This is a genomic window from Streptosporangium sp. NPDC087985, from assembly GCF_044741965.1.
GTDB lineage: Bacteria > Actinomycetota > Actinomycetes > Streptosporangiales > Streptosporangiaceae > Streptosporangium.
On the sequence record NZ_JBIUTQ010000002.1, the window covers coordinates 1 to 57,671 of the forward strand.

Consider the following 57,671-nt stretch of genomic DNA (forward strand, 5'->3'; position numbering starts at 1 on the left):
CGCCATTCGAAGTTCTCGACGAGTACGCGGCACTTCAATCGGCTGCGTAGTCAACAACCGCAGATTCCGCTGTCCGGAATGATCTCAGCCCCTCAGTTGTAGGCGTTCGGTCAGCTCCTCGGCCAGGCCGAGGGGGCTTTGACCGGCGTTGCGTGTTCTGGAGGCGCCTGGTGTACGGGCAACGATGGCACTGCTCACTGTGCCTGGAGTTGGCCGGTCCGGGTGATGGCCATGCTCCAGATAGAAGCGGCCAGCCTCAGTGATCTCGGCCTGCCAGAATCCGTCCTTTCGCGGCGTGGTGACCAAGCCGCGGTCACGAAGCGCGTACACCGTTCTAGCCAGCTCCGGCGTCTTTGCGCTGACCGGTTCCTGGCTCTTCCCGATCCGCTGCAACACCGTCAACTGACGATCATTTAACCTGTCCCATCGCTGCACGTCACCAGATCACACCGCAATGTCACCGCAGGCAAGTGGTTTCAGGATTTGCGTCGTGTCGGCGAGCTTGTCGCCCTTCTTGGCGTGGAGCATGCAGGGGGACTTGAACTGTTCGCCTAGCCCCTGAGCAGGGTCGATGCCCCATGGATGGACGTCTCATGCCCGGAATGAGCGCGCAAGGTGGCGACTCCCGGACTCAACTCGATAGAATTGAGTTTCCCCCCGTAGCTCGGACAGCGGCCACGAAGTCCAGACGCGCGCCATCGGCGTAAGCCTCGCGCAGCAGGTTGATGGCCAGTTCGCCTTTGGTGGCGAAGGTCAGCTCCAGGGACAGCGCGGTGGTGATCGCCTTGACCGGGTCGCTGATCTGCTCGGCGGGGATCCATGGCGCGCACCGATCAGCGCGTGGCTGGCTTCAGCGCGGACATAGGCCAGGTGCACGGTGTTGATGCCGTTGCCGATGCCGCCCGCGCAGCCCATGTGCTGGCGCTTGACCCCTGCTGTGGCGCTGCCCTTCTCTCCTGACCGGACCCATCCAGCACCCCCACGGTCAGGCTGCCCGGCCGGGCGGCGGCGTCCAGGCCGGCGATGGCGAACCGGCGCACGGCGCTCATCGCGCCCAAGGTGTCCCAGCCGGCGCGGTTCAACAGCCGCTGAGTGGCATCGGGGCTGCGGTCACCGATCCACTCGGCGATCATCCAGCTGTTACGTTTGGGCAGGTCGGACATCACGGCACGGATGTACTTGACAGTCTGCGTCCGCGGTTCGACCCGGGCGAACATCGGTGCCAGCGCGCTCATGCGCTGCTCGGTGTTCCGCTGTACCCGCGCGGACTCTACGATGAGGGCAGCAGCCTTTTTCGATCTTGTACTCGTCACACGGACATGACATGAGCGGCTGCTCTCGTTGTGCAGGATCGCCATCACAAGATCGCATCGGTCAGTGGCGGATCATCCCAGCTCATCCAGCAAATGACGGCTGCCGTACTAGGCCGCAGGTCAGGGCAGAGTTCCAGCCGCTAGACCTCGAGGTTGCACCCGCTAGAGTCGCGCGTTGGAAAACCCGGTGGTAGCCAGTCAGGCCGAGGTCGACGGCGGTGACTCCCGTCCAGATCCAAGGCGTTGCCGTCCGGAAGGGCTCTTATAACAGGTGCCCAGAAGGGGACGCAAAGCGGGATCATTAGCAGCATGACGGACCCGACCACCGCGGCGTTGTCACCGCTCTTGGCGGCGACTGGCCCTGGCCAGAGCGATCTCTTGATTCATTTCTGTGGTCGCCGGCCGACCTCGACTTTCACTCCCACTGTCCCGACGGACATCAAGGCGATGACCCCTCAGCAACGCCTGGACGCCATCCTCAGGACGCAGACTCTCCGCGCTTTCGTTCCTTTCCGCGCCAGCGTTCCGGCCGTTTGCCTGTCGGAGAGCCCCGGACCTCACCTGTTTCACATGCTCACCGAGCGTGGCATGTCACCGTGGGGTATCTTCCTCCGTCGCAGTGGTGTCATCGCCGCTGGGGGTGGCGCCATCGCCTACATACCGGAAGCCGTCCACCAGCAGTGGCCCGCTGAGATCCAGGTCTGGGGCAATCCCATCCGCACCGATGGGCGAAGCGTCATGGACTTCAGTTGGGAACGAGAGTGGCGTATCCCCTCGCCTGGTGGATCGGTCTTTTTACCACCCGGTACCGTTGCCGCGGTCCTGGTCGGCGATCCCAACTGGGCGCCTACGCCGGTGGCCACCACTTGGGTAAACGGCCAAACGGGCGAGCGCTTGCCTGGTCCTGCCATTCCCGAGGCCGTCCCACTGCCTCATTACCCGGTGGCGTGGACCCAGGCCCCACACTTCTATTGGAACGGTTCCACCCTGCAGCACATCCCCTAACGCGCTGGGAATTCAGCGCCGGGCCGCCATTGAGGTCTTACCCGCCCGCCGTCCTCGGTTGGTTGCGCGTTAGGCCGCCAGGCTTCACCATGCCGGGTCGTGACCATCAGCTCCGGCGCGTGCGCTCCCGCCAGGCCGTGGGGTGGACTCTCCAGTAGCATCGTCCCACGGCCGCGCCGCCCGGTTCGGGCCTGCGCCGGGCGGTTGCCGTGATTGGAGTGCGGGGTTCGCAACCACGGCCGGAGTAGCGATCATAGGTCGGCTCAGGCCGCTCCGTGTAGCTCGGCAAGCAGGGCACGCAGGCTGTCCTCGCCGTGACGGACTGCGGCAGTGAGGGCATCCCGGTGGGCTGCTGGGAGGTACCCGGCGCCGAACCCCGAGGCGGTGAGTACGCTGGCGACTTCCTGTTCCTGCTGCGGGGTCATGCGGGAGCGCATTCCGTGGTGTCCCATGACCTCTCGGGCAGCATAGGCGTCCGTGCAGGCCACGCCGACGACAGTGGACCGCAGGTCGGAGTCATATGCCGTGGGTCGGTCGGCGGTCAGGTCGAGCATGGTCAGGGCGAGCCGAGTCCGGAACGCTGCGGTCATCGGGTCGGGATCGGTGATCAGCGCGAGAGTTTCCCGCCCCGCATGGTCCAGTTCGTCCTGTGGTGTCGGCGTGGTCGGAGGACGGCAGTAGACGCGCAGGATGGCGGCGACGGCGTTCTCCCAGGGCTCTGTAGGAACGCTGGAGTCGATCATGGTTGCGGCCTGCTGCGGGAGGCCCTGTTCCATCAGCGACATGATCGTGAGCTGGCGGCCGTCGAGAAGCCGCTGACCGACGCCGCGGTGCGCGGCCATGGATTCGGCTGCCTTGGTCCAACGGCCGACGCTCGCGAGGGCTCTGGCGCCGTCGATCAGCAGGGCGACCCACAGCTCCGTACAGATCGTGCGATGGTCTGTGACGGTCCGGATCAACGGCGACAGGTCGACGGCGTGATCGCGGATGACGGTGGCGCCGCGCTGCTCGGCGGCCCGGTACAACTGCTGCAGCACCGCGAAGGCAGCGCTACCTTCACCTTCGCGGATCAGGAGTCGGGCGATGTTCACCAGCGGCATCAGCGACATCACGGCGATGTCCTGGTCCAGGCTCTCGGCTTCGGCGAAGACCTTGTGCTGCCGCCAGCACAGTTCGGCTGCCAGGTCGGGCATGCCGCTGTCGGAGGCGATGAGCGCGGAGAAGTTGAAAACACCGCAGGCGCGGGCCACCCGCTTGGAGTGGTCCGCGCCGGGTGTTTCGGCGGTCAGCGCGGTGAGCTCTGCAATGCGCTTGTCCAGTGGAAGCCCGGGGGGTTTGGGGCGGCAGACCAGCGGGATACGGGCGGCGATCGCAGGGTTCATCACGCTGCTCCCCTTCCTACGGCCAGTCGATGACAAGTCGGCTGTTGGTCTTGTCGATGACGAAGCGTGAGTCAGCGGCCTTCAGCAGGTCGCGGTTGGCGGCCGTGGCCATGCGGAAGCCGGGGGCCGGGGCGTCGTTGCCGTAGTCGCGGTCCCATTCCTGGATCGCGGCGGCGACCTGCTCGGCGAGGTCGGCGGCGCGCGGGCCGTGACCGATGACGCCGATCTCCCAGAACCGGCCCACGGTGTCTTCACCCTCGCGGACGGTCAGATAGGCCAGGCTGTCGCCGTCGAGCGCCGCCATCGAACCCCACCCGAAATGCGGGGTGAACCCGGGCCGCCGGCCAGGTACCCGAGACAAGCCGTTGGGCAGGACGCACGCCAACCACAGATAGACCCACTCCCAGGGTGAACCCTGCCGGAGCTTCACGCCCGTGTAGACCTGGTGGGAGGGCTCGTCCAGGACGGTCCGCATCGCATCCCGGTCCACGAGCTGCTCACCGTAGGTTTCCAGCCGGACATTGCCCTCCCCGGCCATGGGGACCACCGTACGGACGTCGTCACACACGCCTTTGCGCAGCGGGACGAACGTGGCCATCTCGCAGGAGACGGTCTTCCAGGTCTCGCCATCGCGCTCGAAGGCGAAGGAGCGGGAGATACTGCCACGGATCCGCATCGGGATGACGAGACGGCCGTCCGGGGCCAGTTGATTCAGGACGGGGAGGGGGATGTCACCGGCGCCCACGGTGAACTGGATCCGATCGAACGGGGCATGCTCGGGCAGACCGGCCGCGCCATCGGCCAGCAGCGCGGTCACGTTCGACGCGCCAGCAGCGGCCAGATGCTTCGCGGCGGTGTTGACGAGGTCAGTGTCGACGTCCACCGTCCACACGCGGCCGCCGGGGGCGACGAGCCGCCCGAGGAGAGCGGCGTTGTAGCCGGTGGCCGCCCCGGCCTCCAGGACCTTGTGGCCGGGCTCTGCGCCCAGTTGCTCCAGTTGGGTGGCGACGATCGACGGCGCGGAGATGCAGGAGATCATCTCGCCGTCTCGGTCGTTCTTCACCGACACGGCGTCATCGACGTAGGCGGCGACGACCTCGACTTCGGGGATGAACCGGTGGCGCTCGACGTCCCGGAAGGCGTCGATGATCTCAGGGGTGCGCAGGTGGCCGGAGCCGGTGAGCTTGTCCACCATGGTGTTGCGCAGCTCGGCGGGGTCAGTCGTAGTGATGGTGCTCTCCATCCTCTTGAAAATAAGGGTTACGGGTGCGGACTGACTGCTAGACACGGTGGCCGGGTTGCCGTCTCCGAAGGCGACGTTCCAGCCCAGCCAGGCCGCGGCAGCCTGCTCGGCCACGGGTGTGGCCGCGCGGTTGAAAGCGAAGATCGCATGGTGGGCGAGGACCGCGCGCAGCCCCCGCCGGAGTTGCCCACTGGTCGCGAGCCGGGCCAGGCGGCGGCCGGCGTCCTCGAACGCGGCGACGCGGTCAGGCCAGCCGGGTTCGGTGGTGTCCCGCTTGGCGGCGTCGGTGTGCACGAGGCGCCGCATGGCAGTGATCGCAGACGCCTGGTAGGCCGCCTGCGGTGGGTCGATTGCCGGGCGGAGGTTGCCGAATGTCGCCCACACGTCGCTGATCTCGAACGGGTCGAGGCCCGCCGCGCGGTTCATGGTGGAGAGCAGCAGGATGCACCGCTCGCGGGCGTACGGGTTGCCGGTCTCGGCCAAGGCCGCGGGGCTGTCGGCGCACCACACCTCGTGGGCGATGGCCATACCCTGCTCGCCGCCGAAGGTTTCGATCTCCGGTTCGTAGATGCCGCCAACCCAACCGGCCGCGACCTCGTCGGCGACGAGCTGATCGAGCAGGTCGGCAGCGGGCCTCTCGGTGCGCAGCCGGAGACTGCCTTCCTTGCGCAGGAAGTGGAAACGCCAGCCGGACAGCGCGGCCGCGAGTGCGGTCGCAGCCTTCGGGGTCGCTCCGGCATCGCCGGGAAAGCGGATGGTGGCGTGCCACCACTTCGGTTCGTCGGGCAGCGGTAGGTTCTCGTCGTTCCAGTCCATGTCCTCGGTTCGCTCCTGCGCGGTTGTGGCGGCGGGTCAGTTGATCAATAGGGCGCGGGTCCAGCCGGTCACGTTGGAGCCCTTCAGCGCCATGACCGCTCCGGCTCGGCCTTCCATGAACCCGGGCTTGGACAGTGCGGGGATCCCCGCTTCTAACCTCTGGCGGGTCTGCCGGATGGGCTCGGCGAACCGGTCGGGGGTACGGCTGTCGGCGGCGAGGGCGGTCGTGACGGTCAGCAGCCCGGCCCAGCCGTGGCAGAGGGACGCATCGGTGACCCGGCTCAGGCGGGCCGGGTCGGTGAGGGCGGAGATGGCGAGTTCTTCGGCCTTCTGCTTGCGGGCGTCGTCGCCGAGCGCGCAGGCTGCCAGTTGCAGCGTGCGGGCGATACCAAGGTCCCCGTAGCACCAGGAGGGGCGCAGGGGCGGCGCCTGCAACGCCTCAGCGGCGAGCGGGTCCAGGGTGATCCAGTAGAAGGAGCCGAACTTCTCCAGCCAGGCCGTGAACGTCTTGATGGCGCCTATCTGGCCTTCCACCAGGACGCCGCGGCGGGCGGCGAGAGATAGCAGCGCCAACGGGCCAGCGATGCCGTGGGCTACCCCGTTGTTCGCGTGGCCACCGGTGATCTCCTCATGCGTGGGGCTGTCTGGCGACCACCACCCGGGCAGGACCTGGGCATCGGCTTCGGCCGGGACTGCCAGCGTCACCAGGTAGGCCAGCACCTCCTGCAGCAGCGGCGGCGGCGAGCCTGCTCGGGCAAGCAGCACCACCCCCAGCCCGGTGAGCCCCCGGATGAGATCGAACTCTGCCAGTGTCGGGAGCCGGGTCGCCTTTCGTCGGCAGCGGGCCGCGGCGAGCCGGGCAGCCACGACCCGGTCGACGGCCGTCTGAACGGTCTGGTCGGCGCGCCCGGCACGGCCAAGCACGAACTCCAGGGCCGGGGCGCCGTGGAACAGAGAAGCGTTGGAGCCTGTGCTGACGCCGCCGGCGACCGCCTCGACCAGCAGAGGCCGGGCTGCGGCAAGGTTGCCGCGCTCGATGTGCAGCAACGCTATCCCCAGCGCGCCCTCGGCCAGGGCCTGCGTCGTGGGCGGGCTCACCGGCCCGCCCTGACCGCGACGACGATGCTGTGGGCCCGCCCGCCGATCCATCCATCCACGTCCGGCGGCGGCGCCTCGTAGAGCACCGCGATAGGGGAGCCGCACAGGTGCGTACGGAGCACGTCCAGGTCCATCTCCCCGGTGAGGTCCAGCAGCAGGCGCTGATCGTCCATGGCCAGGAGCACACGGTCAGGCACACCCGCCCGGCCGCGCCAGGCGTGCAGCTGCGCGGCCCACTCCTCCAGGGGTGCCGCACGGCCGGGCAGGGCGCGGGCCCGAAGCTGCCAGCGGGCGGCAACGACGATGCTGCGCCGATAGTGCAGCCCCGGCGTGAACGGCAGCGTCCACGCCGCACCCCAGTCGAACCAGGTCACCTGCGGAGTCGCGGCACGGCTGATCTCGGCCAGGAACCGGGCCAGCGGCGGGGTGAAGTTGTTCCACATGAAGTTGAGCGCGGTCGGCGCGAGCAGCTCCAGGCGCTCCCCGGTGGCGGCCACCGCGAGGTAGAGGTGGCTACCGCGCAGACCTACGACCAGATCAGAGGGGACGAACACCGTGGCGTCGCTGCCCCGGTGCTCTCCGACGCTGACCAGCTTCGGCAGGACTTGCGGGGTGCGCGTGAGTAGGTCGGCCTCGACGCGGGAGGGATGGAACGACAACTGAGCCAGTTCCGCCACAGGGTCAACCGTGGGAAGGGCTACTTGCTCGGCGGCCTGCGGGAACAGGTGCCGGAATCGTCCCGTCATCGTTCCTGCCGCCCTGGAGACGGTGTGAACGCGGACGCGGAAGTCGCCTCGGTCGAGCGCTGGGAGGGAACGGGCTTGGACCTGTGCGCACACCTCGAAGTGCGGGGCAAGGGCCGCGGGCGAACCGCTCGCGGCCTCCAGCTCCTCGATGAGCGGCTCGGACAGGGTCACCGTCCGGTGGCGTTCGATGGCGGCGGTCCCTGCGAGATCCAACAGCAGCCGGTCGCGCCGCGACATCGGTCGTGGCGGCTCGGACACCGAGCCGAACCCGTCAGGCAGGCCCAACCCGTTGTCTGGGTCAACGAGCTGCTCCAGGCCGACCTCGGCGTCTTCGCCCCATCGGGCGGCGAACTGCTCGGTGTAGCGCCGCCACGCCCGGGTGCCGGTTGGATTGGCCGCGAGCCTGGCCAGCACGGTTGCTATGGTTTCCATCTCGACCGCGACTGTCTCCGGTAGTCGAACCTTGGCGTCCAGCCGTAGGTCCACGCACGCCTCCCGATCGCGGGCGTCCAAGGCGACGGCAGGCAGGACGGCTGCCGGGTCAACGATCGTGGCGGGGGCACGCAGCGCCGACAGCAGCAGCCGAAGCCGCAGCAGCTCCGCGAGGAACGCCGCCTGGCGGTGTCCTTCCACCTGCGGGAACTCTGCGGCGAGTTTGCCCGCGAGCGCCGCATACCGGATGGGTGACTTGGCCGCCTGGAGAACGAGCGTCAGCGCAGGCGTCAGCGCGAGGGAGAACTCCGACGCGCCCTCGGACGGCACGAAGACGCGGCCGCCGCGCACGTACACCAGGTTGTTGACGCACACCTCGACGGCCGCCATCGACACGCCGCTGGCTTCCTGGGTGCTGATCACCTTGTCCAGCGCCCGGGGGGCGGCTCGGGTAACGATCTCGTGCTCATCCCCGACAAGCACGGCGGATGTCTCGCCGAAGTCGACCAGGCAGACGCCGGCGAACAGGCCGAATGGCGTGGACCGGTGCTCATACCTGATGGCGTACCGGGCGACCGCGAGTGCGGCGCGACGCGCCCGGCGAGCGTTCAACAACCGCCCGTCCAGAACTGCCTCCACCTGGCGGGCCAGGTCCAGGCTGGCACTGGAGACCGCGCGCCGGAACGTGTCATCGGCCCAGATCGGGCCGAGCCAGGAACGCCACTGCTCGGGGGACGCGGCGGGCCCCGGCCACTGCGGCAGGGCGGGGGCGGAAAGGTTCACCGCCGCGCGCAGCATCCCGGCGCCCGTGCACCGGTACAGGGTCCGCCGCGACCGCGTCATCACTCACGCTCCGTTCTGGGGAAAGGGGGGTGCGGGCCCGTACGGACCCGCGCCCCGCGGACTACGAGGTCGTGCAGGCGCTCGGGCAGGAGGTCCCGCAGTTGTCGCCGGTGCTGCACATCAGCACCGTGTCGGCCGCCGGGGTGTTCTCGATGAATTCGATGTTGAGGGCGAACGGGTCGAACGTCTCTCCCGTGTCGACCGTGGCGGTCTCCTCCGGGGTCAGAGTGCTCATGTCTCTACTCCTTGTCCTGTTTCGGGTTCCTGACGTGGGGTGTCCACGCCAGCCGGCAGGGGCATAGTCAGCCCGCTTCCGCCTGGTTCACATATGGGTCGGCCTCGTACCACTCGCCACGGCTGGTGTGGTCAAGGTGGTGCTTGCGCACCAGGGCGGCATACATCTGGATGACGTCGCGGTAGGCCTGGCCTCGGCTGGTTTGCTCGTGCCCACGCCTGTCGGCGGGACGGAGCACGAAGAACTCGCCGCCCTCCGACGCCAGTTCGTACCGGCCGCAGCACGAGGTGTGTCTGACCCGGAGGATGGCGCCGTGTGACGTGTACGGCTCCCACTCGGGGGTGGGGCCCTCCTGCTTGACCGCCTGCGGCTGGCGGGTTCTCGTCATCCTCGTCTGCTCTCTCCACGGGGCGTGCGGCCCGCTGGGGGAGGAAGGCGGACAACCTGCACTCCTCGACAGGGTGCCCGCCTTCCCCCGCCTGGCCGACCCGCTGGCGAGCCTGCGCACTCGCCACGTGGGAAGGGCCCAGCCAGGGTCTGGAGCCCGCCGCCCACGACGGCCTCCCGGGGCACATCGTGGGCGGCGGGTCGTAGGCGGCGCAGGGCAGCATGGGCGCTAGGTAGGGGCATGGGCCCGCGCCGGAGTACGTGGACGGCCGCACGTTGTGAGCCTGCTCGGCTGTCCACGCCAAGACGAGGAGAAGCAACACGGCCACCCGGCGGCGACCGCCGGGAACGCGTCACTGTACGTGAACACGATGCGCTCCCTTCTGGTGTGGTCTGGGGCCCCGAGGTCTTCCGGGCCGGCGGGATGCTGCCGGGTCCGGTGATCGTCTCGGGGCCGCCTCTGGCAGATCCTCACGGCCACCCGGGACGGGTGTGGTGGGTGGCCGGTTCGCGGTCATGACGCGCGGGGAGGCCCGCCAGAGATCAAGTTCAGCTTCCTGCATGCGCTGCCACAGCTCGGTGGCGCTGCGCCCAATGACGGTGCGACATAGCCGCGGGTCGGAGCACTCCCACGCCTGCAGGACCCGCCAGTACGGGCGCCACAGGACAACCCAGCGGGGCGCCCGCGCCTGTATCAGTTTGGCGACCTCGACGGCGCCGGGGTCATACCGGGGCTGCATCGAGCACTTCACGAAGGTGTACGGGGAGGCGACAGCCCGCGCGATAGCCGCTGCGTTCTTTTGGACGACCTCGGTTACCCCAGGAATCGCCCCCTTCAGCTTGCTGGCGGCTGCACGGTCGGCCTCGAAGCCGTCCTTGTCGGAGCCTGCGAGCGCGGCGTACGTGCGCTCTACCGCTGGCACGTTCGGGTTGAATTCGCAGCCGGGCGGTGGTGCGACGAAGGTGTCAATCATCATGGGGTCCTTGGCGAGTTGGTTCGAGTTGGCCATGCGGAACGGCGCGGGCCAGAGTCACGACCGGTCGGCCGGCGGAAGAGCCAGTGGTACGGAGGGCTCCCCGCACGACCAGCAGCCGCGCCCCAATCGCGTTCAGCTGTTCCCGCCGCCGAGTCGCGACGGGCTTCTCGCCCAGGTGGTGCGTAGTGGGCAGAACCACCCCGTAGGCGCCGGACATGAGAAGGACGTCCAGCAGGCCGGCGAAGGCCGGGTCGTCCGACGATGCGGCCCCTCGATCGGTGAAGATGCCACAGAGCTGCAGTTCGTGCTGCTCGCAGTATTGGGCGAGGGCTACCGTCAGGGCGGCGTGCCGCTCGGGCGTCGAACGATGCAGCCGCAGGTACCCGTAGACGACCGGGCCGTCCACATTGTGTTGTTCGGTGAGTGTCCACAAGGTAGCCGTCCTTACCGTGGTCGGGGCTGATGGCCCGCTCTTTGAGCATGGCCAGCCCCGCCCCCGCTGGATACGACCCGCTGTCGCACTTGCGTTGCACTTCCGTAGGCCCTCGGTACCTCTACGTGCTTCCATGGCCGTGGAAGGGAGCAGCGACGTGACGACCGTGCATGAGTGGACCGGCCTCGAAGCGCGTGCACTTCGCCGAGCCTTGCGGATGAGCGTGCGGGTGTTCGCGCAGCACCTCGGCGTGGCTCCCCGCACCGTGGCGAAGTGGGACCAGCTCGGTACCACTACTCGGCCACGTCCGGATACCCAAGCCATCCTGGACACCGCGCTCGCCCGCGCGAATTCGGCAACTCACCTGCGGTTCGAGACGCTGCTCTTGGAACTCGGCCAGGACGTGGACCAAGGGCTGAGAGTCACCCGGGTGGGACCACGGGCCTGGGACTACGAGACCTGGACGGACGACCTTGACCGGGCTGTGGTCGCCCTCAGCCGCCAGAGCTTCAGCTACGCCACCGACCTGCTGAACCGATGGCTCACCCGCTACGACCCGCACGCCTTGGACGACAAGGGTCTTTACCTGTTCGCACGATCGACGACGCTGTTCGGTGACCTCCAGCGCGACCAAGGAGCAGTCGCCGGCCCATTGTCCGCTCGCCGCTCCTACCTCAACGCCCGATCGATCTACGGACAGCTCGACATCCCCCGTCGTATCGCGCAGCTCGACCTTTCGTTGGCGGTGGTCGCCGAGATGGGGGGCCGGTTGGACGAGGCCGCCAAGGAATATGAGGCGCTGGCGGTGGACGACCGGCTCTCACCGCGCGATAGGGCGCGAGCCCGGCTGTGGGTGGGGACCGCCCTGAGCAAGAACGACAAGAATGACTACGCCGCCCGCCTGATGACGACCGCCATCCGCGAGTTCGAGAACCTCGGTGAACCCGAGGACTGGTCCGTCGCGCACCAGAAACTCGCTCTGGCCCACCGTGGCGCAGGGAACCTCTCGGAGGCGCTACGCCTGATCGACCTCGCCCGCGCTACCGCAGTCACCGATGCGCCCATGCAGCGGGTCCGGCTGGAGACGGCTTACGGGCACGTCCTGCTTTCGGATCGGGCCACCGTGGATGATGGGGTGGTGATCCTCGACCGTGCCGCACGTGAGGCCGCGCAGCACGGGCTCGCGCACCAACTGCGCAGCATCGAGGGCATCCAGCGGACCATCCAGGGGGAGATCCGCCTCCCTCTGCCACGGCGACCAGGGAGCAATCGAGTGAGCGTCAAGCAGCAGGTCATCACCGACGAGCAGTGGCAGCACGCCTACACCATCTGGGACTACCACCAGATGCACCACGACCTGAGCCGGTGTGACGTGGCCATCGGTCTGGGCAGCCACGATCTGGGGGTGGCACGCGCGGCGGTCGACTTGCACCGCGCCGGTTGGTTCCCGCTGCTCGTCTTTTCCGGCGCCACCAGCACCACTACGGCGGCGCGCTTCCCCCGAGGCGAGGCCGTCCACTACCGCGAGCACGCGCTCGACCTCGGCATGTCCGACGAGGCGATTCTGCTGGAGCCGAACGCCACCAATACCGGCCAGAACATCGCACTGTCCCGCCAGGTGCTGGCCGATGCGGGTATTCGGCCCGGTTCGGTGCTCCTGATCTCCAAGCCGTACATGGAGCGCCGGGCCTACGCCACGGCACGAAAGGTATGGCCCGAGGTCGAGGTGGTGTGCGCCTCCGAGCCGCTTGAGCTGGATGACTACGTCAGCTCGATCGGTGATCCGAAGTTGGTCATCGACATGCTCGTCGGCGACCTCCAGCGCGTGATCGAGTACCCCAAGCTCGGCTACGCCATCAAGCAGCCCGTCCCAGGAGAGGTCCATGACGCCTACCAGGCTCTTCTCCGCGCCGGATTCGACAGCAGGCTCCTTACGCCCTGACCTGCCGTATGGCGAGGTGTGCGCCATCCACCAGCCCAACCTCTTTCCCCGACTGGTGACGCTGGCCAAGCTGTTCGCCGCCGACTACTGGATCGTCCTGGACGACGTGCAGTTCGCACGCAGGGACTACCAGCACCGCGCGCGCCTCGCCTCGCTCGACGGCTCGTGGCAGCCGCAGTGGCTCTCCATTTCCACCCATCTGCCATACGGCCGCTCCACCTCCATCCGCGGAGCGCGCCTGGCCGATCCCTCCCGCTGCCGTCGCCGTGTCGTTCAGCTCCTCGCTGACCACTACCGGCACAGTGCCTACTGGCCGTCGTTCAAGAGGGGGCTCGAACCCGTACTCGCCGCGTTCGAGAGCACGGATCGACTGGCGGACGTGACGGAGCTGTCCACGCGCCTGCTGCTGGAGGAGGTCGGGTGGCGGGGGCAGATCCTGCACAGCAGCGATCTGCTCGCACCCGGTGAACGTTCGCAGCGCCTGGCCGACCTGGCCTGGCTGACAGGCGCCACAACCTACCTGTGCGGGACCGGGGGCATGCGATACCTGGACCCGGCCGCTTTCCGGGTCCACTCGATCGAGGTCCTCCCGTTCCAGGCCCGCGGATCGGGCATATGGGCATCCGCCCGGGAGGTGAGCGCGGTACACGCCCTGATGCTCGTCGGGTCGGGCGCTCTGGGGCGGGAACTGGAGGCTTTGCGCGGACGAGTTCTTGAGGACGATCCCCGATCTGGTGCCTAGCCCTGCTGGGCTTTGGAGATCGGTTCGCCCTCCTCGCCATGCCGGGCTCATGGCACTCCGGTTCCTCGGCAAGGATCCCGACAGCCCCGACGGTGACTCGCCAACCGTCTGGGAGGACGGCGACGACTACATCCTGCAGGGCTTCACCCTCACCGACACCGCCACTCTCCAGCATGTGGGAGACATGCCCGAGGGCGAAACGTTGATCCGCTTCCCCAAGCGCATGATGCAGTTCTTCCCGGAGGTAGCCGGTGGCGGCAACAGCGACGCTTAAGCAACTCCTGACCACCTGTCAGCGCTCTGCCTGGCACCTGGAGATGCGCGACGGCTATACCCTGAACGATCCCGGCCTCAGCGCCTGGCAATCCGGGCACAGGATCGACCTGGATGACCGTTCCTCGTGGTGGCGGCCATGGCTGCAGAACATCGTCGACGCTGTAAGCCGGGGCGTTGAGGTACAGCGAGCGCGCGTCGTATCGGAGCCGATCAGCCCCTACATCCAATACGAGTACGACGTCACCGTCCCGAACATACGGGCGGGGGAGCATGTGCGATGGCTGCCCCGCCGAAAGGCCACGGACCTGATGTTGCCCGCGAACGACTTCTGGCTGTTCGACGGCAGCACGCTGCTCGTTCATTACTTCAGCGGGGTGGGTGACAAGGTGGGAGAGGAGCTCATCACCGATCCCATCGTGGTCAAGCAGCAGGCGGAGGCATTCGAGGCCGTATGGCAGCGTGCCACCCCGCACGAGGACTATCGGCCAGCCTGAGCCCGTGCGCCCAACGTCCTCCGGCGCTCAGCAGGCGCTCGAACTCCTGGCGGCGAGACTCCGCCACCTTCGGCAAGAAGCCAGCCTGTCCGGTCGTGATCTCGCGCGACTGACAGGCTGGCACGCCTCCAAGGTGAGCCGCATCGAGCACGCCCGCCGACGCCCGGCCGCGGCCGACATCCGCATCTGGTGTCGCCACTGCGGTGCGCCGGAGCAGGCGAACGAACTGGTGGCCTCGCTGGAGACGATCGAGGGCATGTTCGTCGAGTGGCGGCACATGGAGCGCAACGGGCTGCGCCAGGCTCAAGAGGCAGTGCTTCCTCTGTGGAAGCAGACACGGCAATTCCGGATCTACTCATCCAAGCTGATCCCGGGGCCGTTGCAGACCGGCCCCTACATCGCGGCGGGGCTTACGGCGCTCATGCTGCGCCGGAACGTCCCTGACGACGTGACTGAGGCAGTACAGGTGCGCCTGGACAAGCAGCGGGTGGTCCAGGAGGGCGACCATCGATTCGCGGTCGTGCTGGAGGAGAGCGTTCTCCGCGCTCCCATCGGCGGCGGTGAGGCGATGGCCGCCCAGCTCGGTCACCTGCTCACCGCGAGCGCGATGCCGTCAGTGTCGCTCGGCATCATCCCCCCTCGGGGCCGACCGCTCCCGCATGTGGCCCACGGAGTCGTTCTTCATGTTCGACGACGATGAGGTCACCGTGGAACTGGTGTTGGAGCATCTGACGATCACGCAGCCCCACGAGATCGCCATGTACGGCAAGGTATTCACGAAGATGGCGGAGCTCGCGGTGTACGGCAAGACGGCCCGCAACCTCATCACGTCGGCGGTGGCCGCCCTGGACGACTGACTGGTTCCCAAACGCTGGCCAGGAGCGTTCAGACCAGTTCGCCGCGCAGGTCGTGAAGGATCCGCTCGTTCATATCGGTCCAGGTGGGGTCGGGACCTACAGGCCCTTGGCTCCCAGGATGGCTCCCAAAACCGGCTCGACACTGTTCATTCTCCTGGCCCATACTCATGGCGGTGGTCCGCCGGGAAGCCCGCCCCCGTACCTGCAAGGTGAGCCTTTTCGGCAACGCGTCGGGGCGCCGGCGCGGCGACGGTGTCTTGGAACTCGGCGGACCACTCAGAGGAGCAAGCGAGACAGCAGCCAGGTTCCCGGTTGTGTTGGGCCGTTTCACGTCCAGCAGGCGCGAAGTTCACTGAGACGCCTGACCTCTCGTTGCTCGCGCTTTGTGTCGGCCCCCTCCGCTACGGTGCGGGCGGGCCTGATTTCCCGGGTACGTAGGAGGCCGAGGTGCGCGAAGATGGCTTCATGACGCCCTGTCAGCGGACGTGTGTTGCCTCGCGTGGGCGCGACTACCCCAGTGGGTCAGCGTAATTATGCACGTTGAGCGATTCCCGTAAGGAGCCTTGTGAGCACGCTCGGTAGTTTCATCTGGTCGATCGCCGACTAGCTTCGGGGTCTCTACCGCCCCAACCAGTACGGGAACGTGATCCTCCCGTTCACGATCCTTCGGCGCCTCGACTGCATCCTGGAGCCGGACCGCAAGACCGTCCGAAGCCTGGCTGCGGCATACGAGAACCCGAACCGGCTCCGGATCGAGGTCAAGAAGGCCACCAGCCGGCCGTTCTATAACACCTCGAAGTACAGCTTCGCCAACCTGCTGCAGGACGCGGACGGGCTCGAAGACAACCTCGTCGACTACATCGACCGGTTCTCCGCCGATGTCGATGTGTTCGAGTACTTCGACTTCAAGAAGGAAATCATCGCCCTGGAGAAGGCCGGTCTCCTGCGCGAGATCGTGAAGTCCTTCGGCGCCATCGACCTGCACCCCGATGTCGTGTCCAACGCCGACATGGGGGATGCGTTCGAGTACATCATCCGCAAGTTCAACGAGGCCGCGAACGAGACCTCCGGTGACCACTACACGCCGCGCGACGCGATCCGGCTGCTGGTCGACCTACTCTTCGCCGAGAAGGACGCCGCCCTGGGCGAGGCAAACATCGTCCGCACGCTCTACGACCCCACCGCCGGCACCGGCGGCATGCTTGCTCTGGCCGAGGAGCACCTGCTCGCGCAGAACCCGGACGCCCGGCTGAGCCTGTACGGCCAAGAGTACAATCCTCAGTCGTACGCGATCTGCATGACCGGTGTCTGGGCCTCGGTGAGGACGGAGGCGAGCAGGCCGTCGTAGTTGGTGACGAGGCGGGCGGCGTGCCCGTGCTCGTCGCGTAGGGCGACGCAGAGGCCGCACAGGTTGCCATCCACTCCGCGAACAACCCGCCGCACAAGTTGTGCTGGCAGGGGCGAACAATCCCGAACGCGGTGATCCTTCCCGAAATTTCGGGATCAGCTTGTCAGAGGCGACTTGCGCACGGCTTGGAACCTGCCGGTTCACTCCTCCGGTGACAGGCCGTATCGCAGGATGTGCTTGTAGGTCACCTCGTCCTTCTCTTTCAGCAGATGAAAGAACTGAGGTCTTGCATCTACCACGCCTGCCAAGATGAGCAGACGCCAAGCGTCGAGCGCTTCGCTCTCCCTGCCCTGCTCGTAGAGGGTGCGGGCGAGCAATGAAGCGGCGGCCGCATCCCCCGCCTGAGCACGAACATTCATCTCCTGGGTCCGTTTTTGGCTGTACAGCAATCCTGCTAATTCACGGGAACAGTCGTCGTCGCCGGCATCGGCCCGCTCACGCAGTTCACGCTCACGTCCCTGCTCTGCCAGCAGTTCGGCCAATCTGGCGCGAGCGAACCCGTCACCTTCCCTGACGCGATCCCGTAGCTCCCGTTCCCTGCCTTGTGCCGCCAACCGACGGGCCAGCGCATCTCTGGAGAATTCATCACCGGCATCGGCCCGTTGTCTGAGTTCCTCCTCATGGCCTTGAGCGGCCAATAACTGGGCCAAGTCATGAGCTGCCGCGCTGTCGGGCTCGTCGGCTATCGGGCGTAGCAGCGTTATTGCTTCGGCTTCGCGGCCTCGTTCGGCGAGTAGCTCGGCAAGGCGGTAGGCGGCTCCCTCGCCAAGGGAATGGTCGAGGAGCTTCAGGGACTCGCTCGCCTCGTCCAATCGCCCTGCGTCCATAAGCTTTTCGATTTTCAACCGAGCCGCATATTTGCCCGCCCATTCGTCTCCAGCCTCCGCACGTGCCCGCAACTCGTTGAGTTGTCCCCGCTCGAACAACAAACGGTTGAGTTCCTGTGATTCATATGTTCCGCTGGCATCATCACGGGCACGCAACTCGTCGAATCGGCCTTGCTCCCTCAAAAGTGCCGCCAGATGGTACCTGGAGCCCTCATCACCCTCATCCGCACGCTCTTTCAGAGCCTGTTCTTGACCGGCGAGCGACAGCCAGAACCCCACCTCAAAAGCGGTATTTTTATCGTCATGCTTCGGATCGAGCCAGAAATCGGCGATCTCCTGCAGCCGCCCTTGGCCGACTAGCATTAGTCCAAGATAGGCTGCTCCCGCTTGTCCGCCAGAACAGAGCAGTGGCTCGGCGTATCGAAAGAGAACCCGATTACTGGCAGCCTCACCAACGCGTGCCCGGTCGGATGGATCGCTGAGGTATTCAACGAGAGCCTGCCAGCATTTGGCGGGCACCTCAACCAAACGGCGATCGCGTGTAGCGCGTTGTTGCAAGTAATCAGCCACCACATAACCTGTGGTCTGGCCCATCCTGTCAGGATCGGCCACCGGAGCCAACGCCGCGGCGGCACCGCGCAATTCGGCTGTGGCGTAGGCGAGGGCGGTCTCGAACCAGTTCGCTGGCGCGATCGCGCGCTGGCGAGCGTCGCAGTAACCCGGTGCTGCGGCTCGTAGCATGTCGGCGGACAGCGGGGACTGCACACCGAGTCGTGCGGCATCGACAGCGGCGTTGAGTACCGCCGCCGCGTAGGGATCGGCGCTTTTCCAGTGATCGATCAATTGTGGTGCGGCGGCAATGACCTGGGTGAGACCGTAATCCTGCGAATTGAGGGCCAGGGCAACGCGCGCGTCGTCGTGGGCCACCTCTTCCGCCCGTTGCCGCTCGCCGGCAGCGAGAGCTTGGTCTAGGTGGATGACATAGGCCAGCCCGAGAAGCTCCCGCTCTGTGGCATTAATGTCTGACTGCCCCAGTTTCGGCCTGATCGTGTACGTGGTGTATCGGTCGGGCCAGAGGGTTGCGACCAGCAGTGCTCCTCTGTCCATCAGAGCACGCGCGATTGCGGCGGTAAGGCCGTCAGAGCCGCCGAGAAAACGCTGAAGTTCATCCAGCCACACCACCAACCTGGCTGGCGGCTGATGCGCGACTTGGCGGATCTGCTCCGCGTCGGCCGGGTGCAGGAGCCACCACTGAGGCAACAGTTCGCGGATCGCCTCGTAGGCGCAGCGGGTCTTGCCGACCGATGACCAGCCGACCAGCACGATCATGCCGCCTCGTCCTTCGGTGGCTTGGGCGATGCGGGCTCGGATGCCCTTCGGGTCGAGGTCGGTGTCCCGGGTGAAGTAGGCGGGGAGGTCGCCGGTTGCTCCCGGTGCGTCGATCGCCGCGTGGACGCCCAGTCTTCGGGGGTCGGCATCCGCGACTCGTACAAGACCGGCTGTTCCTGGAAGGTTCGCGCTCGTCGCCCTTTCCCGGGCAGACAGCCAGGCCGCGTGCTGTTCGCGGGGCACGCCGCAGGCCCGGAGGAACAGTTCCAGGGTTTCGACCGTGGAACGGCCCGAGTTGAGCATGTCGCTGAGGGTGCTGCTGGGCAGCCTTTCCGGTGCGGCGGCCCGGTCGAGGTCTTTGTAGGTGCGGCCCGCACGCAGCGTCTGAAGCGCCTCGGCGAGTTCCGGGAGAGTGTGCACCCCGGCCGGATCCGGCTGCTGTTGCATAACGCGACGCTCCGATGCTGGCCAGGTCGGCGGCTGTGGCCGAACTTCGGCGGACTTGGCCGATCCTTCCGGAATCCGCATGTCGACGCGGGGGCTTATCCGGGTTCGTTCGCATCTGCTGCCGGAGTTCACGCCCGCCGCTGCCATTGACCCCACCGACGAAGAAAGGATACGAGATGCACGATCTCACCGAGTGGGTTCCGCTGGCGGCGGCGCTGGTCAATCTGGTTACGGCGGCGATTCAGGGGTTCACCGCGAGCCGTCGCCACGATGACGGACGGCCCGATGTGAGCTAGGGCCGGAAGTCCAGGATGACGGTCGCCGCCAGGGCCGCGAAGTCGTCGCCGGTGCTCAGGTCTTCGAGGATCGAATAGGCGGTCTCGTCGCCGGCCCGAGTTGAACCCCAACTACATGATCAGAATGGCCGCTGACCTGCAGTTGTGCTGACCGTTAGCTCCCATGTCCGCAGTGCCCATTCGGCACCGGCCGAACGGGAGCGGGCCTTGGCCCGGGAGAAGTGGCTGGAAACGCTGGCCCGGGATGAGGACGGAGCCTGGCTGCGCGTCGACACGATGATCGGCGCCAAGAAGGCGGCCGAATACGACGCGGCCGTCGAGCTTCTCCAGGATCTGCGGGCTGTGGCCCAGCGTGCCGACCGCCTCGACGGGTTTACGCGGCGCTTCACGATCCTGCGGCAGGAGCATCTGCGTAAGCCCAGCCTCATGGAGCGTTTCGACCGCGCGGGGCTCGCCGATCCGCCTACCGGCTGATGAGGAGCCGGTTTTCCTCGGCCGTCGCCGGGTAGCGCGATGGCATGCGGATCGGGAACACGGAGATCAGGTTTCTTGGCGGTTGGGCCGGCTGCTTGACGATGATTGTCGTGTCCCTGCTGCTTTCGGTCCTCCTGACGGTGATGCTCAACCTGATGATCCGGTAGCCGGCAACTGGCTCCGTAGGTGAGCTCGGGGAGCGTGTGCCGGTCCCTCTTACCTACGGCGGCAACATCATCGAGGCCGGCGCCGACTCCTGCGGGCTCGCCCAGACCTGAGCCCGGGGAAGGCCGACAAACCGGAAAATATAATGTCCTTGACAAGTTAATTTGTCGGCTATAGCTTGTGGCCATGCAGGACATCGCCGTGATCGAGGACCCGGCCGCCGCCGAGGTCTCGCTGGACCCCATCCGGGCCCGGCTGCTGGCCGAACTGAGCGAGCCCGGCTCCGCGACCATGCTGGCCGCCAAGGTCGGCCTGCCCCGGCAGAAGGTCAACTACCACCTGAAGACGCTCGAGGCGCACGGGCTCGTCGAGATGATCGAGGAGCGGCGCAAGGGCAACGTCAACGAACGCATCATGCGTGCGACCGCGGCCTCCTACGTGATCTCCCCGGCCGCGCTGGCGTCAGTCGAGCCCGACCCGGCCCGTTCCCCCGACCAGCTGTCGGCGGGCTGGCTGCTGGCCGTCGCGGCCCGGCTGGTCCGCGACGTCGGGGCGCTCATCACCGGCGCCGCCCGGGCGCGCAAGCGCGTCGCGACCTTCGCGATCGACGGCGAGGTGCGCTTCGCCTCGGCCGCCGACCGGGCCGCGTTCACCAAGGATCTCGCCGGGGCCGTCACGGCCCTGGTGTCGAAGTACCACGACGAGTCCGCCGAGCACGGCCGCGACCACCGGATCGTCGTCGCCGTCCACCCGAGCATGAAGGAAGCCTGATGACGCACCCGTTCGAGCTGAGCCAGGAGATCGAGCTCGGCGCCACTCCCGAGCAGGTCTGGGACGCGATCGCGACCGGGCCGGGCGTCGACTCCTGGTTCATGGGACGCACCGAGCTCGGCACGTCCGCCGGCGGTCCCGCCGACCTCACGATGATGGGCCACACCGAGCGGGCCACGATCACCGCCTACGAGCCGGGCACCCGCCTGGCGACCCGCAGCGCGCAGGCCCCCGACGGCCGGTTCATGGCGCTGGAGTACCTCATCGAGGGGCGCGGCGGCGGCACGACCGTGCTGCGGCTCGTGCAGAGCGGCATGCTCGGCGACGACTGGGAGACCGAGTTCGAGGCGATGAAGGCCGGCTGGCCCATCTACCTGGAGACCCTCAAGCAGTACCTCACGTACTTCACCGGCCGCACCCCGTCGGTCACCACGGTCGTCCGGCCCGGAGCGGGCGGCCCGGACGCCGTCTGGAAGACCGTCACCCAGGCGCTGGGCGTCACGCCGGACGTCGGCGAGGGCGACGACGTCCGGCTCCCGGACGGCTCCGCAGGGGTCGTCTACCACGCGAACCTGCCCGTCAACCTGGGCATCCGGGCGGACGAGGGCCTGTACCGGTTCATCCATTCCGGCGCCGCCCGCGGCGACGTCCTCGTGCTCGGCCACCAGAACTTCGCGGGCCGCGACGAGCAGGCCGCGTGGGACGCCTGGACGGCCGAGAGCTTCGGCTGACCGGCCGGTCCCGATCAGTCCGTGGCGATCCGGGCGTGCGCGTGCCCGTCCAGATCAGTGGTATCAGAACTCAGCAGCACAACCCCAGAGGAGCGAGTCTCATGCGTATCGTGATCATTGAGTTCATGAGCTTGGACGGCGTCGTGCAGGCGCCGGGCGGACCCGGCGAGGACACCGACGGTGGCTTCGCCCACGGCGGCTGGTCGCACCCGTTCTTCGATCCGGAGGTGGTGGGCGGTGCCTTCTCCGACGCGATGACCAAGGCCGAGGCGCTGCTGTTCGGGCGCCGCACGTGGCAGACGATGGCCGCGGCGTGGCCCGAGCGAGCCGGCGACCCGTTCGCCGACCAGATGAACGCCATCCCGAAGTACGTCGTGTCCGAGACGCTCGGCGACGGCGAGCTGACGTGGGACAACACCACACGCATCCCCGGCGACGAGGCCGTCGCCGGCATCCGGAAGCTGCACGAGACCGACGGCGGCGACCTGCTGGTCATGGGGAGCCCCACGCTCGTGCGCACCCTCCTGCGCGAGGGCCTGGTCGACGAGCTCCGGCTCATGATCATGCCGGTGATCCTCGGCGGCGGTAAGACGATCTTCCCCGGCGACGGTGCGCTGCGCACGCTCGAGCTGGTCTCCGCGGCCACCAGCGGCGCGGGCGTGCAGGTGTGCACCTACCGGCCGGCCGCCGAGGGGTAGGCCTCGCGTCGACTACACCACCGGCCGCGGATGGAGCCGGGGTCCGTCTCGCGCGGACGGTCCCCGGTCACTCCTCTCCGGAGAATCTCTCCCAGGCTGACTGCCGTGCCATGCCCAGAGCGGCGCCGATCCTTGCCCAGGTGACGCCCCGGTCGCGCAGCCGGTCCACCCAGACCTGCAGGTTGGCGTCGACCTGGGCGCTCACGGTGGCGATGCGCGGCAGGAGCTCGAGGATCTGCTCGTCGGTCATGCTGTCCAGCCAGGGGATCTCGGCCCCCGCCGAAGGTTCGGGCTGCGTGCCGAGGATGGCGTTGCACAACTGCACGCACTCGTTGCAGATGTAGACGCCTGGACCGGCGATCACCTTTTCCACGTCGTCTTTCGACTTCGTGCAGAACGAGCAGTTGATCTTCTGGTCCTCGAGCGAGGGGGCGGGCATGCGGTCCTCCAGATCAGGGATTGTCAGGCTGTGCCTGACGGAGTGATCGCGACTATATGGTGTCAGGCTTGCCCTGACAAGCCATCCCGTTGTCGAATACGGCTCCGCTGCCGCGCGAATTGTCCGCCTAATCCCTCAACATCCGTCTTTACGGATCTTGTGTTCTTTTTGTTACGGAAGAGGGGTTCAACGCCCTGTGTAACAGGGTCACGCTTCTGATCACATCTGTTCCTTCATCCCCTCATGAGGTGATCGTGAAGAGGCGCCTGCTGCTTGCAGTGCTCGCGTCCGCGGGTATCGCCGCTCCGCTGACGGTGATCCCGTCTCCGGCGACCGCAGACTCCCCCCGCCCGTCCAGATTCGAACATCTGGAGGACGCATTCAACTACACGAAGTTCAAACCCGCCGCCCTGGATCCCGCCCGTCAGCTCAAGGTCCTCATCCAGGTCAGCGGCACGCCGGTCGGTGACGCCGTGGCCGATGCCGAGGAGGCCGGCACGTCCGTCGACAAGCCGTCTCTGCGCTCCTCGCTCCAGAGGAAGCAGCAGGGCGTCGAACAGAAGGTGAAGTCCGAGGGCGGAAAGGTCCTCGCCACCTACACCGACAGCTTCAACGGAATCGCCGCCACGATCCCGGTGCGCAGCCTGGCGGCACTCGAGCAGACCCCCGAGGTCGTCTCCGTGAACCCGGTGCGCACGTTCAGCCGTGACAACACGGCCGCCGCCACCTACATCGGTGCCCCGCAAGCCTGGCAGGACCTCGGCAAGACCGGCGCGGGCATCAAGGTCGCGATCATCGACACCGGGATTGACTACACCCACGCCAACTTCGGCGGTTCGGGCAACCCGGCCGACTTCGAGGGCAACGACGGCGTCGTTATCAAGCCGGGTACCTTCCCCACCGCCAAGGTCATCGGCGGGTACGACTTCGTGGGCGACGACTATGACGGCAACGACCCGAACTCGGCGCCCAAGCCCGACCCCAACCCGCTCGACTGCGACGGCCACGGCTCCCACGTGGCGGGCAGCGCGGCGGGCTTCGGGGTGGACGCCGACGGCAGGACCTACACCGGCCCGTACGACTCCACCACGCACACCAGGGCCTTCAAGGTCGGACCCGGCATGGCGCCGAAGGCCTCGCTGCTGGCCTACCGCGTCTTCGGCTGCGACGGTTCGGCGACCGAGGAAGTCATCGTCTCGGCCATGGAGCGGGCTCTCAAGGACGGCGCCGACGTCGTCAACATGTCGCTCGGCTCGCCCTTCGGCCGTCTCGACGAGCCTTCCGCGCAGGCCGTGCGGACGCTGACCCGGGCGGGCGTGACCGTCGTCGCCTCGGCCGGCAACTCGGGACCGAACGCTTACATCACCGGAGCCCCCGCCGTCGCCCCGAGCGCCATCTCGGTGGCCGCCTTCGACGTCGCGCGCAACCAGCTGCCCGCCGCGAAGATCTCGGCGGACGGTGTCGAGGTCGTCGCGCAGAACTCCAACGAGGCGCCCCTGCCCTCCGGGACGCTGCCGATAGCGGTGCTCCGCACCAGCTACCCGTCCGGCCCGGTGTCGCTGGGCTGTGACCTGGCCGACTACGCGGCCTACCCGGGTGGCGTCGCCGGCAAGCTCGTGATCACGCTGCGTGGCACCTGTGCCCGGGTCAAGCGGGCCATCCTCGGCCAGAAGGCCGGCGCCGCCGCGGTCGCGATGATCAACACTGACGCCGCCTACCCGTCCCTGGAAGGCATGATCACGTCCGACCCGGACACCGGTGAGGCGTACACGGTCACCATCCCGTTCCTCGGCATCAAGAGCACCGACCGCGCCGCGGCCACCGCGCTGGACGGCAAGAGCACCACGCTGTCGGCGCTGACCGTTCCCAACCCCGCCTACGCCCAGCTCGCCTCCTTCTCCTCGGGCGGTCCCGGCAACGGCACCAGCTCGGTGAAGCCGGACGTGACCGCGCCCGGCGTCGCGGTCGTCTCGACGGGGGTCGGCACCGGTTCGGGTCCCGCGACGATCTCGGGCACCTCGATGGCCTCTCCGATGGTCGCCGGTGTGGCCGCGCTCGTGAAGGAGGCCCACCCGCGCTGGAAGCCGGGCCAGATCAAGGCCGCGATCGTCAGCACCGCCGACGCCACCTCCAAGATCGTTGACTATACCGCCAGGGTCGCCGGCTCCGGCGTCGTGTCCGTCCGGCAGGCGGTCGGCGCCTCCGTGGTGGGTGAGACCAAGCACGACGCGGGCAACCTGTCGTTCGGCCTGCAGAGGATGAGCGGGGCGTTCAAGCAGAGCGAGGACTTCACCATCCGCAACACCGGCAAGGCCTCGGTCACCTACGACCTGGCCGCCGCGTTCAACGGCCAGTCCTACGGCGCGCAGGTCGCGGTCTCCCCGGCGAACGTGACCGTGAACGGGAACAGCAGCCGCACGGTGCGGGTCACGCTGTCGCTCAGCGCCCAGGCGGTGGCCGCGCTCCCCGCCGCCGAGGACTCCAACTTCGGCACGGTCGTCCACATCCAGGGTGCGGTCACCGCCACGCCGCGGAAGGCCGCCGAGGGCGTCTACCCGCTGCGGGCCGCGTTCCTGCTCGTCCCGGACGCCGAGTCCAAGGTGAGCTCCTCCAAGCCGGACAAGTACACCCCGGGCAACGGCGGGCTCGTGACCTCCGTCAAGGTGAAGAACGACGGTAAGCACTCCGGTGCCGCGGACTTCTACGCCTGGGGCATCACCGACCCCGCCGACGTCAAGGGTGCCGAGGGCTCGATGGACATCCGCGCGGTCGGGGTGCAGTCGCTCCCCGGTTCGGAGCTCGGCGGCGACGACACCGACCGGGCGCTGGTCTTCGCGATCAACACCCGGGGCCGCTGGTCCAACGCGTCGGCCAACGAGTTCGACATCCCGATCGACTCCAATGGTGACGGGGTGCCCGACTACTTCCTGGTCGGCGCGGACTACGGCGTGGTCACCACGGGTAGCTTCGACGGCCGGTTCGCCACGTTCGTCTTCACGGCCGACGGGTCCCTGGTGGACGCGTGGGTCGCCACCGCTCCGATGAACGGCGGCACGCTGCTGATGCCGGTCCTCGCCTCCCAGGTGGGCCTGACCGAAGGCGCCTCCCGCTTCACCTACTCGGCGGCCGGCTTCTCGCAGGTTCCCGAGGGCCTCGTCGACGAGACCGAGTCGGCGGTGTTCGACGCCTTCGCCCCGGCGATCTCGACGGGGGCCTACGTGGAGCTCAACCCCGGCGCCTCGTCCACCATCCAGCTCACCGTCGACCAGGCGAGGCTCGCGGCCACGCCGGCGAAGGGCTGGCTCGTGGTCACCCTGGACAACCGGAGCGGCAACAACGAGGTCGACCAGATCGGCTTCGGCAAGCTGCCCGCCGTAAAGCCGTAAAGCCGTAAAGCCGTAAAGCGGTAAAGCCGTAACCCGGCAAGTGACAGGCGCCCGTCCCCGGACCTTCGGGGGCGGGCGTCTGTCGTGTGCCGGGGCTTCCACGTGCTCGCCGGAAATTCGGATGCGCGGAGGTCGTGCTTCTGCGATGGTGCCTGACCGTGAGTATCAACGAGGTCGTCATCCGGCGCGCGGACGGTTCCGACGCCTCTGCCGTGGCCGAGGTGTGGCTGCGCTCCTATGCGGCGGCGCTGCCGACGGTCCGCCGGGCGCACACCGACGAGCAGGTGCGTGACTGGTTCCGGCACGTGGTCGTGCCGTCCTGCGGAACCTGGGTGGCGGCAGCGGAGGGTTCCGTGGTCGGGATGATGGTGCTCGACGACGACCACCTGGACCAGCTCTATCTGGATCCGCCCTGGCGCGGCCGTGGCATCGGGGACCGGTTCGTCGCGCTGGCCAAGGAGCTCCGGCCGGGCGGGCTGGAGCTGTGGACGTTCCAGGTCAACGGACCGGCGCGGCGGTTCTACGGACGGCACGGTTTCGTCGAGGTCGAGCGGACCGACGGGCGGGACAACGAGGAACGCGAGCCGGACGTGCGCTGCGTGTGGCGTCCCGTCTGATCGAAGGCGGTGCAGGCGCCCGGGGCCGGGATGGCCGTCGCCGTCCCCGCGGGGAGTCGGGGCGATCCCCTGCGACATGCGGGCGGGGCGCCCCTCACCTGGTGGTGAGGGGCGCCCCGCCTGTCTGGTTGTCAGCGGTGAGCGTCAGCCGGCCGGAGGGTCAGACCGTCGAGCGATGCCATTCACCACATCCTCACAGTCAGTCGTCGTGCTCGTCGACGCCCTTCTCGGGGACGTCGCTGGACTGTACGGCCTCGTAGGACCTGTCCCGGGCCTTGGGCCGCGGGTCGTCGACGAGACCGGCGCACTGGCCGCTACCGGTGATCTGGTTGGACACCCCGGCGTTGGACGGCGCGGGCGTGTTGCCGCTGCAGGACAGCGCGCCGTGGATGCTGGTGCCCGCCATGACGAGGGCGTCGGTCGTGGTGTTGCCGGTCAGCACCGCGGCGCCCTTGAGGTCCGAGTTGGCGATGATCAGCTGGCCGGTGGTGCCGGAGATGGTGACCGCACCGTTGACCCGCGCCTTGAGCAGGTGCACCTCGGCGGCGGCGGACGCGGTGACCGCTCCGCTGATCGTGCCGCCGTTCACCACCAGGGACGCGCCGGAACCGACCGTCACCCCACCGTTGACCTGGGCGTCGTTCAGGCAGGTGACGCCGGAGCGGACGGAGAGCGAGCCGTTCTTCGTGCCGGTGATCGTGGTGGTGCAGGCGGGCGGCGCCGCGAGGGTCGTGACCGTGAAGCTCTTGGCCGTGCCGTAGTTGCCGCTGGGGTCGATCGAGCGATATTCGACGGTGTGCCTGCCGCGGGGCAGCTTGCCGTATGTGAGGCTGTCGATGACGGTGCCGCTCTCGCTGAACGCCCACGGCAGGTCGGCGGAGGTCGGCCAGCCGAAGTAGTTGAACCAGCCGTCGCCGTCCACGCGGGATTCGTGCACGACGTACCCGTCCTGGTCGTCGCCGCCGGTGAGCTTCATGGTGAAGGGGCCGTTGTAGACGTAGGCGTCGCCGGACTTGACCAACGGCTCGGAGAGTTCGTATCCGGTCGTGGGCAGCGTGTTGTCGACGGTCCAGGACCGCGTGTCGCCGCCGGAGGTGGCGGTGAGAGTGTGGTTGCCGGGGGTGAGCGTGAGCCCTCTCAGATCCAGGTTCTCGTCGCTGCCGTCAAGCCGCGCGCCGTCCAGCGCCCAGGTGACGGCGGGGACGCTGTCGTCGGGGTGGGTGGTCTCGGCGTAGACCACCTCGTCGCGGCCGACGGCGCGGCCGGTGGGCGTGGAGGAGAGCAGACCGGCGCCGACCGCGGCGGGGGTGGTGGTCACGGCCGTGTCCACCGTCCAGGTGCGGGTCGCGGTGAGAGCGCCGGAGCGGATGGCGGGGTCCCGCACGAAGCCGGTCGGGTCGACGACGGTCGCCTTCACCGTGTGTGTGCCGGACGGCAGGTTCAGCGTACGGAGGTCGAGTGTGGTGCGGTCGCCCGGCAGTTCGGTGCCGTCGACGCTCCACGTGGTGGTCAGCGAGTGGCTGTTGGGGTGCAGCGGCTCCACCCAGAGCACCCGGTCGGCGCCGACCCGCGACGCCGTGGGCGTGCTGTCCTGGATGAGGCCGACCTTGGCGGAGATCTTCTGAGTCATGATCTCACGGCTGACCTGGTCGTAGTAGTAGCCCAGCGTCCTCATGATCGAGTGCTCGCTCGGCCGCCAGACGCCGCTGCTGTAGTACAGGCCGCCCTCGTGGCGGCCGATGGTGCCGCCCGCCTCGCTCGGCTCTCCCAGCCAGCGCCACCACTTCTTCTTCTGGTCCTTCATCTGCTGCTCGGTCAGCAGGGTGTGGTGGGTGGAGCTGGGCTCGGATCCCGTGTAGGCGCCGCCGTCCACGCCGCGCGTGTAGTAGGTGTACTCGTCCTGCAGCGCGCCCAGCGAGTGGCCGATCTCGTGCGGCGCGATGAGGGCCGACATCGAGTTGTGGCCCGAGGAGGTGGCGTAGGCGCCGCCGGCTCCGCCGTAGGTCCCGCTGTTGCCCAGGGCCAGGATCTGCCGGTTGCCGCTGCTGGTCCCCGTCACCAGGTTGGCGTACGAGTTGGCCGCCGAGTTGCTCATGGTGATCAGCCGCTGGACGCTGGTGGGGTTGCAGCCGCCCCAGAAACCCATGTTCAGCGGGGTGTTCTTCTTCGCGGAGGTCAGGTCGGGGTCACAGCTGATGCCGGACTCGCCGGAGACGATGTCCACCCGGTAGACGTTGAAGTAGTTGCGGTAGGACTTGTACGGCTCGATCGACCACATCACGTTGAGCTGCTGGTCGGTGTCGGCGGCGAACGTGGACTGTTCGCCCTCGGTGTAGCCGTCGCCCATGATGATCAGATTGAACCGTTTGGCGGGGTCTCCCGTGACCTGGAGCGGCACCACGGTGGCACTGCCGACGGCGGCGCCGGCGGGTGCCACGGGAACGGTGAGTAAGGCAGCGGTCATCGAGACGGCCGCCAAGGCCGTGAGCGGCCTGGTGATACGCATGGCGGGGGGAACCTCCAGAGACACCAATCGGAGCGTCCCTGCACTATCGTGCGTCGGCGCCCCCGGGCGCACATCCCAAACAGGGATAACTCTGGATTTATGGCTCCACATATCGGTCTGATGTGCCGTCCACCATGCGTGACCTTCGAAATGTCCTGCTAATCCCGAAAAGGTATAGTTCTTGTGTTATAGGGGTGAGAGGAGGGGCTGCCGTGCAGCTGGAGCTGCGTCACCTGCGCGTGATCTGCGCCATCGCCGACGCCGGGAGTCTCAGCCGGGCGGCCACCGCCGTCGGGGTGTCGCAGCCCGCGCTCACCGCCCAGCTTCAGCGGGTCGAGGGGGCGCTCGGCGGGCAGGTCTTCTGGCGCGGTCGCCTCGGCATCACCCCGACCCCCTTCGGCCAGTTCGTGCTGACCCGGGCCCGGTCCATCCTGCTCACCGTGGACGAGCTGATCACCGGCGTCAGCGCCTACGACGGCCAGCCGAACCTCGCCCGCATCGGCGGATACGTGACGCCCGTGCTGTCCGGCCTGCTCGCCCGGCTCTTCGACGTCCCCGGCGTGTCGATCACCGTGCACACCGAGTACTCTCCCCGGCTCCTCCTCGACCTGCTGGCCTCCCGCCGCCTCGACGCGGCCACCCTCGTCGACTACCCGGGAAACGAGCTGCCCGCCCTTCCCTCGGTCGGCATGCGCCTGGTGGCCACCGAGCCGGTCTTCGTTCTCATGAGCAGCCGGCACCGGCTCGCCGCCCAGGAGGAGGTCAACCTGGCCGACCTCGCCGACGACGACTGGGTGATCTCGCCGCCCGACGGCGGCGGCTGGCCGGAATGCGTCTACTCCGCCTGCCAGGAGGCGGGCTTCACGCCCCGGGTCCCGCACAGCATGAGCGAGCAGGCGATGATCCGGCAGCTGGTCGCCGGCGGCCACGCGGTCTCACCCTGCCAGGCCACGGTGCAGGACGGTCCCGGGATCGTGGTGCGCCCGCTCGCCGGGAACCCGCTGTGGCTGCGGCACCTGGTGGCCTGGCGCCGCGACGGCCCGCTCGCCCGGCGCGCCCAGGAACTGGCCGAGTTCGCGATGGAGGCACACCGCGAGGCGATCGCCGAACGCCCCCACTACGCGGCCTGGATCGTCCGCAACGGAGGCGCCGCGACCCTCGGTTGATCCTCTGGCCGGTCGCCGTCATCTTCCTCCCGGCGGTCGCCGATCGGGCCACGCGTGATCTGGGGGAGGCGGAAGCCGGGTCGCGTCTAGCATGGAGACATGGGCACCGGTCCGGTGACGTTGTTCCTCTGCGGTGACGTCATGCTCGGCCGCGGCGTCGACCAGATCCTTCCGTACCCCGGTGATCCGGCGTTACAGGAGAGATATATCCGGGACGCCTGGGCCTACGTTGAACTGGCGGAGGCGGTGAACGGCCCGATTCCCTCCCCGGTCGACTTCTCCTGGCCGTGGGGGGACGCCCTGCGGGTGCTGGAGGAGGTCGCGCCCGATGTCCGGGTGGTGAACCTGGAGACGAGCGTCACGCGGAGCGACGAGTTCGCCGCGGGGAAGGCCGTGCACTACCGGATGAGTCCGGCCAACCTGCCCTGCCTGGCCGTCGCCCAGCCCGACGCCTGCGTGCTGGCGAACAACCACGTCATGGACTTCGGCCACCTGGGTCTGGAGGAGACGCTCGACGCCTTGGCCGGTGCGGGGCTGCGGGCGGTGGGGGCCGGCCGGGAGGCGGACGAGGCGCGGCGACCGGCGATCGTCACCGTCGAAGGGGGCGGGCGGGTCCTGGTCTTCTCCTGCGGGACGGAATCCAGCGGCGTTCCGCCGGAATGGGCGGCGGCTCCGGACCGCGCCGGTGTCGACTTCGTCCCCGAGCTGTCGGACGCCGCAGCGGCCGAGGTGACCGGCCGGGTGCGGCAGGTGAAGCGCCCCGGTGACGTCGCGGTGGTCTCCATCCACTGGGGCTCCAACTGGGGTTACGACGTTCCCAGGGATCAGACGCGCTTCGCGCACCGTCTGGTCGACGGCGGTGCCGACATCGTGCACGGGCACTCCTCGCACCATCCCCGGCCTGTCGAGGTATACCGCGACAGGCTCATCCTGTACGGCTGCGGTGACTTCATCGACGACTACGAGGGCATCCCCGGCTACGAGGAGTACCGGGACGACCTGCGGCTGCTGTACTTCGTGTCGGTGGAGCCGGAGTCGGGAAGGCTGGCCGGTCTGCGGATGGTGCCCATGCAGGCCCGTCAGATCCGTCTCCACCACGCCTCAAGCGGAGACTCCGAGTGGCTTCAGGCGGTTCTCGACGAGGTCGGCCGTGGCTTCGGCTCACGGGTCGGCCTCGAGCGGGACGGCACGCTCACACTCCGGCGAACATAGGCGTGGTGGACATGACCGGAGGCACCTCTCCCGAAGATCTCGTCCGGGCCATCCGGGCGATGGGCGTCCGCGACGAGCGTCTGCTGGAGGCCGTGCGCGCGACGCCACGGGCGGGATTCGTCCCCGCGGACCAGACGGCGATCGCCTACGAGGACGAGCCCATCCCGATCGGGCACGGGCTGGTGACCACGCAGCCTTCGCTGTCGGCAAGGATGATCGAAGGACTCGGTCTCGCCGGGGAGGAACACGTGCTCGAGATCGGCACCGGCCTCGGCTTCCAGACCGCGCTGCTCGCGCGCCTGGCCGCCGATGTCGTGACCATCGACCTGTGGGCGGATCTGGTCCGGCAGGCCCGCCGGAACCTCGCCCGGCACGGTACCGGCAATGTCGAGCTGCTCGTCGGGGACGGCAGCCGCGGTGTGCCGGACCGCGCTCCCTACGACGGCATCCTCGTGTCGGCCGCCTTCCCCGAGGTCCCCCCGCCGCTGGTCGGACAGCTCCGGCCCGGCGGCCGTCTCGTCCAGCCGATCGGACCGGGCGGGAGGGAGGAGGTCGTCCTGTTCCAGCGCACCGTAACCGGGCTGGAGCGCCGGCAGGTCCTCACACTGGCCAACTTCGTCCGCCTCCACGGACGGTACGGCTTCCCCTCCTGAGGGCGCGGCCCCGGACGGGACCTGTCTCCCTGCGGACCCGGTCCCGATGTGGCCCGGCGACATATCGGCCGGAGGCGATAACCCCCTCACGCCCCCCGCCCGCCGCCCGCCGCGGTCCAACCGGCCTGCCGCCGGATGGCCCGTACTAACATCACTTCCCGGCGGGTTGTGGGTGTGCGGCACATGGAACCGCCCCAGGGCTTCTCCTAGCCTTTCGGCCAATGCGGTCAGGTTGTTCGCCTGAAGTTTCCCCGATCTCCTCGATGCCGGTAGAAAAGAGTTGACCATGGGTCGAAAGAGTTACGCGGGCCGGCTGCCCGCGGTGGTGGCCGGGACGGCCCTGCTCCTCGCCGCGGCGTGCGGCAGCCCGGACACCGCCGGTTCGGGGGGCGACGGCGCCACGTCCACGGAGTCGATCAAGGTGGGCCTCGTCTACTCCAAGTCGGGCCCGCTCGCGTCGTACGGCAAGCAGTACCTGGAGGGATTCCAGGCGGGGCTCACCTACGCCACGCAGGGGAGCAAGAAGGTCGGCGACCAGGCGATCGAGGTCACCGAGGTCGACGACGCCGGAGACCCGGCCAAGGCCGTGTCGGCGGCGAAGGACCTGATCGGCAAGGGCTATAAGATCATCGCTGGGTCGACCTCGTCCGGCGTGGCCACGCAGGTCGCTCCGATCACCGAGCAGAACAAGGTGCTGTTCATCTCGGGCCCGGCCGCCACCGACGCGGTCACCGGCATCGGCGACCACACCTTCCGGTCCGGGCGGCAGACCTCCCAGGACATCAGCACCGCGGCCGCCTTCATCGGCGACGTCCAGGGGAAGAAGATCGTCGTCTTCGGCCAGGACAGCGCGTTCGGACAGGCCAACGTGGCCGGGGTGCAGGCGGTTCTGGGCGCCAAGGGAGCCACGGTCGAGCCGCTGCTCGTCCCGGCGAGCGCCACCGACTTCACCCCGTTCGCCACCCAGGCCAAGGAGGCCAAGCCGGACCTGCTGTTCGTCGCCTGGGCAGGCACGACCGCGCAGGCCATGTGGACCGCACTCGGCCAGCAGGGCGTCTTCGACGCCACCAAGGTCGTCACGGGCCTGGACATCGCCGCCACCTGGCCGACCTACGGCCCGGTGGCGGACAAGGTCAACTTCCTGTCGCACTACTTCGCCGGGGCGGCGGGCACCGACGTCGAGAAGGCCATGACCGAGGAGGTCACCAAGGCGGGCGGCACGGTCGACCTGTTCACCGGCGACGGCTTCACCGCCGCGCAGATGATCGTGCACGCCGCGGAGCAGGGCAGCGACCCCGACAAGATGGCCCAGGCGCTCGCCGGCTGGAGCTTCGAAGGCGTCAAGGGCAAGCTCACCATCAGGGCTGAGGACCACGCGCTGCTCCAGCCGATGTTCCAGGCCAAGCTGACCGGCGGCGCGGCGCCCACGGCCGAACTGGTCCAGAAGCTCGAACCCGACGCCGTCGCACCCCCGGTCACCCAGAAGTGACGAGCGCCGTGACCGCCCCCGCCCAGCCGGTCCTGCGCGTGCGCGGCCTCGGTTGGGCGGTCGGCGGAGCCCACATCGTCTCGGATGTCGGCTTCGACGTGGCCGAGGGTGAGTTCGTCGCCGTGATCGGGCCCAACGGCGCGGGCAAGACCTCACTGTTCAACCTCATCTCGGGGCTGATCCGGCCGACCGCCGGCACCGTCGAACTGGACCAGGTCGATGTCACGCATACGGCGCCGCACCGGCGGGCGCGGCGCGGCCTCGGCCGTACCTTCCAGGCCTCCAGCGTCTTCCCGGCGCTGACGGTGGCGGAGAACGTACGGCTGGCCGCGGCGGCCCACCGCGGCACGTGCCTGCGGATCTGGCGGAGAGCCGAGTCGGACAACGGAGCGTGGCTCGCCACCGCGGAGGCGCTCCAACGTGTGGGGCTCGACCACCGGGCGGCGGAGACCGCCGGATCGCTGTCCCACGGGGACAAGCGCAAGCTGGAGATCGCCATCCTGCTTGCCACCGATCCGCGCATCATCCTGCTGGACGAGCCCATGGCCGGGGTCGGCGTGGCGGACGTGCCCGCCCTCACCGACGTCATCCGGGCCGTGCACCGCCAGGAGGGCCGCACGGTCCTGATGGTGGAACATCACATGGACGTCCTGCTCGGCCTGGCCGACAGGGTCGCCGTCATGCACCACGGCAGCCTGCTCACCATTGACGTGCCGGAGAAGGTCATGTCCAATCCCGTCGTCCAGGACGCCTACCTCGGGGAGGCCCTGTGAAACCACTCCTTGAGGTCGCCGACCTGCACGTGCGGATCGGCACCTCCCACATCCTCCAGGGGGTCGGTTTCGCGGTCGCCCCCCGGGGCGTCACCGCCGTGCTCGGGCGCAACGGCGCGGGCAAGACCACCACCCTGAAGGCGGTGCTCGGCCTCGTGCCGAAGACCGGGACCGTACGGCTCGACGGGCAGGACATCACCGGCCTGCCCACCCACCTGATCGTCCGTCAGGGGCTGGGCTACGCGCCCGAGGACCGCAACGTCTTCGCCGGCCTCACCGTCACCGAGAACCTGCGGCTCGCCGAACGGGGGCGCGGGCCGCACCGCTACGACCTGGTCTACGAGATGTTCCCCGAGCTGAAGCAGCGGGGCGCGCAGCGCGCGGGCACGCTGTCGGGCGGCCAGCAGCAGATGGTCGCGATCGGCCGCACGCTGCTCAACGACAACCGGATGCTCCTGGTGGACGAGCCGACCAAGGGACTCGCACCGAGGATCGTCACGGAGGTGGCCGACGTGCTGGAGCGCGCCTCCCGCGACGTGCCCATCCTGCTGGTGGAGCAGAACCTCGCCCTGGTGCGCCGGATCGCCGACCACGTCGTCGTCATCGAGCAGGGGAGTGTCGTCCACAGCGGGGACGCCGACTCGCTGCTCACCGACCCCGATCTCACCCGCGACCTCCTGGGGGTGGCATGAGCAACATCGTTCTCCTCTCGCTCACCGGCCTCGGTCTGGGCGCGCTGTACTTCCTCATCGCGTCCGGGCTGTCGCTGATCTTCGGCCTGGCCGACGTGCTGAACTTCGCCCACGGCCTGTTCCTCGCCGTCGGCGCCTACGGCACCTGGTGGTCCTCCGCCCATCTGGACTTCGGGTTCGTGCCGGCCGTCGTGTTCGGTGTGGTGGCCGGTACGGCTGTCGCCGTACTGGTCGAGATGCTGCTGATCCGGCCGCTCTACACCCGGACGATCGAGCAGGTCCTGGTCACCGTCGGGCTCAGCCTGGCCGGGGTGGCGCTGCTGCAGGCCACCTTCGGGGCGGATCCGCTGATGTTCCCCAAACCGGCGTGGGCCGGGGAGACCACGCGCGTCCTCGGCGCGATCGTCCCCAACGACCGGTTCCTGCTGATCGGCGCCGCCGTGGTGGTGCTGGCCGCGATCCAGCTGTTCCTGCGCCGCACCCGTTTCGGCCTGATCGTGCGGGCGGGCGTCGAGGACCGGACCATGGTCACCGCGCTCGGCATCAACGTGCGGACCGCCTTCACGCTGGTGTTCGCCATCGGCGGCGCCGCGGCGGCGCTGGCGGGGGCACTGGCCGGGGTCTACTTCGGCAACGTCTCACCCGGGCAGGGCACCTCCCTGCTCATCTTCGCCTTCATCGTCGTCGTCATCGGTGGCATGGGCTCGGTCACCGGCTCGGCGGTCGCCGCCGTCCTGGTCGGCCTGGTCCAGCAGTTCACCAGTTTCTACGCCGCCGCGGGAGTCGGGGAGGCCTCGGTCGTGCTCTTGCTCGCCGTGGTCCTGCTGACCCGGCCGGGCGGTCTGGCCGGGAGGGTCGCGTGATCAGAACAGCCGTGGCGGAGAGAGCCGTGACCGTCGACGACATCCGGCCGCGCCCGGAGCCGGCCAGGCGGCGCATGGTGCGCCGCGCCGTACCGGTGGCCGTGTTCGCGCTGCTGGCGGTCCTGCCGTTCTCCACCCTGGACCTGCCCGGGCTGCTCCCCGGAGTGGTCAACAGTCCGGGCTCGCTGCAACTGCTGGCGATCTGCCTGGTGTTCGCCGGGCTCGCGGCCACCTACGACCTGCTTTTCGGCCGCACGGGGCTGCTCTCCTTCGGGCACGCCCTCTACATCGCCCTGGGCAGCTACACCGTCAACATCGCGGTGACCAAGCTCGGCCTCTCGCTGCCCGCCGCCCTCCTGCTGGCCGTGCTGGTGGGCCTCGTGGTGCCCGCGCTGCTGGGCGCCGTGGCACTGCGGGTGAACGGCATCGCCTTCTCCATGGTGACCCTCGCCATGGCGCAGGTCGGATCCATCCTGGTGATGAGCGACCCGGGCCGTCTCACCGGCGGTGAGGAGGGGCTGTCGCTCGCGCCCTCGGCGATCCCCGGCTCCCTGTCCGGCGTGGCCAACACCGCCAACCTCTACTGGCTCGCCCTCGGCTACCTGATCCTGGTGCTGGCCGTCATCGGATGGGCGGTGAACTCCGAGCCCGGCCGGGTCTGGCAGGCGATCAGGGAGAACGAACTGCGGGTGTCGGTGCTGGGCCTGCCGTCCTACCACTTCCGCCTGCTCTCCTTCGTCGTAGCGTCCTTCCTGGCGGCGCTCGGCGGGATCGTTCACCTCTTCCTGGTCGGCGGGTCCAGCCCGCAGATCACCACCTCCAACTTCACCCTCGGCTTCCTGGTCATGGTGGTGCTCGGCGGTACGGGGAGCAGGTGGGGGGCGATGCTCGGCGGAGTCCTCTACACCTACCTCGACCACCGGCTCGCCGCGCTCGGCACCTCCGACGCCGTCGCGAGCCTGCCGGCGGTGCTGCGGGCACCGCTGTCGGAGCCGCTGTTCGTGCTCGGCGTGCTGTTCATCGTGATGGTGTACTTCATGCCGGGCGGGCTGACGAGCCTGGCCGCGCGCCTGCGCCGGAGCACGGCGACGGAGTGACCCGGGACCGCCGTTCCCTTCCCGGAGCCCGGGCCGGTACGCGGCGGATCTCGTTGCCCCTGCTGCCCCGCCCCCCGGGGCGTGGGACAGTTGACTCCATGCGCGTGGGCATCCTGGGTCCGCTGGAGGTGACGGCGGGCGGTCAGAGCGTCGAGATCGGGGGCGCCCGGCTGCGCGTGCTCCTGGTCCGGCTGGCCGTGGGGGCCGGCCGGGTCGTCACGGTCGAGGAGCTGTCGGACGCGCTCTGGCCGGAGGAGCAGCCCGCCGACCGGGTCAACGCGGTGCGGTCGCTGGTCTCGCGGCTCCGCCGTACCCTGCCGGACGCGTCGGTGCTGCGGTCCGCTCCGGGTGGTTACCGGCTCGACCTGTCGCCGGACGCCGTCGACGCCCACCGGTTCGACCGGCTGGCACGCGAGGGCAGGCGCGCGCTGGGCGGCGGCGATCCGGTGGCCGCCGCGGCCCTGCTGGGTGAGGCGCTCGCACTGTGGCGGGGTCCCGCTCTGGCGGACGCAGCCGGAGCCTCCTTCGCCACGGCCCACGCGGCCGGGCTGGACGAGGCACGGCTGGCCGCGATCGAGGACCGGGCCGAGGCGGAGCTGGCGTCCGGCCGCCACGGCCACCTGGTGGCCGAGCTCTCCGAGCCGGCGGCCCGTCACCCGCTGAGAGAGCGGCTGCAGGGGCTGCTGCTGCGGGCACTGCACGCGGAGGGACGCCAGGCCGAGGCGCTGGCCACCTACGAGGGGATCCGGAGCAGGCTGGCCGACGAACTGGGGGCCGACCCGGGACCGGAGCTGCGGGAGATCCATCTGGCGCTGCTCCGCACGGACCCGGCCCCGCGCGCCACTGCCGGTACGGCGGGGCAGCCCCGGCCGAACGGCAACCTGCGCACCGCCCTGACCAGCTTCGTCGGCCGGGCGGCGGAGGTGGAGCGCGTCGGCGCGCTGCTGGAGGAGGGGCGGCTGGTCACGCTGGTCGGCCCGGGTGGGGCGGGGAAGACCCGGCTGGCGACCACCGTCGCGGGGGAGCTCGCCGGGCGGCAGCCGGGCGGTGTCTGGCTCGTGGAGCTCGCGGCGGTGACCGACCCGGCCGACGTGCCGCAGGCGGTGCTGGGGACGTTCGGCCCGAGGGAGATGGGCTCCTTCGACGGCCAGGCGGTGCCCCGCGACACCCTGAGCCGCCTGGTCGAGGCGCTCTCGCGCACCGAGACCGTGATCGTGCTGGACAACTGCGAGCATCTGGTCGAGGCCGCCGCCCGGCTGGCCGAGGACCTCCTGGGACGGTGCCCGGAGCTGCGGGTGCTCGCCACCAGCAGGGAACCCCTCGGAATCCTCGGCGAGGTCGTGTGCCCGGTCGCCCCGCTCGGCCTGCCCGTGGCCGGCGCCTCGGCCGAGGAGGCCGAGGTCAGCCCGGCGGTCCGGCTCCTGGCCGACCGCGCCGCCGCCGTACGGCCCGGCTTCGCGGTCACCGACGGCAACGTCGCGGCGGTGGTGGAGATCTGTCGCCGGCTGGACGGGCTGCCGCTGGCGATCGAGCTGGCCGCCGCGCGGCTGCGCTCCCTGACCGCGCCGCAGGTGGCCGAACGTCTCGGTGACCGGTTCCGGCTGCTGACCGGCGGCAGCCGTACGGCGCTGCCCCGGCACCGGACGTTGCGCGCGGTCGTCGCGTGGAGCTGGGACCTGCTCGATGAGGATGAGCGCCGGTCCGCCGAACGGCTCGCGGTGTTCCCCGGTGGGATCTCGGTGGAGGCGGCCGAGCAGGTGTGCTCCGCCCCGGGTGAGGCCCTGGACCTGCTCACCACGCTGGTGGACAGGTCGCTGCTCCAGGTGGTCGAGGCGCCGCAGCCGCGCTACCGGATGCTGGAGACGATCCGGGAGTACGGGCTGGAACGGCTGGCGGAGGCCGGGGAGATCGCTCAGGTCAGAGCCGCCCACGCGGCGTACTTCCGCGACCTCGCCGAGACGGCCGAGCTCTACCTGCGCGAGGAGCGGCAACTGGTCTGGATGGCCCGGCTGGACGCCGAGCGCGACAACCTGCTCGCCGCCCTCCATTTCGCCGCCGACGCGGGCGACGCCGGGACGGCCGTACGGCTGGCCTCGGCGCTGAGCGTCTTCTGGATGATCCGCGGCGACCACGCCGAGGCCGCGGGCTGGCTCCGTCTCACCCTTGACGTTCCCGGAGACGTGCCCCCGGAGCGACGGTTGGTCGCCACGGCACTCCACATGATCAACAATGTGTTCGCCGGTAACCACGAGAGCCTGGAGGACACCGTCGAACGGCTCTGGTCGCTGGCCGCCACCGCCGGTGCCGACACCGAGCATCCGTTCCTGGCCCTGCTCGAACCCATCCTCGCGATCTTCACCGACGACGCCGCCCTGGGTGTGTCCGCCGTCGGGCGGCGGCTGTCGCACCCCGACCCGTGGACCCGGGCGATGCTCCGCAGGATCAGGGCCGCGGTTCTGGAGAACGAGGGCGACCAGGTGGGCGCGCGCCGCGATCTGACCGACGCCGCCGTCGAGTTCCGGGACCTGGGGGACCGCTGGGGGCTCTCCGAGGTGCTGAGCTCGCTGGCGGAGACCCACCTGGTGTTCGGCGACTTCAACGAGGCCGTCGAGGCGCTGGAAGAGTCCATCCGGCTGCTGGGCGAGCTCAACTCCGACGACGACGCCGCCCATCAGCGGATCATGCTCGCCGGCGCGCGGGCGCAGCAGGGCGACGTGGAGAGGGCGCGCGCCGAGCTCCTGGCGATGACCGAACCCACGGAGCGGCAGTGGTCACACCGGAACGTCGCGTCCGCCCGGCTCGCCCTGGGAGATCTCGCCCGCCGGGAGGGCGACCTGGACGAGGCGGCGCGGCAGTACGGCGCGGCGATGACCGGCATCGAGAGGATCTCCTTCGTCGCCCCGCAGTTCCACGCGCTGATCCTGCAGGCGATGGTCCATCTGGCGGTGGAGCGGGACGACCCGGTCACCGCGGAGCGGCGGCTCGCCGAGGCGGTCGACTGGGCGCTCGCGGGGAAGGACATGCCGGTCCTGGCCCGTGTCGGCGTCGCCGCGGCGGCCCTGCGAGCCCACCGGGGTGATCTGACCGGGGCGGCGGAGACCCTCGGCGCCGCCGAGCGGCTCCGCGGCGCCCCCGACGGGTTCAACCCCGAGATCACCCGGCTGGCCCGGCGGCTCCGGGACGGGCTGGGCGACGCCGCCTACGCCACCGCCCACGCCCGGGGCCGGGCCCTCGACCGCGCCGCCGCGCTCGATCAGGTACGGCGGCGGTAGGCGCGGACCGCCAGCGGGGCGAACACCGCGAGGAACACCGCCGACCAGAGCAGCGTCCACATCACCGGGGTCGCCACCGGGCCGCCCAGCATCAGGCCGCGTGAGGCGTCCATCACGTGCGCGACCGGGTTGACCTCCACCCATGCCTGCAGCCAGCCGGGGAGGGTCTCCTTCGGCGCGATCATGCTGGTGCCGAACGTCAGCGGGAACAGCACCAGGAACGCCACCCCCTGCACCCCGCCCGGCTGGCGCATGAGCATCCCGACCATGACGAACGCCCAGCTCAGGCAGAACGAGAAGAGGATCGTGAGCAGGCACGCGGCCAGCGCCGACACCGGGTCGGTCTGGATCCGGAACCCCATCAGGGAGCCGAAGCCGAGCAGGGAGACGACGGCCACGAAATAGCGGATCAGGTCGCCGAGCACCGAGCCGATCAGCGGCGCGGAGCGGCCGATCGGCAGGCTGCGGAACCGGTCGAAGACCCCCTTGCCGATGTCGGTGTTGAGGTTCACGCCGGTGGCCATCCCGCCGAACATCACCGTCTGCACCATGATGGCGGGAAGGAGGACCTGCAGGTAGTCGTGGGTGGAGCCGGCCACCGCGCCCCCGAGGAGGTAGACGTACACCAGCAGGAAGACGATCGGCTGCAGTGTCACGTCGAGTAGCTGCTCGGGGGTGCGCAGGGTCTTGGTGAGGCTCCTCCTGCCGAGCGCGAGGCTGTGCCGTACCAGCCCGAAGGGCCGGGCCTGGGTGGGTGCCGGTGCCTGTGCGCGTTCCACGGTGAGCGTCATGCCGCGGCCTCCTCTTGGGCGGGGCGTCCGGTGAGCGTGAAGAAGACCTCGTCCAGGCTGGGCAGCCGGAGTGAGAGCTCGGTGACCGCGATCCGCTCCTGGTCGAGGCGCCGCACGATCTCGGTGAACGCGGCGTCGCCCTCGACGGGAACGGTGATCACACCGCGGCCGGGTGATTCGGGGGTACGGCCGGCCACCGCGCCGACGACGGCGGCGGCGTCCGCCAGCCGGGCCTGGTCCGCGGGCCGGACGAGGATCGTCTGCCCGCCCACGACGCGTTTGAGTTCGGCCGGCGTGCCGTGCGCGATGACCCGTCCGTGGTCGATGACCGAGATGTCGTCGGCCAGGGCATCGGCCTCCTCCAGGTACTGCGTGGTCAGCAGCACGGTGACCCCGTCGCCGACCAGCGAGCGGATGATGGTCCACACGTCGTCCCGCTTGGCCGGGTCCAGGCCGGTCGTCGGCTCATCGAGGTAGATGACGTGGGGCCGGCCGACGAGGCCGGCGGCCAGGTCGAGGCGGCGCCGCATGCCGCCCGAGTACGTCTTGGCCTGCCGCCCGCCGGCCTCGGCGAGCCCGAAGCTCTCCAGCAGTTCTGCCGCCCTGGCCTTCGCCTCACTCCGGCGCAGGTCGAGCAGCTCCCCGATCAGCACGAGGTTCTCCATGCCGGTGAGGTCGTCGTCGACCGACGCGTACTGCCCGGTCAGGCCGATCAGGCGGCGCACCCTGGCGGCATGCCGTACGACGTCGAGCCCGCCGACTGTGGCGCGTCCCCCGTCGGGCCGGAGCAGTGTGGCCAGGATGCGGACGGCGGTCGTCTTGCCCGCGCCGTTCGGCCCGAGCACCCCGAGAACCGTGCCCGGCCGGGCGGCCAGGTCGATCCCGGCGAGCGCGGTCGTCTTTCCGTAGCGTTTGACCAGTCCCTCTGCCTCGAAGGCAAGGTCCATGGTGTCCTCCTCAGTGGTGGTCTCTCCACCACGCACCCTGACCCGTCCGCGTGTCAGAGACGGCACAGATCCATGTCAGCCGTCTGCCTGGGACATGTCCAGGGAAGGACCGAGAAGGATGGAGAAGGACCGAGGAGGATGGAAAAGACTGCGGAGGCCGGTTGGCCCGGCCTCCGCTCAGTCACGAGGATGGATCTGTTCCGCCGGCGACGGGCCGGCGGAACGGGGGTCAGCGCGTCGGGTCGAAGTCGCGCAGGGCCGCGGGCTGCTTGCCGGTGACGATCTGCTCGGCGAGCATGCGCCCGGTGATCGGCCCGTGGGTGATTCCCCACATGCCGTGGCCGCCGGCGACGAACCTGCCAGGGGTGTGGGTGGCTCCGATGAGGGGCCGTCCGTCGGGGGTGACGGGACGGGGGCCGACCCAGGTGTCGGTGCGCTCCTCCCAGGAGACGCCGGTGAGCAGCGACTGGGCGGACGCGATGATCGCGTCGACACGCCGCTGGTACAGGGGGTCGTCGGGGCCACGGAACTCCATCGTTCCGGCGACGCGCAGCTTGCCCTGGTACGGCGTGCAGGCCACCCGCACGGCGGGCAGGTAGATCGGGCTGGGCACGGGTTCGTCGGTCGGCACGGTGAACGAGTAACCGCGGCCGGCGCGCACCGGCACGCGGACGCCCCACTCCTTGCCGAGGCCGTTCAGCCAGGCACCGGTGGCCAGTACGACGGCGTCGGCCCGGACGGAGTCCCCCTCGCTCGACAGGACGGTGTGCCCGTCGACGCCGGAGCGCACGTCGGTCACCCGGAAACCGGAGCGGATCGTGGCGCCGCGGGCGACGACGGCGCGAGCCAGCGACCGGGTGAACTCGCCGGGATCGATGTAGCGCTGCCCGTCCAGCCGGATTCCGGCCCTCGCGCGGGGGGAGAGCTGCGGTGCCTGCTTCCCGACGTCGTCGCCCTCGAACGCGGTGTACTTGATCTCCAGCCCCGACTGGTTGATGCGCTGGAGCTCGTGCAGGAGCCCCACGGCCTGGCGCTGGTTCTCGAACGCGGCCATGATCGGGGCTTCGACCGTGGGGGCCTCGACGCCGTTGGAGGTGAGCACGTCGAACGCTTCCAGGCACTCCTCGTTGAGCGGGAGGTTGGCCTTCACCGCACGGCCCCAGGACTTCCAGGTGCAGTTCATGGCGAACCGGGTGAGGAAGGACCACAGCCCCAGGTCAGGGGTGGTCGGCACGTGCAGCGGAGCGCTCGGGTTGAGCAGGGAGCTCAGGCCGTAGCGGAGGATGCCGGGCTCGTTCAGCGGGATGGCCAGTCCGGGGGAGAGCCAGCCGGCGTTGCCCCACGACGCGCCCGAGGCCACCCCGTCGCGGTCGACCACGGTGACGTCCACACCGCGTTCCTGCAGGAACCACGCGGTGGACAGCCCCACCACACCGGCGCCGATCACCACTGCCGTGCGCGGCCCACCGTCGATACCCATGACCATTTCTCCACTCTGAGACGTTCTGCCTGTCGCGGGCATCGCCCGCATGAAACGAGCATCGCCGCTGGAACGGGAGAACGGTCTGTGTGTGTTGGACAAGCGGGAGGGGAGGCTTTGTCCTGTCACGACAAAGGCCGGGAAATCAGGGCTGTCTGTCCTGGCCGGCGGCCAGTGCGATGATCATCGCCAGCCGTTTCTCCGGCAGTTCGAGCTGCAGGTTCGTGATCTCGGCCATCTTCCGGAGCCGGTAGCGGACGGTGTTCGGGTGGACGTCGAGGCGGCCGGCGGCGACGGCGAGATCTCCCTGCGCCTCCAGCCAGGCGCGTAACGTGGCGATGTAGCGGGTACCGTGCTCCGCGTCGTGCCGGGTCAGCTCGGCGACCGGCCCGCGGGCAGGGAGGCGCCCCGACGAGGCGGCCGCCCGCAGACGTTGCATCAGGATCTCGTCCCACGACTCGTCGTAGACGACCGCCGGGGCAGCGCCGGGCCGGGCCGCTCGCAGGGCGAGGCTCTCGTCGGCCTCCTGCCTGCTCGCGGGTAGCTGGGCGGGCTCCGCCGCTCCGCCGATGCCGGCGAACACGGTGACCTGCCGCGGCAGGACGGTCACGATCGTGGCGAGCCAGTCGCGGGCGGGTGTGACGTCGTTGTCGCAGGGCAGCAGCGTGTACAGGGTGTTGCCGAACAGTGCGCTCCGCCCCGGCCGCGACCAGCCGAAGCCCGTGGTGGCGCGTTCGAAGGCCAGCAGGACCGCGGCATGCCTCTCCTCGGCGATGTGCGCCTGGAGCGCGATCACCCGGAACCGGCCCCGGGGCAGGCCGAGTCTGCTGATCACGGCGGGTGCGTCGGTGGTGCCCTCCAGCAACCGGATCACGAGATCGGACTCCACCTGCCGTTCGAGGTCCGCGCTGACCCGGGACCGCAGCAGGTGCAGCGCCACCGCCCGCGCCCCGTCACCCAGGACGGTCCGGCGCTCGTCGGGCAGCGGCCGTTCGCACTCGACCCAGATCGATCCCAGCAGTTCGCGTCCGGCGCGGACGGCGACCACCATGCGGCCCCTGAGGCCGTGCGCCGGCGAGGGGTCGACGAACAGCGGCTCGTCGGAGGTGGCCAGGTGCGCGAAGACGCCCTTGCGTTCGAACAGCCGGCGCATGGTGTCCGGCACCCGTCTGCCCAGGATCGTCTCCAGCCGTGCCGGGTCGGCGGTCTGCTGTAGGCCTGAGTAGGCCAGGACGCGTGACATCTGGTCCTCGATCGTCACCGCGTAGCCGATCTCGGACGCGAGCGTGTCGGCGAAGGCGAACAGGTCGGTCGGCCCGCGTCCGGCCTCGGTCTCGCGGCCTTCGAGCACCAGGCCGTACACCACGCCGGAGAGCTGGCTCCAGGACACCTCCGGTTCCACGAGCAGCACGGCGATGCCGCCGTCACGGGCGTCCGCCAGGACGCTGTCGCCGAGTGGCGGGCTCCCGCGCACCAGCACCGCGGCGGCCCGCGCCGCCCGCGCCAGCCGTACGGCGTCGGCCGCCGAATCCACGCCGACCGCCAGGAACACGTCACCGACCGCCGGACGGGTCTCGGTCGGATCGTGCACCACCACACTGCGCAGTTCCACGTCCCGAGACGCCGGGGCACAGCACAGCCGGGCCCCGTAGCCACCGAGGACGTTCACCAGCCGGTCCAGCTTCAACATCTGCCGTGCCCTCTACGTGCCTTCTGCCGTGCCCGCCCGCATTGGTAACGCGCCGGCGAGCTTGTGGCGCAACCACCGTTCTAGCAGATCGGAGGTACGGCGACCCGCCGGGGTGAGGCGGCGGAGGGCCGCGGCCGGTCTCCCGGGCACAGCCGGCCGTGACCGTGGCTGTGGAAGCCGGGCTCGGAGCGGTCGCGCCCCTGGCCGATCGCCGCGCTGCGGCCGACCGGACCCGTCCGGTGTGAAATTTTCACCGGACAGGAGATGAGCCCGGGCGAGTCCGGCCTGGTGGCCCGGTGAATGTCACACCGGCAGGGTGGGGCGGGGCGGACGATCCTTTGCGCGTGGGGGATCGCCTCCTATGGTGCGGAGTGTGGGAACGGGGGCGGCCCTGACCCCCGTTCCCCGTACGTTCTCTCCGAAGGGGCCTGATGTGCGTATCTCCCCCCTGGCCGGTCGGCCGGCCCGCCGTCTCCGCGTCGGGCTCACCGCGCTGCTGCTGACGGCAGGGATGTCCGTCCCGGCGGCGGCGACGGCGGCTGCCGGGAATCCGTACCAGGACCCCGGCCTGCCGGTGGCGACCAGGGTCGCCGACCTGCTCTCCCGGATGACGCTGGATGAGAAGATCGGCCAGATGACCCAGGCGGAACGCGCCTCGGTCACCGCCTCCGACATCACCGGCTACCGGCTCGGCTCCCTGCTGTCCGGTGGCGGCTCGGCGCCCTCGCCCAACAACGCCACCTCCTGGGCGAACATGTACGACGGCTTCCAGAACGCCGCCCTCGCGACGCCGCTGGGCATCCCCGTCGTCTACGGCGTGGACGCGGTACACGGCCACAACAACGTGGCCGGTGCGACGATCTTCCCGCACAACATCGGGCTGGGCGCTACCCGGGATCCCGCCCTGGTGCAGCAGATCGGCAGGGCGGTCGCCGAGGAGGTCTCCGGGACGGGCATCGACTGGAACTTCGCCCCCTGCGTGTGCGTCGCACGCAATGACCGGTGGGGCCGCACCTACGAGTCCTTCGGCGAGCGGCCCGAGATCCCGTCCTCGATGACGACGATCATCACGGGCATGCAGGGTTCGGCCCTGAACGGGCCGGCCTCGGTAATGGCCACCGCCAAGCACTACCTCGGCGACGGCGGAACCACGGGCGGTGTCGACCAGGGCGACACGCAGCTGACCGAGAGCGAACTGCGGGCGATCCACCTGCCGCCGTTCAAGGCCGCGGTGGACCGCGGGGTGGGCTCGGTGATGGTCTCGTTCAGCAGCTGGAACGGCAGCAAGCTGCACGGGAACCAGTACCTGATCACCTCGGTGCTCAAGGGCGAGCTGGGCTTCACCGGGTTCGTCGTCTCCGACTGGAACGGCGTCGACCAGATCGACGGCGCCCCCGGACTGTCGGCCACCGACGTGCGCACCGCGATCAACGCCGGTATCGACATGGTGATGGCACCCGACGGCTGGCGGCAGTTCATCAGCCTGCTACGCACCGAGGTGCAGGGCGGCCGGGTCGCCCAGTCGCGTATCGACGACGCCGTCCGGCGCATCCTGACCAAGAAGTTCGAGCTGGGCCTCTTCGAGAGACCGCTGACCGACCGGACCTACACCTCGACCGTGGGCAGCACCGCGCATCGCGCCCTGGCCCGCCAGGCGGTGGCGGAGTCGCAGGTGGTGCTCAAGAACAGCGGGAACATCCTGCCGCTGGCCCCGGGCAACAACAAGATCTTCGTCGCGGGCAGGAGCGCCGACAACATCGGCTACCAGAGCGGCGGCTGGACGATCACCTGGCAGGGGTCGTCGGGGAACATCACCCCCGGCACCACCGTCCTGCAGGGGATCCGCAACACGGTCGGCCCCTCCACGACGGTGACCTACAGCCAGAGCGGCAGCGGCATCGACAGCTCCTACCGGGCGGCGATCGCCGTGGTGGGCGAGACCCCGTACGCCGAAGGCCAGGGAGACCGCCCGGGCGCCATGGGCCTGGACAGTACCGACCTGAACACCATCAACACGCTGCGGAACTCCGGCGTGCCGGTGATCGTGGTCCTGGTCTCCGGCCGCCCGCTGGACATCGCCTCCCAGCTCCCCGGCTGGAACGCCCTGGTGGCCTCCTGGCTGCCGGGCACCGAGGGACAGGGCGTCGCCGACGTGCTCTTCGGCGTCACCAAGCCCACCGGCAAGCTCCCGATGACCTGGATGAACAGCGCCGGCCAGCAGCCGATCAACGACGGGGACGGCAAGACCCCGCTCTTCCCCTACGGCTACGGGCTGACCTACGGGTCCTCCACGGACACCAGCCCGCCGACGACACCGGGCACGCCGGCGGTGTCGAACGTGACGTCGTCGTCGGTGAACCTGTCGTGGACGGCGTCGGCCGACAACGTCGGCGTTACGGGCTACGAGGTGGTGCGGGTGCAGGGCACGACCGAGACCACGGTGGCAACGCCGGCCACGAACGCGGCGGCCGTCACCGGCCTGTCCCCGAACACCGCCTACACGTTCGCGGTCTACGCGCGCGACGCGGCCGGCAACCGCTCGGCCCGCTCCGGCACGGTGAACGTGACCACGGCCGGTGACAGTGGGGGCGGCTGCCGGGTCACCTACACGGTCAACGACTGGGGCGGCGGCGGCTTCGGCGCCGACCTGACCATCACCAACACCGGTGCCTCGGCCGTCAACGGCTGGACGCTGGGATTCACCTTCCCCGGTAACCAGAAGGTCACCCCGCCCGGCTGGTCGGCCGTCTGGTCGCAGTCGGGCGCCCGCGTCACCGCGACGAACCTGTCGTGGAACGCCACCATCGCGCCCAACACCTCCACCGGCATCGGGTTCAACGGCACCTACAGCGGGGGCAACCCCAGGCCGGCCGCGTTCACCCTGAACGGCGCGCCCTGCACGGTGGGCTGAGCCGGGCACGCCCTGGCCGGTCGTCGTCTCGGCGGTGTGACGATCCGGCCGGGGCGGGAACATCTCAGCGCAGGACGAGCACGCTCCCGGCACGGGGGACGAGCTCGCCGATCACCGGGGCGCCGGGGATCTCCCCGGCGACGAGCAGGCCGCCCGAGGTCTGCGCGTCGGCGAGCAGCAGGCGGGTCTCCTCGCCGGCCCGGCCGAAGTCGGTGTGCGGCGCGACCCACTCCAGGTTCCGGCGCGACCCGCCGGGGACGTAGCCGTCGCGCACGGCCTCCCGCGCCCCCGCCAGGTACGGCACGGCCGCCGTGTCGACGACCGCCGTCACCCCGGAGGCCCGGGCCAGCTTGTAGAGGTGGCCGAGCAGCCCGAAGCCGGTCACGTCGGTGGCGCACGCGAGGCCCGCCTCGACGGCGGCCTGCCCGGCGGCGGCGTTCAGCGCGGTCATCGTCGCGACCGCCTCGGGGAAGCTCTCCCCGGTCGCCTTGTGCCGGTTGTTGAGCACGCCGAGACCGAGCGGCTTGGACAGGCTGAGCGGCAGGCCGGGGCGGCCGGCGTCGTTGCGGAGCAGCCGGGCGGGGTCGGCGACGCCGGTCACCGCCAGGCCGTACTTGGGCTCGGGGTCGGTGATGCTGTGCCCCCCGGCGAGGTGGCAGCCCGCCTCGGCGGCGACGACCGCGCCGCCGCGGAGCACCTCGCGGGCGAGGTCGTAGGGGAGGGTGCCGGTGGGCCAGCAGAGCAGGTTGAGCGCGACCAGCGGCCGCCCGCCCATCGCGTAGACGTCGGAGAGCGCGTTGGCGGCGGCGATCCTGCCCCAGTCGAAGGGGTCGTCGACGACGGGGGTGAAGAAGTCGACGGTGCTCACGACGGCCACGCCGTCCCGGATGCGGACCACGGCGGCGTCGTCCCCGGTCTCCAGGCCGACGAGCAGCTCGCCGGGGGCGTCGCGGGGCGGCGCGACACCGAGCCCGGCGAGCGTCTGCTCCAGCTCGCCAGCCGGAATCTTGCACGCGCATCCGCCGCCCTGGGCGTACTGCGTCAGTCGTCGCTCCATCGGTTCCCCACGGTGAAGAGTCGGTAGATTCAGATGAGTTCAGTGTCCGCGACGCCGGTGGTCCAGCCGCGACAGATCGTCCTTAGTATTGGTCCACCCGTTATGATCGTCAAGGGCATTTAAAGGCTGGAATTCAGATATGTTTGGAAATATAGTCCCCTTGGGAGTTTTTTATTAACACCGCGTGTAATGAGACCGCGCGATGGGGATCTGCTGCCGTCCCCGCTGGTCGCCCCGGCCCCGATGGGCGCGCCGGTGTCTTTCTTTGGGTAGTCCATGTCATCTGTTGGCGATCGAATACGTGTCATCAGTGACATATGCGGAGATCTCAGTAACGATCGGAAAATGCTGTCTGGTATTCGACGGCTCGGCGATCGCCGGGCGGGAGAAAGGTCACGTGACGCGCGGGGGCCTGGAGCCGGTGGCCCGCCCGTGAGCGGTCCTCGCCCCAGGGCGGTCCACGGAAAGGACGAGCCATATAGCTTCCAGAAGAGGGGCCTACATGGCGAACCTCAAAAAGCCTCCCGAGATCGTCGCTGAGCTGGCCGCCGAGTTCGCAGGCACGTTGATCATGATCCTGCTCGGCCTGGGAGTCGGGGCACAGGTCATCGCCGTCGGCATCGGCGGCCACGACAGCATCGCGTGGGCCTGGGGACTGGCTCTCACCCTCGGCATCTACACCGCGGGCCGGACCAGCGGCGCGCACCTCAACCCGGCGGTCACGGTGGCCCTCGCGGCCTTCAGAGGCTTCTCCTGGCGCAAGGTGCTGCCCTACTCCCTCGCGCAGGTCGCCGCCGCGTCCGTGGCCGCCCTGATCGTGCGGTGGAACTACTCCGAAGTGCTCGCCAGCGTCGACCCCGGCCGCACGGTCAAGACCCAGCTGGTCTTCTCCACGCTGCCGGGCAACGGGTTCCTGCCCGTCGGAACCTGGGGCGCGTTCCGCGACCAGATCATCGGCACCGCGATCCTGCTGTTCCTCATCCTGGCCGTCACGGACCTGAGCAACACCGCACCCGCGGCCAACCTCGCCCCTTTCGTCATCGGCCTCATCCTCGTGGCGCTCGGCATGGGCTGGGGCACCGACGCTGGCTATGCCATCAACCCGGCCCGCGACTTCGGACCCCGTCTCGTCTCGTTCCTCACCGGCTACCGGACGGCCTGGCGTGACCAGTACGGTCAGCTCTACTTCTGGGTGCCGATCGTGGGGCCACTGATCGGCGGGGTGCTGGGTGCCGCCCTCTACCGGCTGCTCATCGGCAGATTCCTACCGGACCTGGAGGAGGTCGAACCCGGCCTTCTCCCCACCGAGACCGAGCCCGAGACCGAACCCGAGCCCGAACCCGGATCCGACTGAACCGCCGGCACGGCACAGAGGAGACGACATCTCATGGCTGACTTCGTCGGAGCCATCGACCAGGGAACGACCAGCACCCGCTTCATGGTCTTCGATCACGGGGGCAACGAGATCGCCCGCCACCAGCTCGAACACGAGCAGATCCTGCCCCGGGCCGGCTGGGTCGAGCACAATCCGCTGGAGATCTGGGAGCGCGCACGCGCGGTGATCCAGACCACGCTGACCAGGGCCAACCTGTCCGCGTCCGACCTCGTCGCGCTCGGCGTCACCAACCAGCGCGAGACCACGGTGGTGTGGAACCGGATCACCGGCCGCCCCTACTACAACGCCATCGTCTGGCAGGACACCCGGACCGACCGCATCGCCGCGGCGCTGGACCGCGACGGCAGGGGCGACGTCATCCGCCACCGGGCGGGCCTGCCCCCGGCCACCTACTTCTCGGCCGGCAAGATCCAGTGGATCCTGGAGAACGTCGACGGGGTGCGGAAGGCGGCCGAGGCCGGGGAGGCGATCTTCGGCACCATCGACACGTGGCTGCTGTGGAACCTCACCGGCGGGACCGACGGCGGCGTGCACGTCACCGACCCCACCAACGCCAGCCGGACGATGCTGATGGATCTGGAGACGCTGGACTGGGACGACGAACTGCTGTCGTTCTTCGGCGTTCCCCGGCGGATGCTGCCGCGGATCCGGCCGTCGTCCTGCCCCGATCTCTACGGGGTGACCCGGGGCTACGGCCCGCTGAGGGGTGAGGTGCCCCTGTCGGGCGATCTGGGTGACCAGCAGGCGGCCACCGTCGGGCAGGTCTGCTTCGAGGCCGGGGAGGCCAAGAACACCTACGGCACCGGCAACTTCCTGCTGCTGAACACCGGCACCGAGCCGGTGCGGTCGAAGAACGGCCTGCTGACCACCGTGTGCTACCAGTTCGGCGCCGACCGGCCGGTGTACGCGCTGGAGGGTTCGATCGCGGTGACCGGCTCGGCCGTGCAGTGGCTGCGCGACCAGCTCGGCATCATCTCCGGTGCGGCGGAGAGCGAGGCGCTCGCCCGCCAGGTGAAGGACAACGGGGGCGTCTACTTCGTGCCCGCCTTCTCCGGCCTGTTCGCCCCGTACTGGCGTTCCGACGCCCGGGGGGCCATCGTCGGCCTGTCGCGCTTCAACACCAACGCCCATATCGCGCGGGCCACGCTGGAGGCGATCTGCTACCAGAGCCGGGACGTGGTGGAGGCGATGCGGCAGGACTCCGGCGTCATCCTCGACGTGCTCCGCGTGGACGGCGGGGTGACGGCGAACCGGCTGTGCATGCAGCTCCAGGCCGACATCCTCGGGGTGCCGGTGTCCAAGCCGGTCGTGGCCGAGACCACCGCGCTGGGCGCCGCCTACGCCGCCGGGCTGGCACTCGGCTTCTGGCGGTCGACCGACGAGCTCAGGCAGAACTGGAACGAGGCCGAGCGCTGGCAGCCGGAGTGGTCCGACGAGCAGCGCGCGGACGGGTACGCCGGCTGGAAGAAGGCCATCGACCGCACGCTCAACTGGGTCGACGTTGGCTGACCGGCCGCCGGTCCGGCGCCGCGGCCGGGCCCCGCCTCCCCCCCCGGAGACCACGCTCGCCACCGAACGAGAGGGAGTCATACCGTGAAAACTGCAGCACTGGGACCGCGATACCGGGTGACGGCGCTCCGGGAGATGAGCGAGAACGGATACGACGTTCTGGTCATCGGCGGGGGGATCGTCGGCGCGGGAGCCGCACTCGACGCGGCGTCACGCGGCCTCTCGGTCGCACTCGTCGAGGCCCGTGACTGGGCGTCCGGCAGTTCGAGCCGGTCCAGCAAACTGATCCACGGCGGGCTGCGCTATCTCGAACAGCTGGACTTCCGGCTCGTGCGGGAGGCGCTCAAGGAGCGCCGTCTGCTGCTGACCCGCCTGGCCCCCCATCTCGTCCACCCCGTTCCGTTCCTCTTCCCGCTCACGCACCGGATCTGGGAGCGGCTCTACATCGGCGCGGGCATGACCCTGTACGACGTCATGGGGGGCCTGCGGTCCGTCGTCCCCCGCCACAGGTATCTGAACCATCGCCGCGCCCTGGAGGAGGCTCCCGGTCTGCGCCCCGACGCGCTCGTCGGAGCCCTGCAGTACTTCGACGGGCGGACCGACGACGCGCGGATGACCCTGGCGGTCGTGCGGACGGCCGCGGAGTACGGCGCCACCGTCGTCAACAGGGCGCGCGCGGTCGAGCTGCTCCGCGACGGGCCGCGCGTCACCGGGGCGCGCGTACTGGACCTGGAGAGCGGTCAGGAGATGACCGTGCGGGCGCGCCAGGTGATCAGTGCCACCGGAGTGTGGACCGATCAGATCCTGGCGATGGCTGGCGCCGAGGGACCGCCCATCATGAAGCCGTCGAAGGGTGTCCACATCGTCGTGCCGCGTGAGGCGATCAGCCTCCGCACCGCCATGATCCTCCGGACCGAGGAGAGCGTGCTCTTCGTGATCCCGTGGGGGCAGTACTGGGTCATCGGGACCACGGACACGCGGTGGAGCCTCGACAACGACCACCCCGTGGCGAGCCGTGCCGACATCGACTACCTGCTCGACCACATCAACACGGTGCTGCTCCGGCCGCTGACCCACGACGACATCGAAGGCGTGTACGCGGGGCTCCGTCCCCTGCTCACCGGTAGCGCGGCGACCACCGCGAAGCTCTCACGCGAGCATCTGGTCGCGGCTCCCGTCCCGGGTCTCGTGATCATCGCCGGCGGCAAGTACACCACCTACCGCGTGATGGCCAAGGACGCCGTCGACATGGCGGTGCGGGAGCTCGGCGACGCCGTACCGGAGTCCGTCACCGAGCGGGTGCCGCTCTTCGGCGCGGCCGGGTACGAGGCACGGTGGAACGGCCGGCGCCGTCTCGCCGAGCGCTTCGGCCTGAGCGTCCTCACCGTGGAACGGCTCCTGCGCCGCTACGGGTCGGAGATCGGGGAGGTGCTGGACCTGGTCGCCGCCGACCCCGCGCTGGGACAGCCGCTCCACGGAGGCCCGGGCTACCTGCGGGTCGAGGCCGTCTACGCCGCCTCGCACGAGCAGGCGCTGCACGTGGAGGACGTGCTGACCCGCCGTACCCACATCTCCATCGAGGAGCGGGACCGAGGTCTCGCCGCCGCGTCCGAGGTGGCCGCTCTCATCGCCCCGGTTCTCGGCTGGGACGACGGCAGGCGACGGCGTGAGACGGAGAACTACCGGCTGCACGTCGAGGCGGAGCTCGCCGCGGAGAGGAGACCGGACGACGCCACGGCGGAAGTGGTCCTGCACAGTGTGCCGGAACTGTCCGCCTCCGCGATCAGTGAACGGGACACCGGCATACACCCGTAAGGTGGGGTCCCAATTGCCGGGCTCGGGATCTATGGCGGGAATCGTGGGTGATTGGGAACGGACACCGGTCGTGCTGGCTGACCGGTACCGGCTGGAAGAGCTGATCGGCCGGGGCGGCACGGGGGAGGTGTGGCGGGGGTACGACCCGCAGCCGGGCTGGCCGGTAGCGGTCAAGATCCTGTCGCCGGAGGTGACGGACATCTCGATGCGCGAGCGGTTCGCCCGGGAGGCGCGGACCGCCGCGCGGGTCGTCCACCTCAACGTGGTGACGGTGTTCGACGTGGGCGAGCACGAGGGCCGGCCGTTCCTGGTGATGGAGCTGCTGACCGGCCGCGACCTCGCCACCGAGCTGGCCGAGAACGGGCCGCTGAGCATCTCCGCGACGTGCCGCCTGGCAGGACAGGCCGCGGCCGGCCTGGACGCCGCGCACCGGGCCGGGGTCGTGCACCGCGACGTCAAGCCGGCCAACCTGCACCAGAGCGCGGACGGCGTGCTCAAGGTGGTCGACTTCGGGACGGCCCGGGTCGCGACCGAGGCCGCGATGCGGATGACCTCCGTTGGAACCGTCATCGGCACGGCCGCCTACCTGTCGCCCGAGCAGATCCTCGGCGAGCCGGGTGACGCGGCCTCCGACCTGTACGCGCTTGGCTGCGTCTGTTACGAGCTGCTGTGCGGGCGCCCCCCGTTCGTCGGCCCGGCGCCGCAACTGATCTCCCAGCACGTTCAGGACCTCCCGGATCCGCCGAGCCGATACCGCCCGGATATCCCGGGGGAGCTGGAGAGGCTGGTGCTGGCCCTGCTGGAGAAGGACCCCGCCGCGCGGCCCGCCAGTGGCGAGACCGTCCGACAGGCGCTGGCGGAGGTCGCCCGCCAGGTGGCGGCGCCCCCCCGGGACACCGCGGTGCTCCATCCACAGGCGTCCGTCTGGGCGACGCAGACACGGGCGACGCAGACACGGGCGACGCAGGCGCGGACGACGGGGCCCACACCGGTCCGCCTGCCGCGGCGCAACGCCGGGATCGCGCTGGGCGCGGCCGGCGCGGTCGGCGTGATCCTGGTGGCGGCCCTGTTGACCTCGGCCCCCTCGGACCCGGCGGGGCAGGCGGTCGCCGAGATCCCGTCCGCCACGCCGTCGCCCACCGCTCCGCAGAGCGTGCCGGCGGCCCCGTCTCCGACCCCCGTCCAGACCGCGACGCCGCGCTCGAACCCGGGAGGATGGCGGGCGTACCTGCTGGCCTTCAGCCAGGCCGTCAGTGACCAGGAGCGCCAGGGCGGCATCGACTCCAAACTGGCACGCAAGACCCGCGAGAAGATCGAAAAAGTCACCAAGAAGATCCAGGAAGGCAAGGGGAAGAGCGCCCACGACGAGCTGCGCAAGCTCGGCCGCGACCTGGTCAAGGCACGGGACAAGGGCGAGCTCGCCTCCGCGGGGCCGCTCATCACCTTCCTGCGCGGCCCCGGGCTCAGCCTCGTGCAGGGCTCGGGCGGTCAGCCCCGGTCCGACGATGACGACCAGGACGACTAGAACGCGTCCTCGGGAAAGGGGACACGAGTCCTCGCCGTCCCCTGGCCGCCGGGGTGCGCCCGGGCTGGTCAGCGTGTCGAGCCGCTCCGGCGTTTCGCCCACACGTCGAAGGCCACGGCGGCGAGCAGTACCAGGCCCTTGAAGAGCATCACCCGTTCGCTCGGCGCGCCGATGAGGGACATGCCGTTGTTGATCACGGCCATGATGAGACCGCCGGTGATGGCACCGACCACCTTGCCGACGCCGCCCTGGACAGCCGCACCGCCGATGAACGCGGCCGCGATGGCGTCCAGCTCGAAGCCGTTGCCCGACGAGCAGCGTGAACAGGTCCGCGCCGTCGAGCGGGCCGAGGCCGATGTTGCCGAGGTAGGAGGGGGTGAAGCCGTTGGACAGCGTGCGCACCTCGTCGGGGAAGGGACCGATGCCCTGGTTGCCGAGCACGGTCAGCGTCAGTGCCCTGAAGACCAGCATCCCGGCCAGGGTCACGATGAACGCCGGTATGCCGAAGTAGGCGACCCAGTAGCCCTGCCAGGCCCCGATCAGCGCGCCGGCGACGAGCGTGATGAGGATCGCCAGCGGCCAGGCGATGTCCATGTCGACCATCAGCACCGCGGAGATCGCCCCGGTGAGGCCCACCGCCGATCCCACCGACAGGTCGATGTGGCCGGCGATGATGATCAGGATCATGCCGATCGCCAGGATCAGGACGTAGGAGTTCTGCACGATGATGTTCGAGATGTTCTGCGGTTTGAGCAGCTCACCGTCTGTCACAATGGAGAACAGGACGATGATCAGCGCGAACGCGATGTAGATGCCGCTCTGCCGCAGGTTGACGGAGAACCGGCCTCCCGGCGCTTTCATGTGTTCTCCTTGGTCATCAACTGCATGAGCCGTTCCGGGGTGGCGTCCGCCCGCGAGACCTCACCGGTGACGCGCCCGGCAGACAGGGCGTAGATGCGGTCGCAGACGCCGAGCAGCTCGGGCAGCTCCGAGGAGATGACCAGGATGGCTCTGCCCTGGTCGGCGAGCTCGTTGATGATGGAGTAGATCTCGTACTTGGCGCCCACGTCGATGCCCCGGGTGGGCTCGTCGAGGATCAGCACGTCGGCGTCAGTGAAGATCCACTTCGACAGCACCACCTTCTGCTGGTTGCCGCCGCTGAGCTTGCCGGTGACCGACAGGACGCTGGGGGCCTTGATGTTCATGCTGTCGCGGAAGCCGTCGGCGACCCGGTACTCCTCGTTGTCGTCGACCCAGCCCCGCCTGGCCAGCTTCCCCAGCGCGGCGGCCGAGATGTTGCGCTTGATGTCCTCGATCAGGTTGAGCCCGTACCGTTTGCGGTCCTCGGTGGCGTAGGCGAGCCCGTGCCCGATCGCCTCGGCGACCGAGCGGAGCTGGATCTCCCGCCCGTTCTTGTAGACGCGGCCGGAGATGCCGACCCCGTAGCTGCGGCCGAACACGCTCATCGCCAGCTCGGTACGGCCGGCGCCCATGAGACCGGCCAGGCCGACGATCTCGCCGCGGCGCAGCGTCAGGCAGGCGTTGGACACGACGACGCGGCCGTGCCGGCTGGGGCTGTCCACGGTCCAGTCCTCAATCCGCAGCACCTCCTCGCCGATCCGCGGCTCGTGCGGCGGGAAGCGGTGTCCGAGGTCACGGCCGACCATGCCCGCGATGATCCGGTCCTCGCTGACCCCGTCGCCCTTCATGTCCAGGGTCTCGATCGTCCGCCCGTCCCGCAGGATCGTGGTGGAGTCGGCGACGGCCTCGATCTCGTTCAGCTTGTGCGAGATGATCACTGAGGTGATGCCCTCGTCGCGCAGTCCGCGCAGCAGGTCGAGCAGGTGCGCCGAGTCCTCGTCGTTGAGCGCCGCGGTGGGCTCGTCGAGGATCAGCAGCCGGACCCGCTTGGACAGCGCCTTGGCGATCTCGACCAGCTGCTGCTTGCCCACCCCGATGTCCATCGCGAGCGTCACCGGGTTCTCGCGGAGCCCGACCCGGTCGAGCAGCTCGGCGGC

At 69.5% G+C, this 57,671-nt stretch carries 47 protein-coding genes and 2 pseudogenes (1 of these 49 running past the window's edge); 29 read left to right on the forward strand and 20 right to left on the reverse strand.

Annotated features, from left to right (window positions below; all coding sequences use genetic code 11):
- Window positions 1–84: 84 nt before the first annotated feature.
- Window positions 85–402 (reverse strand): hypothetical protein, encoded by a 318-nt coding sequence (locus ACIN94_RS05190; protein WP_400699986.1) that lies wholly within the window; start codon window positions 400–402, stop codon window positions 85–87.
- Window positions 403–833: 431 nt separating this feature from the next.
- The gene (locus ACIN94_RS05195; protein ID WP_400699988.1) at window positions 834–1,358 is read right to left on the reverse strand and encodes a hypothetical protein; all 525 of its coding nucleotides are present in this window, start codon (window positions 1,356–1,358) and stop codon (window positions 834–836) included.
- A gap of 264 nt (window positions 1,359–1,622) precedes the next feature.
- Between ACIN94_RS05195 and ACIN94_RS05200 the strand changes: the two genes are divergently transcribed.
- Window positions 1,623–2,318, forward strand: a complete 696-nt coding sequence (locus ACIN94_RS05200; protein WP_400699990.1) for a hypothetical protein — start codon at window positions 1,623–1,625, stop codon at window positions 2,316–2,318.
- A 263-nt stretch (window positions 2,319–2,581) separates the two neighbouring features.
- Here ACIN94_RS05200 and ACIN94_RS05205 read toward each other — a convergent pair whose 3' ends face one another.
- From ACIN94_RS05205 to ACIN94_RS05235, 7 genes are all read right to left on the reverse strand, one after another.
- A complete protein-coding gene (locus ACIN94_RS05205) occupies window positions 2,582–3,700 on the reverse strand; it encodes a hypothetical protein (protein WP_400699992.1) in 1,119 nt (372 codons plus the stop codon).
- Between the two features lie 16 nt (window positions 3,701–3,716).
- Window positions 3,717–5,759: a methyltransferase, FxLD system gene (fxlM, locus tag ACIN94_RS05210; protein WP_400699994.1), complete on the reverse strand. Its 2,043-nt coding sequence runs from the start codon at window positions 5,757–5,759 to the stop codon at window positions 3,717–3,719.
- Between the two features lie 36 nt (window positions 5,760–5,795).
- A complete protein-coding gene (locus ACIN94_RS05215; RefSeq protein ID WP_400699996.1) occupies window positions 5,796–6,857 on the reverse strand; it encodes a lanthionine synthetase C family protein in 1,062 nt (353 codons plus the stop codon).
- Window positions 6,854–8,878, reverse strand: coding sequence for a lantibiotic dehydratase family protein (locus ACIN94_RS05220; RefSeq protein WP_400699998.1), 2,025 nt, complete (start codon window positions 8,876–8,878; stop codon window positions 6,854–6,856). The genes ACIN94_RS05215 and ACIN94_RS05220 overlap by 4 nt, the downstream gene beginning before the upstream one ends.
- 61 nt (window positions 8,879–8,939) lie before the next feature.
- Window positions 8,940–9,113, reverse strand: coding sequence for an FxLD family lanthipeptide (locus ACIN94_RS05225; RefSeq protein WP_143121300.1), 174 nt, complete (start codon window positions 9,111–9,113; stop codon window positions 8,940–8,942).
- 67 nt (window positions 9,114–9,180) lie between these two features.
- Window positions 9,181–9,501: a hypothetical protein gene (locus ACIN94_RS05230; RefSeq protein ID WP_400700001.1), complete on the reverse strand. Its 321-nt coding sequence runs from the start codon at window positions 9,499–9,501 to the stop codon at window positions 9,181–9,183.
- A gap of 965 nt (window positions 9,502–10,466) precedes the next feature.
- Window positions 10,467–10,910: a recombinase family protein gene (locus tag ACIN94_RS05235; RefSeq protein WP_400700003.1), complete on the reverse strand. Its 444-nt coding sequence runs from the start codon at window positions 10,908–10,910 to the stop codon at window positions 10,467–10,469.
- A gap of 157 nt (window positions 10,911–11,067) precedes the next feature.
- On the opposite strand from ACIN94_RS05235, the gene ACIN94_RS05240 reads away from it, so the two are divergent.
- The 8 genes and pseudogenes from ACIN94_RS05240 (at window position 11,068) to ACIN94_RS05275 (ending at window position 16,569) form a co-directional block, all read left to right on the forward strand.
- The gene (locus ACIN94_RS05240; RefSeq protein ID WP_400700005.1) at window positions 11,068–12,852 is read left to right on the forward strand and encodes an ElyC/SanA/YdcF family protein; all 1,785 of its coding nucleotides are present in this window, start codon (window positions 11,068–11,070) and stop codon (window positions 12,850–12,852) included.
- Window positions 12,794–13,594, forward strand: a complete 801-nt coding sequence (locus tag ACIN94_RS05245; protein WP_400700007.1) for a WbqC family protein — start codon at window positions 12,794–12,796, stop codon at window positions 13,592–13,594. Before ACIN94_RS05240 ends, ACIN94_RS05245 begins: the two co-directional genes overlap by 59 nt.
- 49 nt (window positions 13,595–13,643) lie before the next feature.
- On the forward strand, window positions 13,644–13,868 hold the full coding sequence (locus tag ACIN94_RS05250) for a hypothetical protein (protein ID WP_400700009.1): 225 nt from the start codon (window positions 13,644–13,646) through the stop codon (window positions 13,866–13,868).
- Entirely contained in the window at window positions 13,846–14,364 is a 519-nt protein-coding gene (locus ACIN94_RS05255) for a DUF6879 family protein (RefSeq protein ID WP_400700011.1), read from the forward strand. Before ACIN94_RS05250 ends, ACIN94_RS05255 begins: the two co-directional genes overlap by 23 nt.
- A gap of 4 nt (window positions 14,365–14,368) precedes the next feature.
- A complete protein-coding gene (locus ACIN94_RS05260) occupies window positions 14,369–15,064 on the forward strand; it encodes a Scr1 family TA system antitoxin-like transcriptional regulator (protein WP_400700013.1) in 696 nt (231 codons plus the stop codon).
- Window positions 15,048–15,221 carry a hypothetical protein gene (locus tag ACIN94_RS05265; protein WP_400700015.1) on the forward strand — a complete coding sequence of 58 codons (174 nt, stop codon included), beginning with the start codon at window positions 15,048–15,050 and terminating at the stop codon, window positions 15,219–15,221. The genes ACIN94_RS05260 and ACIN94_RS05265 overlap by 17 nt, the downstream gene beginning before the upstream one ends.
- A gap of 619 nt (window positions 15,222–15,840) precedes the next feature.
- Window positions 15,841–16,176, forward strand: a pseudogene (locus tag ACIN94_RS05270) (type I restriction-modification system subunit M N-terminal domain-containing protein); the annotation flags it as partial.
- A 54-nt stretch (window positions 16,177–16,230) separates the two neighbouring features.
- Window positions 16,231–16,569, forward strand: a complete 339-nt coding sequence (locus ACIN94_RS05275; protein WP_400701626.1) for a class I SAM-dependent DNA methyltransferase — start codon at window positions 16,231–16,233, stop codon at window positions 16,567–16,569.
- Window positions 16,570–16,769: 200 nt separating this feature from the next.
- Here ACIN94_RS05275 and ACIN94_RS05280 read toward each other — a convergent pair whose 3' ends face one another.
- Window positions 16,770–19,232, reverse strand: a complete 2,463-nt coding sequence (locus ACIN94_RS05280; RefSeq protein ID WP_400700017.1) for a hypothetical protein — start codon at window positions 19,230–19,232, stop codon at window positions 16,770–16,772.
- Window positions 19,233–19,735: 503 nt separating this feature from the next.
- On the opposite strand from ACIN94_RS05280, the gene ACIN94_RS05285 reads away from it, so the two are divergent.
- From ACIN94_RS05285 to ACIN94_RS05300, 4 genes are all read left to right on the forward strand, one after another.
- The gene (locus ACIN94_RS05285) at window positions 19,736–20,002 is read left to right on the forward strand and encodes a hypothetical protein (RefSeq protein WP_400700019.1); all 267 of its coding nucleotides are present in this window, start codon (window positions 19,736–19,738) and stop codon (window positions 20,000–20,002) included.
- A gap of 351 nt (window positions 20,003–20,353) precedes the next feature.
- Window positions 20,354–20,938 (forward strand): ArsR/SmtB family transcription factor, encoded by a 585-nt coding sequence (locus tag ACIN94_RS05290; protein ID WP_400700021.1) that lies wholly within the window; start codon window positions 20,354–20,356, stop codon window positions 20,936–20,938.
- Entirely contained in the window at window positions 20,938–21,669 is a 732-nt protein-coding gene (locus tag ACIN94_RS05295; protein ID WP_400700023.1) for an SRPBCC domain-containing protein, read from the forward strand. The genes ACIN94_RS05290 and ACIN94_RS05295 overlap by 1 nt, the downstream gene beginning before the upstream one ends.
- A 101-nt stretch (window positions 21,670–21,770) precedes the next feature.
- Window positions 21,771–22,367, forward strand: coding sequence for a dihydrofolate reductase family protein (locus tag ACIN94_RS05300; RefSeq protein WP_400700024.1), 597 nt, complete (start codon window positions 21,771–21,773; stop codon window positions 22,365–22,367).
- A gap of 67 nt (window positions 22,368–22,434) precedes the next feature.
- Here the strand turns inward: ACIN94_RS05300 and ACIN94_RS05305 are convergent, their stop codons facing one another.
- Window positions 22,435–22,806: a ClpX C4-type zinc finger protein gene (locus ACIN94_RS05305; RefSeq protein ID WP_400700025.1), complete on the reverse strand. Its 372-nt coding sequence runs from the start codon at window positions 22,804–22,806 to the stop codon at window positions 22,435–22,437.
- A 248-nt stretch (window positions 22,807–23,054) separates the two neighbouring features.
- On the opposite strand from ACIN94_RS05305, the gene ACIN94_RS05310 reads away from it, so the two are divergent.
- Together ACIN94_RS05310 and ACIN94_RS05315 are read left to right on the forward strand one after the other, a co-directional pair.
- Complete coding sequence (locus ACIN94_RS05310; RefSeq protein WP_400700027.1) at window positions 23,055–26,192, forward strand: S8 family serine peptidase; 3,138 nt, start codon at window positions 23,055–23,057, stop codon at window positions 26,190–26,192.
- A 158-nt stretch (window positions 26,193–26,350) separates the two neighbouring features.
- Window positions 26,351–26,809, forward strand: a complete 459-nt coding sequence (locus ACIN94_RS05315; protein WP_400700029.1) for a GNAT family N-acetyltransferase — start codon at window positions 26,351–26,353, stop codon at window positions 26,807–26,809.
- 199 nt (window positions 26,810–27,008) lie between these two features.
- On the opposite strand, the gene ACIN94_RS05320 is transcribed toward ACIN94_RS05315, so the two are convergent.
- Entirely contained in the window at window positions 27,009–29,315 is a 2,307-nt protein-coding gene (locus ACIN94_RS05320) for a M64 family metallopeptidase (protein ID WP_400700031.1), read from the reverse strand.
- A gap of 212 nt (window positions 29,316–29,527) precedes the next feature.
- Between ACIN94_RS05320 and ACIN94_RS05325 the strand changes: the two genes are divergently transcribed.
- The 9 genes from ACIN94_RS05325 (at window position 29,528) to ACIN94_RS05365 (ending at window position 40,532) form a co-directional block, all read left to right on the forward strand.
- Entirely contained in the window at window positions 29,528–30,481 is a 954-nt protein-coding gene (locus ACIN94_RS05325) for a LysR family transcriptional regulator (protein ID WP_400700033.1), read from the forward strand.
- 99 nt (window positions 30,482–30,580) lie between these two features.
- A complete protein-coding gene (locus ACIN94_RS05330) occupies window positions 30,581–31,693 on the forward strand; it encodes a CapA family protein (RefSeq protein WP_400700035.1) in 1,113 nt (370 codons plus the stop codon).
- 11 nt (window positions 31,694–31,704) lie between these two features.
- A complete protein-coding gene (locus tag ACIN94_RS05335; RefSeq protein WP_400701629.1) occupies window positions 31,705–32,346 on the forward strand; it encodes a protein-L-isoaspartate(D-aspartate) O-methyltransferase in 642 nt (213 codons plus the stop codon).
- 286 nt (window positions 32,347–32,632) lie between these two features.
- Entirely contained in the window at window positions 32,633–33,835 is a 1,203-nt protein-coding gene (locus tag ACIN94_RS05340; RefSeq protein WP_400700037.1) for a substrate-binding domain-containing protein, read from the forward strand.
- A gap of 8 nt (window positions 33,836–33,843) precedes the next feature.
- The gene (locus tag ACIN94_RS05345) at window positions 33,844–34,608 is read left to right on the forward strand and encodes an ABC transporter ATP-binding protein (RefSeq protein ID WP_400700039.1); all 765 of its coding nucleotides are present in this window, start codon (window positions 33,844–33,846) and stop codon (window positions 34,606–34,608) included.
- Window positions 34,605–35,300, forward strand: coding sequence for an ABC transporter ATP-binding protein (locus tag ACIN94_RS05350; protein ID WP_400700041.1), 696 nt, complete (start codon window positions 34,605–34,607; stop codon window positions 35,298–35,300). The genes ACIN94_RS05345 and ACIN94_RS05350 overlap by 4 nt, the downstream gene beginning before the upstream one ends.
- Window positions 35,297–36,163 (forward strand): branched-chain amino acid ABC transporter permease, encoded by an 867-nt coding sequence (locus tag ACIN94_RS05355; RefSeq protein WP_400700043.1) that lies wholly within the window; start codon window positions 35,297–35,299, stop codon window positions 36,161–36,163. Before ACIN94_RS05350 ends, ACIN94_RS05355 begins: the two co-directional genes overlap by 4 nt.
- Window positions 36,160–37,260: a branched-chain amino acid ABC transporter permease gene (locus tag ACIN94_RS05360; RefSeq protein ID WP_400700045.1), complete on the forward strand. Its 1,101-nt coding sequence runs from the start codon at window positions 36,160–36,162 to the stop codon at window positions 37,258–37,260. Before ACIN94_RS05355 ends, ACIN94_RS05360 begins: the two co-directional genes overlap by 4 nt.
- Window positions 37,261–37,358: 98 nt before the next feature.
- Window positions 37,359–40,532 (forward strand): AfsR/SARP family transcriptional regulator, encoded by a 3,174-nt coding sequence (locus ACIN94_RS05365; RefSeq protein ID WP_400700047.1) that lies wholly within the window; start codon window positions 37,359–37,361, stop codon window positions 40,530–40,532.
- On the opposite strand, the gene ACIN94_RS05370 is transcribed toward ACIN94_RS05365, so the two are convergent.
- The 4 genes from ACIN94_RS05370 to ACIN94_RS05385 form a co-directional block, all read right to left on the reverse strand.
- Window positions 40,514–41,323: an ABC transporter permease gene (locus tag ACIN94_RS05370; protein WP_400700049.1), complete on the reverse strand. Its 810-nt coding sequence runs from the start codon at window positions 41,321–41,323 to the stop codon at window positions 40,514–40,516. The two genes, ACIN94_RS05365 and ACIN94_RS05370, sit on opposite strands and share 19 nt — an antisense overlap.
- Window positions 41,320–42,270 (reverse strand): ATP-binding cassette domain-containing protein, encoded by a 951-nt coding sequence (locus ACIN94_RS05375; RefSeq protein WP_400700051.1) that lies wholly within the window; start codon window positions 42,268–42,270, stop codon window positions 41,320–41,322. The genes ACIN94_RS05370 and ACIN94_RS05375 overlap by 4 nt, the downstream gene beginning before the upstream one ends.
- Window positions 42,271–42,499: 229 nt before the next feature.
- Complete coding sequence (locus ACIN94_RS05380; RefSeq protein WP_400700053.1) at window positions 42,500–43,750, reverse strand: NAD(P)/FAD-dependent oxidoreductase; 1,251 nt, start codon at window positions 43,748–43,750, stop codon at window positions 42,500–42,502.
- Between the two features lie 145 nt (window positions 43,751–43,895).
- A complete protein-coding gene (locus ACIN94_RS05385; protein WP_400700055.1) occupies window positions 43,896–45,440 on the reverse strand; it encodes a PucR family transcriptional regulator in 1,545 nt (514 codons plus the stop codon).
- 433 nt (window positions 45,441–45,873) lie between these two features.
- Between ACIN94_RS05385 and ACIN94_RS05390 the strand changes: the two genes are divergently transcribed.
- Complete coding sequence (locus ACIN94_RS05390) at window positions 45,874–48,351, forward strand: glycoside hydrolase family 3 N-terminal domain-containing protein (protein WP_400700057.1); 2,478 nt, start codon at window positions 45,874–45,876, stop codon at window positions 48,349–48,351.
- Between the two features lie 64 nt (window positions 48,352–48,415).
- Here ACIN94_RS05390 and selD read toward each other — a convergent pair whose 3' ends face one another.
- A complete protein-coding gene (gene selD / locus ACIN94_RS05395) occupies window positions 48,416–49,408 on the reverse strand; it encodes a selenide, water dikinase SelD (protein ID WP_400700059.1) in 993 nt (330 codons plus the stop codon).
- A 502-nt stretch (window positions 49,409–49,910) separates the two neighbouring features.
- Here selD and ACIN94_RS05400 point away from each other — a divergent pair.
- From ACIN94_RS05400 to ACIN94_RS05415, 4 genes are all read left to right on the forward strand, one after another.
- On the forward strand, window positions 49,911–50,762 hold the full coding sequence (locus tag ACIN94_RS05400; RefSeq protein ID WP_400700061.1) for an MIP/aquaporin family protein: 852 nt from the start codon (window positions 49,911–49,913) through the stop codon (window positions 50,760–50,762).
- Window positions 50,763–50,795: 33 nt separating this feature from the next.
- The gene (gene glpK, locus ACIN94_RS05405; protein ID WP_400700063.1) at window positions 50,796–52,313 is read left to right on the forward strand and encodes a glycerol kinase GlpK; all 1,518 of its coding nucleotides are present in this window, start codon (window positions 50,796–50,798) and stop codon (window positions 52,311–52,313) included.
- An 84-nt stretch (window positions 52,314–52,397) separates the two neighbouring features.
- Window positions 52,398–54,128 carry a glycerol-3-phosphate dehydrogenase/oxidase gene (locus tag ACIN94_RS05410; protein ID WP_400700065.1) on the forward strand — a complete coding sequence of 577 codons (1,731 nt, stop codon included), beginning with the start codon at window positions 52,398–52,400 and terminating at the stop codon, window positions 54,126–54,128.
- Window positions 54,129–54,171: 43 nt separating this feature from the next.
- Window positions 54,172–55,653 carry a protein kinase gene (locus tag ACIN94_RS05415; protein WP_400700067.1) on the forward strand — a complete coding sequence of 494 codons (1,482 nt, stop codon included), beginning with the start codon at window positions 54,172–54,174 and terminating at the stop codon, window positions 55,651–55,653.
- 68 nt (window positions 55,654–55,721) lie between these two features.
- Here ACIN94_RS05415 and ACIN94_RS05420 read toward each other — a convergent pair whose 3' ends face one another.
- The 3 genes and pseudogenes from ACIN94_RS05420 to mmsA all read right to left on the reverse strand — a co-directional run.
- Entirely contained in the window at window positions 55,722–55,946 is a 225-nt protein-coding gene (locus tag ACIN94_RS05420) for a hypothetical protein (RefSeq protein ID WP_400701632.1), read from the reverse strand.
- A 181-nt stretch (window positions 55,947–56,127) separates the two neighbouring features.
- A pseudogene (locus tag ACIN94_RS05425) lies at window positions 56,128–56,514 on the reverse strand (sugar ABC transporter permease); the annotation flags it as partial.
- Window positions 56,511–57,671 carry the 3' portion of a multiple monosaccharide ABC transporter ATP-binding protein gene (gene mmsA, locus ACIN94_RS05430; RefSeq protein ID WP_400700069.1) on the reverse strand. Its footprint extends 348 nt past the window's final position, so only the last 1,161 of its 1,509 coding nucleotides appear in the window; its start codon lies off the right edge, out of view; the stop codon is at window positions 56,511–56,513. The pseudogene ACIN94_RS05425 and the gene mmsA, both read right to left, overlap by 4 nt.

Coding starts and splice junctions, on each gene's coding strand:
- ACIN94_RS05195 (WP_400699988.1), bottom strand. CDS start 1,358: ATGGCGATCCTGCACAACGAGAGCAGCCGCTCATGTCATGTCCGTGTG.
- ACIN94_RS05200 (WP_400699990.1), top strand. CDS start 1,623: ATGACGGACCCGACCACCGCGGCGTTGTCACCGCTCTTGGCGGCGACT.
- ACIN94_RS05205 (WP_400699992.1), bottom strand. CDS start 3,700: ATGAACCCTGCGATCGCCGCCCGTATCCCGCTGGTCTGCCGCCCCAAA.
- fxlM (WP_400699994.1), bottom strand. CDS start 5,759: ATGGACTGGAACGACGAGAACCTACCGCTGCCCGACGAACCGAAGTGG.
- ACIN94_RS05220 (WP_400699998.1), bottom strand. CDS start 8,878: ATGACGCGGTCGCGGCGGACCCTGTACCGGTGCACGGGCGCCGGGATG.
- ACIN94_RS05225 (WP_143121300.1), bottom strand. CDS start 9,113: ATGAGCACTCTGACCCCGGAGGAGACCGCCACGGTCGACACGGGAGAG.
- ACIN94_RS05230 (WP_400700001.1), bottom strand. CDS start 9,501: ATGACGAGAACCCGCCAGCCGCAGGCGGTCAAGCAGGAGGGCCCCACC.
- ACIN94_RS05245 (WP_400700007.1), top strand. CDS start 12,794: ATGACGCCTACCAGGCTCTTCTCCGCGCCGGATTCGACAGCAGGCTCC.
- ACIN94_RS05250 (WP_400700009.1), top strand. CDS start 13,644: ATGGCACTCCGGTTCCTCGGCAAGGATCCCGACAGCCCCGACGGTGAC.
- ACIN94_RS05265 (WP_400700015.1), top strand. CDS start 15,048: ATGTTCGACGACGATGAGGTCACCGTGGAACTGGTGTTGGAGCATCTG.
- ACIN94_RS05275 (WP_400701626.1), top strand. CDS start 16,231: ATGGGGGATGCGTTCGAGTACATCATCCGCAAGTTCAACGAGGCCGCG.
- ACIN94_RS05280 (WP_400700017.1), bottom strand. CDS start 19,232: ATGCAACAGCAGCCGGATCCGGCCGGGGTGCACACTCTCCCGGAACTC.
- ACIN94_RS05290 (WP_400700021.1), top strand. CDS start 20,354: ATGCAGGACATCGCCGTGATCGAGGACCCGGCCGCCGCCGAGGTCTCG.
- ACIN94_RS05295 (WP_400700023.1), top strand. CDS start 20,938: ATGACGCACCCGTTCGAGCTGAGCCAGGAGATCGAGCTCGGCGCCACT.
- ACIN94_RS05300 (WP_400700024.1), top strand. CDS start 21,771: ATGCGTATCGTGATCATTGAGTTCATGAGCTTGGACGGCGTCGTGCAG.
- ACIN94_RS05305 (WP_400700025.1), bottom strand. CDS start 22,806: ATGCCCGCCCCCTCGCTCGAGGACCAGAAGATCAACTGCTCGTTCTGC.
- ACIN94_RS05320 (WP_400700031.1), bottom strand. CDS start 29,315: ATGCGTATCACCAGGCCGCTCACGGCCTTGGCGGCCGTCTCGATGACC.
- ACIN94_RS05330 (WP_400700035.1), top strand. CDS start 30,581: ATGGGCACCGGTCCGGTGACGTTGTTCCTCTGCGGTGACGTCATGCTC.
- ACIN94_RS05335 (WP_400701629.1), top strand. CDS start 31,705: ATGACCGGAGGCACCTCTCCCGAAGATCTCGTCCGGGCCATCCGGGCG.
- ACIN94_RS05340 (WP_400700037.1), top strand. CDS start 32,633: ATGGGTCGAAAGAGTTACGCGGGCCGGCTGCCCGCGGTGGTGGCCGGG.
- ACIN94_RS05355 (WP_400700043.1), top strand. CDS start 35,297: ATGAGCAACATCGTTCTCCTCTCGCTCACCGGCCTCGGTCTGGGCGCG.
- ACIN94_RS05365 (WP_400700047.1), top strand. CDS start 37,359: ATGCGCGTGGGCATCCTGGGTCCGCTGGAGGTGACGGCGGGCGGTCAG.
- ACIN94_RS05370 (WP_400700049.1), bottom strand. CDS start 41,323: ATGACGCTCACCGTGGAACGCGCACAGGCACCGGCACCCACCCAGGCC.
- ACIN94_RS05375 (WP_400700051.1), bottom strand. CDS start 42,270: ATGGACCTTGCCTTCGAGGCAGAGGGACTGGTCAAACGCTACGGAAAG.
- ACIN94_RS05380 (WP_400700053.1), bottom strand. CDS start 43,750: ATGGGTATCGACGGTGGGCCGCGCACGGCAGTGGTGATCGGCGCCGGT.
- ACIN94_RS05385 (WP_400700055.1), bottom strand. CDS start 45,440: ATGTTGAAGCTGGACCGGCTGGTGAACGTCCTCGGTGGCTACGGGGCC.
- selD (WP_400700059.1), bottom strand. CDS start 49,408: ATGGAGCGACGACTGACGCAGTACGCCCAGGGCGGCGGATGCGCGTGC.
- ACIN94_RS05400 (WP_400700061.1), top strand. CDS start 49,911: ATGGCGAACCTCAAAAAGCCTCCCGAGATCGTCGCTGAGCTGGCCGCC.
- glpK (WP_400700063.1), top strand. CDS start 50,796: ATGGCTGACTTCGTCGGAGCCATCGACCAGGGAACGACCAGCACCCGC.